Source organism: Frondihabitans sp. VKM Ac-2883 (assembly GCF_015350875.1).
Taxonomy (GTDB): domain Bacteria; phylum Actinomycetota; class Actinomycetes; order Actinomycetales; family Microbacteriaceae; genus Frondihabitans.
On sequence record NZ_JADKSF010000004.1, the window covers coordinates 1 to 56,206 of the forward strand.

Genomic DNA, 56,206 nt, shown 5'->3' on the forward strand with positions numbered 1-56,206 from the left:
AGCGCCTAGGCACCCTCTCGAGCCGCAAGGTGCCGTACTTCCGCCGCAACCTCGGGGTCGTCTTCCAAGACTTCCGCCTGCTTCCGCAGAAGTCCGTCTTCGACAACGTCGCGTTCACGCTTCAGGTGATCGGCAAGAGCCGCGGCTACATCCAGGAGGCCGTCCCCGACGTGCTCAAGATGGTCGGTCTTGCCGGCAAGGCGCAGCGCCTTCCGCACGAGCTCTCGGGCGGCGAACAGCAGCGCGTCGCGATCGCTCGCGCGATCGTCAACCGCCCCGCGATCCTCCTCGCCGACGAGCCGACTGGAAACCTCGACCCCTCGACCAGCGCCGGGATCATGACTCTCCTCGACCGAATCAACGCCTCGGGCACGACCGTGCTCATGGCCACCCACGACGCCGGAATCGTCGATCAGATGCAGCGGCGAGTGATCGAGCTGTCCGGCGGTAACATCATCCGCGACGAGCGCTCCGGCGGGTATCAGACGCAGGCGGTTCCCATTCAGCAGGTCGGCCAGGAGGGGGCGCAGCCGCGCGTGCAGGGCGTTCCGACGCAGACCGTGCCGGCGCCGCGCCTGGATCCTGAATCCGTTGCTCAGCAGTCCGTTCCCGAGTGGGGAGCCGACAAATGAGGCTTCGTCTTGTGCTCAGCGAGGTCGGATCCGGCCTCAAGCGCAACCTCTCGATGGTCATCTCGGTCGTGCTCGTGACGTTCATCTCGCTCACGTTCGTCGGCACGGCGGCTCTGCTGCAGTTGCAGATCAACCAGATGAAGGGCTATTGGTACGACAAGGCGCAGGTCGCCGTGTACCTCTGCACCGACACCGACACCACCGGAAACTGCACGGGCGCCAAAGCGACGACCGCGCAGAAAGACCAGGTCGAAGCCCAGCTGCAGTCGTCGACGCTGAAGCCGTACATCCAGAAGTCGTACTTCGAGACGCAACAGGATGCTTACGACCGCTTCAAAAAGCAGTTCGCCGACAGCCCCGCAACCGAGTTCGTGCAGCCGTCGTACCTCAACGAGACCTTCTGGGTGAACCTCAAGGATCCCTCGCAGTCCGACATCCTGATTGAGAGCCTCTCCAATCAGGCGGGTGTGCAGAGCGTCGTCGATCAGCGCGGTTATCTTCAGCCGATCTTCTCGGTGTTGAACGCCGCGTCGTACACGGCGATCGGCATAGCCGTCCTGATGCTTATTGCGGCCGTCTTGCTCATTGCGACGACGATTCGCCTGTCGGCGTTCAGCAGGCGACGAGAGCTCGGCATCATGCGGCTGGTGGGGGCGTCGAACCGGTTCATTCAGACGCCGTTCATCCTCGAGGGCGTGATCGCGGCGCTCGTGGGCTCGGTGTTGGCGGGCGGGGCCATGATCCTGATCGTGAAGGTGTTCGTGCGCGGGTACCTCGCCGAGAACTTCGCGTCGACGCCATTCGTCACGATGGGCGACACCTACGTGGTCGTGCCGCTGCTGATCGTGATCGGTGCTGCACTGGCAGCTCTGTCGGCGGGCGTCGCGATCCGCCGCTACCTCAAGGTGTAGCTGCCCGCTTTTCGAATTTGAAGGTGATCCTGCCCGGCCGCGACGACTTTCTGCGGATCGGGCGGGGTCGCTGCCGGGTTTCTCCTTCGAATTTGCACGGGCCCGGCCGGTCGAGGAGAACGTCGGTGGGTGCATATACTGTAAGGCTGCGCTCGAAAGCCGGGTGCAGGATCCTGCCCGACGTATCTTGAAGGAGACGACCATGGCAACCGACTCTTCTTCCAGGCCCATCTCGAAAAAAGGCGTGTCCGATCGCGATCGCGGCGAGAAGGTGGTCGCGAGTAACCGCCGTGCCCGCCACGACTACCTCATCGACGACACCTACGAGGCCGGCATCGTGCTCTGGGGCACCGAGGTCAAGGCGCTGCGTCAGGGCCGCGCCTCGCTGATCGATGGCTATGCCTTCATCGAGGGGGGCGAGATCTGGCTCGATGCCGTGCACATCCCCGAATACACCGAGGGCACCTGGAACAACCACGCGCCCCGGCGCAAGCGAAAGCTGCTGATGCACAAGCAGCAGATCATCAAGATCAGCCACAAGACGAAAGAGGGCGGTTACACGATCGTTCCTCTTCGGATCTACTTCGCCGATGGCCGGGCCAAGGTCGAGATCGCGGTCGCCAAGGGTAAGCGTGAGTACGACAAGCGCCAGACCCTGCGCGAGCGGACCGACCGCCGCGAGGCCGACCGGGCCATGTCGGCTCGACGGAACATGGGCGACTGACGTAGACTGATCTCCCTGCCGAAGACCGGGTGATCCACCGATCATCGGCAGATTGCCACCTGGCAAGACGAACCGCGACAACTCCACAGAGCACGACAGAGACCCACTCGAGGGGATGATCGGTTTCGACATCGCCTGTATGCGAACGAGAAGCGGGTCGAGGATCCAGGGTTATCTCGTAAACGATCTCTGGAAAACAATAAGTGCCAATAAATCGCGCACTGACTTCGCTCTCGCTGCGTAAGCAGTAGAGCCACATAAGTCCGTCAGACCGGAGACCGCCTTCTATCCGGACCCTGACGTCATCTAGAGGGCTTGCTGTGTCACTACGCCAGAGGGTGACACGGGACTTAAACTCGGGCTGGGCTCGTCCACCTAGATGCCGGTAGCAAAGGTGGGGGCCAAGTAGAACGACTTATCCGGCTACACCCGTAGAAGGCGTTCAATCTCAGCGATGGACGGGGGTTCAATTCCCCCCATCTCCACCATCGGTTTCTGTCGTGCTCCGTGAATGTCTCCGGTTCCGAGAAGGGCGTCCCGCACGGGCGCCCTTTCTTTGTGCGCTCTACGCAGGTTCTGCGGGATTTCTGATCGAGTGCTGTAAGGATTGCGGCATGCTCCTCGACCCTCAGGCCCTGCTCGAAAACCTCGGCCCCTGGGCCCTCGCCGGCCTTTCTCTCATCATCTTCATCGAGTCGGGTGTTCTGTTCCCCTTTCTGCCGGGCGACAGCCTTCTCGTCACAGCCGGCCTCCTGCACGACAAACTCGGCCTCGCCGTCGCGACGATCGCGATCTGTGCATTCGTCGCCGCGTTCCTCGGCGATCAGGTGGGCTACTTCCTGGGGAGTCGATTCGGGAGGCGTCTCTTCAAGCCCAACGCCCGGATCCTGAAGACCGAATATCTGGAGCGTGCCGAAGTCTTCTTCGCTCGCTACGGCGGGCCGGCGCTGATCCTCGGGCGGTTCGTGCCGATCGTGCGCACCTATGTGCCCCTCGCTGCCGGAACAAGCCGGTACAAGTACCCTAAATTCTTGCTCTTCAATGTGATCGGCGCGTTCCTCTGGGCGGTCGGCCTCACTGTGATCGGCTCGCTGCTGAGCGGGTTCCCGTTCATCACGGAGCACATCGACATTCTCGCCATCGTGATCGTGGTGATCTCGGTCGGCCCGATCGTGGTGCACGCGCTGATCGAGCGGCGTCGGGCGAGGCGGGTCGGTGGAGCGGGTGCGGGTGCGGGTGCGGGTGCAGGTGCGGGGACGGGTGCGGGTCCTGGTGCCGCCCCGTCCTCGGACGGCCCGTCGGTGCAGTCGCGCCCCGAGGTCTAGCCCGGCCGGGGGTGCGAGTGGGCGAGGCACCCCGGGTTGGCCAGATAACCCCCGGATGCCAGGCCCGATCTGGCCAGGAGGGGGTGCGTCACCGCTGCGCACAGCTCAGGTGAGCGGAGCAGGACCGGTGGGCAGTGTGCTGGGCGCTCCGAACCTCCAGCTCATCAGCGCGATGGTCACGGCGCCGGCGGCAAGAATCGCGGCGAGCACGATGATCTGAAACTGCGCGGCCTCGAGCGGCGACGCCCCGCCGAAGATGGCGCCGACGAACGCGCCGGGAAGAGTGACGATCCCTGTCGTGCGGGCCTGGTCGGTCGACGGGATGATGGCGGCGGAGGCGGCGCGGCGAACGGTGCTCTGGGCAGCGATCCGCGGGGTGGCTCCGAGCGCGAGCCAGCCCTCGACCTGATCGCGCCCCGACACGAGGTCGTCTCCGAGCAGACGTCCCATCAGAGTCGCCACGCTCATTACATTGCCGACGACGATGCCGCCGAGGGCGAGGACGTATCTCGGCGACGGATCCACGGCTCCGAGTGCGAACACGATGGCGAGGGGAGTCGCCGCGGCCAGTGCGACGGTGCCGAGCACGAAGACGAGCTGGCGACCGCTGAGCCGAAGTCGAGAACGGACGGTCCAGGCGGCGGCCGCGACCATCGCGACGAGGAAGACGGCGACCCAGAGCGGATCACTGATCACTCCGAGCAAGATCACGCTCAGAAGCCCGAGCTGCACGGTCGCGCGAACGATCGCCCACGGCTGCAGCCACGGCTTTTCGAGGCGAAGGGAGAAGACGATGGCCGCGGTCAGCGCTACGAGAACGGCGACCGCGACCGTGGTCGACGTGAGGGTCACACGGAGTCACTCGGTGAGGTCGAGACCGGCGCCACTGCGGCGACCACCGCATCGTGCAGCCGGCCGTTCGTGGCCAGGGCGCTTCCGTGCCAGATTCCGTCGCCGCCGTCGATGCCGCCGAAGCGCCCGCCGGCCTCGGTCACGATCGGGTAGAGGGCCGCCATGTCGTACGGCTGCAGGTCGAATTCACCCGAGATGTCGATAGCGCCCTCGGCGACGAGCATGTACGACCAGAAATCGCCGTAGGCACGCGTGCGCCACACCTGGTCGGCCAGCGCGAGAAGGTTGTCGACCCGCCCCGCCTTCATCCAGTACTGCAGGCCGTTGTAGCTGAGCGACGCGTCGGCGAGAGAATCAATCGCCGACACTCGCAGGGGAGTGGCGGCCTTGCCGTTGTCAGAACCAAAGGATCCGGCTCCCGCCGACCCCCACCACCGTCTGCCGAGCGCCGGCGCACTGACCACCCCGACCACGGGCTCGCCGTCGGTCACGAGCGAGATCAGCGTGGCCCAGATCGGCACGCCGCGGAGGAAGTTGGCGGTGCCGTCGATTGGATCGACGATCCACTGCCTCGTGCTCTCGCCGGCTCGGCCGGACTCCTCGCCGTAGAAGGCGTCGTAGGGCCGCTCGGCCTCGAGTCGAGCCCGAATTGCGCGCTCGACAGCCTTGTCGGCGTCGGTGACGTGAGTGTGGTCGGCCTTCAGCGAGACGTCGAGGTCGGCCGCCCGGTAGCGGGCGAGCGCAATGGCGTCGGCCTCGTCTGCAAGGAGGAGCGCGAGGGCGAGGTCGGCTGCGTGATCGGGGGCGGTGTCGTCTTCGTGGGCCACTCGATCAGCGTATCGGTCGCGGTCTGCGTGCGGCGGGCCCGGTTGCAGTGGGCGGGTGTTGTGAGGTGTGGGCGGGTGCTGCAGCACCCGCCGACTCTCGAGAACACCCGCCGACTCCGACAGAACTGACCCGCGGGGCTACTACGCCCCGCGGTTGCCGAGCAGCGTTTGCAGCGATTCCAGTCGCTCCCGGCCGATGTCGCCGAGCTCGCCGGCCTCGACGCGGTCAATGATCTCCCAGTCGTGGGCCTCGGTCAGCGGAATGCCGCCCGGGGGCTCGTATCCCTCGGGGAACACCGCGTGCGAGGCGAACGATCGGAGGATGTTCTCGGGGTTCACGTGGCCGAGCCCGAACGATCGCACACCGGGTGTGTCGACGATCCAGCCACCCGAGGGCACCTTGAACGACACGGTCGACGACGACGTGTGGCGCCCGCGGCCGGTCACGGTGTTCACGACGCCGACCGCGCGCTTCGAGCCGGTGAGCGCGTTGACCAGGGTCGATTTGCCGACACCGGAGTGCCCCACGGTGACCGTCACGTGATCGTCGAGGACGGAGCGGAGCGTGTCAAGCTCGGATCCCGAGAACTGGGTCGACGACGTCGTCAGGATCCTGAGATCCAGGCAAGAGAAGTGCGCGGCGAACGGCTCCGGATCCGCAAGGTCGGTTTTCGTGATCACCAGGATCGGTTCGACACCCGCATCGAATGCCGCCACGAGGTAGCGGTCGACGAGACGGGGGCGCGGCTCCGGGTCGGCGGCGGCCACGACGATGAGCATCTGGTCGGCGTTGGCCACGATCACACGCTCGACGGCGTCGGTGTCGTCGGCACTGCGGCGGAGCAGTGTCGTCCGCTCCTGCACCCGGACGATGCGTGCGAGAGAACCCTCGGCCCCGCTCGTGTCGCCGACGACGTCGACCCGGTCGCCCGTCACTACGGCCTTCTTGCCGAGCTCGCGGGCCCGGGCGGTGGTGATCTCGCGCTCGTCCGGGGTGCCGGCGTCCATCAGCACGCCGTAGCGACCGCGATCGACCGTCCAGACGACTCCCGGTACGGCCTGGTCGTAGGCCGGGCGCTGCTTCGTGCGGGGGCGGTTGGCTTTGGGGTTGGGGCGGATCCGGATCGACGACTCGTCGTACTCGGAGTACTCCTCATCGACGGGCTCGTCGCCGTCCGACCACCAGCTCACAGGCTGCAGCCCATCATAAGAACCCGAGCAGACTCGTGTCGGCCGGGGTCACGTCGACCTTCCGGCCGAGCAGCTCGACCCAGAGATCGACGAACTGCGGAAGCGTCTTCGAGACGACGCGCACGTCGTCGACCTCCACGTTCGGCACGGCGAGACCGATGATCGCGGCGGCGTGGGCCATGCGGTGGTCGCCGTAGGTCTTCCACTGGCCGGCGTGCAGCGGGGAGGGCTCGAGGTGGACGCCATCGTCGAGCTCGGTCGCGTTGCCTCCCAGCCCGTTGATCTCGGTGACGAGGGCCGCGAGGCGATCCGTCTCGTGCCCTCGCAGGTGGCCGATACCGGTGATCGTGCTGGGGCCCGAGGCGAGGGCGGCAAGAGCGACGAGGGCGGGGGCCAATTCGCCACCGCGCGACAGGTCGAGGTCGACGCCCGGCAGCGAGCCGCCGCCGATGAGACCGGAACCGCCGTCGACGGTCAGCGTGTCGCCGTCGCGGGTGATTGTGGCACCCCAGAGCGGCAAGAGCTCTTCGAGGTCGGCTCCGACCTGGGTGGTCTCGGTCGGCCAGTGCCGAATCGACACATGACCACCGGCGACGAGCGCGGCCACGAGGAACGGCGCCGCGTTCGACAGGTCGGGCTCGATCGTGATGTCGCGGCCGCTGATCGGCGTCGCCGGCACGACCCAGACTCCGGGTTCGGGCGATTCGACGGCAACGCCCCGCAACGCGAGTGCGTCGATGGTCATCTCGATGTGGGGAAGGCTTGGCAGCTTCTCGCCGGTGTGCCGTAGCGTGAGACCCGCGTCGAAGCGCGGGGCCGACAGAAGAAGGCCCGACACGAACTGACTGGAGGCGGACGCGTCAATGGACACCTCCGACCGGTCGATTCGACCGGTGCCGTAGAGGCTGAAGGGCAGAGTGCCACGGCCGTCGTCGCTGACGTCCACCCCGAGGGCCCGCAGCGACTCGATCGTGGTGCGCATGGGGCGGCGTCGGGCGGCTTCGTCGCCGTCGAAGGTGACCGGCCCGGTGGCGAGGGCTGCGACGGGCGGAAGGAACCGCATCACAGTGCCCGCGAGTCCGCACTCGATCGACGTGCCGCCGGTCAGCTCGCCCGGCGTGACCAGAAGGTCGGGGCCGTATGGTTCGCCGTTGTCGCGCTCCTCGATGGTCACGCCGAGTGCTCGAAGGGCGTCGATCATGAGGGCCGAGTCGCGGGAGTGGAGGGGCAGGCGCAGAAGCGAAGGATCCGACGCGAGCGCCGACAGCACGAGCTCGCGATTCGTGAGTGACTTCGAGCCAGGCAGGCTCAGTATCGAGGTCACGGGGCCGGTCGCCGACGGCGCGACCCAGAATCCCTCGTCGAGCAGCGGCTTGTCTTTCGACTCGCGATCGCTGTCGCCGTACGGGTTGAAATCGGGCTCGGAATACCTGAATACCTGCATCGGTTGTCAAGGGTAATGCACCGTGATGAAGGAGGACCCATGGCAGCTACGAGCACTCTCGATGCCCCCCGGGTCGCCGAACTAGAATTGGCTCTGATGAGCACCCCCGACGGCACCGCCGACACCAGCACCTCGCCGAGCGACACCCCCGACCAGACCGTCGACGTTCGCGCCCTGTTCGAAGAGCAGGCGCTCCCGTTCATGGACCAGCTCTATGCGGCAGGCATGCGAATGACGCGCAACCCGTCTGACGCCGCCGACCTCGTGCAAGAGACCTACGTGAAGGCGTTCGCCGCGTTCGGGCAGTTCACGCAGGGCACAAATTTGAAGGCGTGGCTGTACCGGATCCTCACGAACACCTTCATCAACACGTACCGCAAGAAGCAGCGAGACCCCTACCAGGGCACGATCGACGAACTCGAAGACTGGCAGATGGGCGGCGCGACCAGCGCCACACTCAGCTCGACGTCACGCTCCGCCGAAGCAGAGGCCATCGACCACCTTCCCGACAGTGCCGTGAAAGACGCGCTGCAGAAGGTTCCCGAAGACTTCCGACTCGCGGTCTACCTGGCTGATGTCGAAGGATTCTCGTACCAAGAGATCGCCGACATCATGAAGACCCCGGTCGGCACCGTCATGAGCCGTCTGCACCGCGGTCGACGCCTGCTGCGCGAGCTCCTGGGCGACTACGCCCGCGAGCGTGGCATCGTCGTTCCCCCCTCCACCTCGAAGACCCCATCGAAAGGCAGCACGAAATGACCGACTGCGGCTGCGACAAAGCCAAGGCGGAGCTCGAGGAGTACCTGCACAACGAGCTCGCGCGCGACGACGCACACGACATCCGAGAGCACATGGCCGGCTGTGCCGACTGCTCCAGTGAATTCCACGTCAACGTGGTCATGACGGAGGCCGTGCAGCGAGCCTGCAAAGAGACGGCGCCCGAAGACCTCCGGTTGATGGTGCTGGCGAAGATCAGAGACCTCCAGGCGCACTAGTCGTTCGGGTGGCGTAACGGTGGTGCCGGATCCTGTAGTTTCGGGTCATGAACGCCACCGTGGAGACGCTCGGCACTCCCAGCACTGACGACCTCGACGACCTCGTCGCACTCATCCGTTCGCTCGGTTACTCGCTCGAAACGACCGACCTCTCGGCGAGGCTCACGCATCTTTCGCTCGAGGCGGGCCATGAGACGTGGGTGGTTCGCGATGGTGCTGGCCGGATCAGCGCCGTCGCTGGGGCGCACGTCATGTGGGCCTACAACTCCGATGCACCGACCGCGCAGCTCTTGCTGCTGGTCGTCCGGCCTGATGTGCGCCGCGACGGACTGGGGTCACAGCTGCTCACGCACTTCGAGACCTGGGCCGGATCGCACTCGGCCTCGCAGCTCTCGGCGGTCTCGGCCGCTGCTACCGATTCGGCGCACCGCTTCTATCAGAAGCGCGGCTATCACGAGTCGGGCACGCGGTACACCAAGCTCGGCTGACGCCCGGGCTGCTGCCTCCCGGGTGCGGCTTGTCTGACGCCGCGGCCTGTCTCCGAATTCGAAGGAGATTTCGCTCGGCCCCGACGCGGACATCAGGATCCGACGGGGTCGCGACGCGAAATCTCCTTCAAATTCGGCCGGTGGCCGGTCGGGCTAGAGGCTAAGCGCCCGATCGACCAGCGCCGACAGCTCGGCAGCGCTCCGCTTGGGCGAACCCGTCGCGGGGGCGGCCGACGCCGGACGCGAGGCCACAGTGATAGGCCGACCGAGCTTCGGCGCGAGCTCGAGGGCAATGAACGGCCACGCGCCCTGGTTTTCGGGCTCCTCTTGCGCGAAGACGATCTCGGCGGAGGGGTAGCGCTCGAGCACGGCCGTGATCTCGGCGAGAGGCAGCGGGTAGAGCTGCTCCAGTCGGATCAGAGCAATGTCGTCGCGCGGCACCTGACGCTTGTCGAGCTCGGCCTGGAGGTCGTAGTGGATCTTGCCCGAATGCAGCACGATTCGCTTGGTCGCACTAGGATCTTCGACCCGGGTGCAGTCGAGCACCGGCTCGAAGCGGCCGCTGGTGAACGCATCGACATCGCTCGTAGCACCGCGCAGTCGCAACATCGCCTTCGGGGTGAAGACGACGAGCGGGCGGCGGGGGCGAGCGTAGGCCTGGCGGCGCAGGAGGTGGAAGTGCGATGCCGGCGTCGAGGGCCGGGCGATCGTCATGTTGTTTTCGGCGCAGAGCTGGAGGTAGCGCTCGATCCGGGCCGACGAGTGGTCGGGCCCCTGACCCTCGTAGCCGTGCGGCAGCAGCAGCACGACGCTCGAGCGCTGGCCCCACTTCTGCTCGGCACTGGAGATGAACTCATCGACGATCGTCTGAGCGCCGTTCGCGAAGTCGCCGAACTGGGCCTCCCAGAGAACGAGCGCGTCGGCACGCTCGACCGAGTAGCCGTACTCGAAGCCCATCGCCGCGAACTCGCTGAGCAGAGAGTCGTAGATCCAGAGCTTCGCCTGGTTGTCGGTGACGTTCTGGAGCGGGATCCACTCCTGGCCGTTCTCGCGGTCGTGGAGCACGGCGTGGCGCTGCACGAAGGTGCCGCGGCGCGTGTCTTGGCCGGCCATGCGAACGGGCGTGCCCTCGGTGAGAACCGACCCGAGTGCCAGGAGTTCGCCGAAAGCCCAGTCGATCTGGCCGCTGCGGGTCATCTCGACCCGCTTCTTCAGCAGCTGCTGGAGCTTCGGGTGCACGCTGAAGCCGCTCGGCGGGTTGTCGAAGGAATCGCCGATGGCGTGGACGAGGTCGAGGGGGATCGACGTCTCGAACTTGTCGGCGGGGGAGCCATCGCCGGCCGTGGAGTCTTCGGCCTGCTGCGCGACCGGGCGCTCGAGGTCGGCGACTGCGCCGCCGTCAGAACTGACGACGGGAATCGAACCCGTCTGCGCGGCATGGGTCTCGCCGAAGGCCCGCTCCAGGCGATCCTGGAAGTCGCGGTGGGCGCCCTCGTACTCCTCCTGCGTGATATCGCCGCGACCGACCAGCGCCTCTGTGTAGAGGGTGCGGACGCTCCGCTTGTTTTCGATGAGGCTGTACATGAGCGGCTGGGTCATCGAGGGGTCGTCGCCCTCGTTGTGACCACGGCGGCGGTAGCAGACGAGGTCGATGACGACATCCCGCTTGAACTCCTGGCGGTACGCGAACGCGAGCTCGGCCACCCGGGCCACCGCCTCGGGGTCGTCGCCGTTGACGTGGAAGATCGGCGCCTGGATGGTCTTCGCGACGTCGGTCGAGTAGATCGACGAGCGACCCTCGGACGGCGAGGTGGTGAACCCGACCTGGTTGTTGATGACGATGTGGATCGTGCCACCCACGCGGTAGCCGCGGAGCTGCGACATCTGCATGGTCTCGACGACGATGCCCTGGCCGGCCATGGCCGCATCGCCGTGGACGAGGATCGGCAGAACAGCGAACGCCAGCGGCACACCGCGATCCTGCTTGGCGCGCACGATGCCCTCAAGCACTCCATCGCCCGCCTCGAGGTGCGACGGGTTGGCCGCGATGTAGACCGGGATCGTCTTGCCGGCGGCACTCGTGAACTCGCCCTCGGTGCCCAGGTGGTATTTGACGTCGCCCGAGCCCTGCACGGTGCGCGGATCTTGCGTGCCTTCGAACTCGCGGAAGATCTGACCGTAGGTCTTGCCCGCGATGTTTGTCAGGACGTTGAGACGACCGCGGTGGGCCATGCCGATCGCGACCTCCTGGAGCCCTGCGGCGGCGGCCTCCTGGATCACGGTGTCGAGCAGTGAGATGGCCGATTCGCCGCCCTCCAGGCTGAAGCGCTTCTGACCGACGTACTTGGTCTGGAGGAAGGTCTCGAAGGCCTCGGCCTCGTTGAGCTTGCCGAGAATGCGCATCTGCTCGTCGTGGCTCGGCTTCGCGTAGGGCACCTCGATGTGCTCCTGCACCCAGCGACGCTGCGCCGGATCTTGGATGTGCATGTACTCGATGCCGATCGTGCGGCAGTACGAATCGCGGAGGACGCCGAGGATGTCGCGCAGCAGCATTCCGGCCTTGCCGCCGAAACCGCCGGTAACGAATTCGCGATCGAGATCCCAGAAGGTGAGGCCGTGACGTTCGATCTCGAGGTCGGGGTGCGTGCGCTGGCGGTATTCGAGCGGGTCGATGTCGGCCATCAGATGGCCGCGCACGCGGTAGCTGTTGATGAGCTCCTGCACTCGGGCGGTCTTGCCGACGCGCTCAGCGAGGTTGACGTTGATGTCGGAGTTCCAGTGGATCGGCGCGTACGGAATGCGCAGGGCCGAGAAGATGCCTTCGTAGAACTGTCGACCGCCGATGAGCATCTCGTGGACGATCTTGAGGAACTCGCCCGAGCCGGCGCCCTGGATCACCCGGTGGTCGTAGGTCGAAGTGAGCGTGATTGTCTTGCCGATGCCGAGCTCGACGAGCGTCTTCGAGGCGGATCCCTGAAATTCGGCGGGGTATTCGAGAGCGCCGGCGCCGATGATCGCGCCCGCGCCCTTCATGAGGCGGGGCACGCTGTGAACTGTGCCGATTCCGCCCGGGTTGGTCAGCGAGATGGTGTTGCCGGCGAAGTCGTCGGCGGTGAGCTTGTTGGCGCGGGCCTTCTTGACGATGTCTTCGTACGCGGAGAGGAACTGGGCGAAGGTGAGGGTCTCGGCCTTCTTGATGCCGGGTACGAGAAGGGCACGTGTGCCGTCGGGCTTCGGGATGTCGATGGCGAGACCGAGATTGATGTGAGCCGGGGTGACCACCGAGGGCTTGCCGTCGACTACGTCGTAGAAGACGTTCTGGCTCGGGAACTCTTTCAGGGCCTGGACGAGGGCCCAGCCGATGAGGTGGGTGAAGGAGATCTTGCCACCGCGAGCGCGCTTGAGGTGGTTGTTGATCACGATGCGGTTGTCGATCATCAGCTTGGCCGGGATCGTGCGGACGCTGGTCGCCGTCGGCACCGTGAGACTGGCGTCCATGTTCGTCGCGAGACTCTTCGACATTCCGCGAAGCGGCTGCACGACGTTCTCGGGCTCGGGCGTCGGCTGCTCGGAGGCAGAGGGCTTCTTCGACGGGGCAGTCGGCGCCTCGGCGGGCACGGGCTTCTCTTTGGGAGCGACGGAGGTGGTGCGGGCCGGGACGCTGCGGCCGGAGGTCGTCGACGCGGGCGGAGTCGAGGTGCTCGGCGCCGGTCGGACGGGATCGGACAGGCGCGACGGGTCGAGAGCGGAGTCGGGATCGGAGACCGTCTGCGGAGCGGAGACCGGCTGGGGCGCGGCATCGTCTGCTGCCGACGCTGCGTCAGGTGAATCGGGCGTCGAGGCGCCTTCGCCGGGCTTGTAGCTCTCGAGGATGGGCCACCACGTCTTGTCGACCGAATTCTTATCGACGACGTACTGCTCGTAGAGCTCGTCGACGAGCCACTCGTTGGCGCCGAACTGCTCTGCGGCGCCGTCGTCGGTCGTTCCGGTCACGTGGCTAGACACAGCCGATCGCCCACTCTCCGTTGATTGTTGATCGTTCGCAGGGCCCTCGTCGCCCGTGCAGATCAAGACTAATCGGTCGACGTTGTCCTGGGTGGGAGGCACTCACAGGGAATAGGTTGAATGCCATGAGGTTCTACGAGACCACTCCGACGCACGACCTGACGTACTCCGACGTGTTCCTCGTCCCGAGCCGATCGAGCGTCTCGTCGAGGCTCGATGTCTCGCTCGATACCGGTGATCGAACAGGTCAGACCATCCCGATCGTCTCGGCGAACATGAACTCGGTGACCGGGCACCGGCTGGCGGCGACGCTGGCCCGCCGGGGCGGTCTCGGAGTGCTTCCGCAAGACATGCACCCCCAAGATCTCGATGCGGCGATCCGCTGGGTGAAAGAGCAGCCGGTCGCCTTCGACACCCCCTACGTCATGTCTCCGGCCGATTCCGTCGAGACGGCCCGTCGAGCGCTGCCGGCAGCCGAGGGACAGGGCATCGTTCTGCACGACTCCGACGGTTCGTACCTCGGCTGCATCCCGGCGACGCGTTTGGCGAAAGCCTCCGACGACGCGGTGCTCGGCGATCTTCTCCACGGCCGGCTCGCCTCGCTCGACGCCGACGACATCGACGGTCCGCGCGCCGCCTTCGACCTCCTCGTGGCCGCCGACCTCGATTTCGCCCCGGTGCTTCATCAGGGGCACGTGATCGGCACCCTCAGTCGCAAGACGGCGTTGCGCTCGACCATCTATCGTCCCGCCGTGGATGCGGATGGTCGTCTGCGGGTCGCCGCCGCGGTGGGCATCAACGGTGACGTCGCCGATAAGGCGAAGGCCCTGGTCGCGGCCGGCGTCGACGTCCTCGTGCTCGACACGGCGCACGGCCACCAAGACGGAATGCTGCGCGCGCTCAAGGCAGTGGCCGCGCTCGAGCTGGGCGTTCCCCTCGTGGCAGGCAACGTCGTCACTGCGGAGGCGGTCCGTCAGCTCGTCGGAGCGGGCGCCGACATCGTCAAGGTCGGCGTCGGCCCGGGCGCCATGTGCACCACCCGAATGATGACGGCGGTCGGGCGTCCTCAGTTCTCGGCGGTGCTCGAGACCGCGGAGGCGGCCCGCGCACTCGGCGCCCATGTCTGGGCCGACGGCGGCGTGCGGTATCCCCGCGATGTCGCTCTGGCACTGGCCGCCGGTGCCTCCAGCGTGATGATCGGCTCGTGGTTCGCCGGCACGATCGAGGCTCCCGGTGAACTCGACACCGATGCCGACGGCCGCGTCTACAAAGAGAGCTGGGGCATGGCGTCGACGAAGGCCGTGCGATCGCGCTTCGAGCGCCTCGACCCGTACGAGCTCGCCCGCCGCACCCTCTTCGCCGAGGGCATCTCGTCGTCGCGGATCTACCTCGATCCCTTGCGCCCTTCCGTAGAAGACCTGCTCGACATGATCACGTCGGGAGTCAGGTCGTCGCTCACCTACGCGGGGGCGCGCACTCTCGCCGAGTTCTCGGAGCGAGCGCTGGTCGGCATCCAGTCGGCTGCAGGGTACGAGGAGGGCAAGGCGCTGCCGGTCAGCTGGTAGCGCGCCCCCGGCGAAAATCGCAGGATCCGGCCCGCCGGATCCTGGGCTGTGACGAATCTGGCGGATTCTCGGTTTCCGGGCACCCGCGCGTTGGTGTACGCCGATAAACTGATCGGATAATGGACGACCATCACCATAGACATTCGCCCTATCCGCCCTTCTTCCAGCCGGGAGGGTCCGCTTCGTGAACGAGTGGCTTCTGCTCGGCATCGGTCTCGTCCTCACAGTGGGTACGGGCCTCTTCGTGGCGAGCGAGTTCTCGCTCGTCAATCTCGACCGCGCTGATCTCGAGGCGCGACAGGCCAAAGGGGAGAAACGCCTCGGCTCGACCATCGGGGCTCTCAAGGTCACCTCGACTCACCTCTCGAGTGCGCAACTCGGCATCACTCTGACCACCCTCCTCACCGGTTACACGATGGAGCCGGCGATCTCGACCTTGCTTGCCGATCCGTTCCGCCAGTTCGGCGGGCCGATCGAGGTGGTCGAGGTCGTTGCCCCGATCGTCTCGATCGTCTTGGCGACCCTGCTCTCGATGATCATCGGCGAGCTCGTGCCGAAGAACTTCGCGCTGGCGCTGCCCCTCGCCACGGCAAAACTCGTGATCCCGTTTCAGGTTGCCTTCACCGCCGTCTTCCGGCCCGCCGTCGCGGTGCTGAACGGCACCGCCAACGCGATCCTCCGCGGCATGGGCATCGAGCCGAAAGAGGAGCTCTCGGGGGCGCGAACCGCCGAAGAGCTCTCATCGCTCGTGCGCCGGTCGGCGTTCGAGGGAAGCCTCGACCTCGACACGGCGACACTGCTGGCGCGCACGCTCGTCTTCAGCGACCACGACGCCTCCGACGTCATGACACCCCGGCCGCGCGTCACCAGCGTCTCGCGCACCGACACGGCCGAGACCGTGCTCGCCGAAGCCCGCCGCACGGGCTACTCGCGCTTTCCGGTCACCGACGACGACATCGACGACATCGTCGGGCTCGTGCACGTCAAACAGGCGGTCGCCGTGCCGCGCGAGAAGCGCGGCGAGGTGCCCGTGTCGGCTCTGCAGACCGAGGCGATTCGCGTGCCCGAGACGATGACGCTCGACAACCTCCTCGAAGAGGTGCGCGGCAAGGGGTACCAGATGGCGGTCGTCGTCGACGAGTACGGCGGAACAGCGGGGGTCGTCACCCTCGAAGACCTGATCGAAGAGCTGGTGGGCGAGGTGTCCGATGAGCACGATCGCTCCCGTGTCGACGTCGTACGGTCGCGCGACTGGCTCACCTTTCCGGGCCTTCTCCGCCCCGACGAGCTTCTCGAACGAGCCTCCGTCAAGGTGCCGGAAGACGGCCCCTACGAGACCGTGGGTGGCTGGGTGATGAGCGAGCTTGGGCGCCTCCCGGTGGTCGGCGACGCCGTCGACGTCGAGGCGGGCACCTTCCGCGTCGAGCGCCTCGACGGTCGCCGTATCGACCGGATCCGGTTCACGCCGGCGGTCGACGACAGCATCGCCCGAGAGCACATCGATGCCGCCACTGCCGCGGCTTCGCGCGAAGGGCAGGTGACCCGATGAGCAGCGACTGGTGGGGAATCGTCTGGCTGGTCGTGCTGCTGCTCGGCAACGCCTTCTTCGTCGGCGCCGAATTCGCCGTCATCTCGGCGCGGAGGTCGTCGATCGAGCCCAAGGCGGAGGCCGGCAACCGTGCTGCCAAGACCACGCTCTGGGCGATGGAGCACGCGACGCTCATGCTCGCGACCAGCCAGCTCGGCATCACCGTGTGCTCGCTGCTGATCCTGAACGTCTCGGAGCCCTCGATCCACCACCTGCTCGAAGGGCCATTGCACTTGACCGGCCTCTCGACCGAGTTGGTCGACACCGTCGGATTCATCATCACGCTGCTTCTGGTGTCGTTCCTCCACGTCGTCTTCGGCGAGATGGTGCCGAAGAACCTCTCGTTCTCGGTGCCCGACCGCGCGGCACTCCTGCTCGCCCCGCCGCTGGTGTTCGTCGGACGCATCTTCAGCGTCGTGATCCGGTCGCTTAACTGGGTGACGAACTGCATCATCAAGGCTTTCGGCGTCGAGCCGAAAGACGAGGCCACCAGCGCGTTCACCGTCGAAGAGGTGCAGACGATCGTCGCTCAGTCACAGCGGGAGGGTGTGCTCCGCGATACGACGGGTGCGCTCACCGCCGCGTTCGAGTTCACCGAGAAGAAGGTCTCCGACGTCGCGGTTGCCCTGCCGTCGCTGGTGACGCTCGATGAGGCGGCGACTCCGGCCGAGGTCGAGCGGGCCGTGGCGCAGAGCGGATTCTCGCGGTACGTGCTCGTCAACGAGCAGTCCGAACCGACCGGGTATCTCCACCTCAAAGACGTGATCGATCTCGCCGATGACGAGTATTCGGATCCTGTGCCCCCGAAGCGGATCCGCCAGTTGATCTCGATCTATGAGGGCACCGAACTCGAAGACGCCCTCGCGACCATGCGCCGTGCCGGAGTGCACGTCGCGCGGTCGTTCGACGAGCAGGGCACGACCCGCGGGGTGCTGTTCCTCGAAGACATCATCGAGGAGCTCATCGGCGAGGTGCAGGACGCCACCAGACGTCGGTAGACGTTCACCGAATGCACGAAAGACGCCCCACGACCGAAGTCGTGGGGCGTTTTCTGTGCACTCGGCGCGGCGGGCTACGCCGGCCGGCAGGCTACGCCGGCTGCGACACGTGGAACGGCGCGCGGTGGTACTGCTGCGGGTAGTACGGCAGGTCGACGCCCAACTCGGCCGCGACCCGGAGGGCAAAGTGCGGGTCGCGAAGGAACTCGCGGCCGACGAAGACGACGTCCGACTCACCGTCGGCGACGATCGCCTGGGCCTGCTCGGCGCCGATGATGAGGCCGACCGCACCCGTCTCGACCTCAGCGTCGGCGCGGACCGACGCGGCGAGCGGCACCTGGTAGCCGAGCCCAACAGGAATCTCCGCTTTCGCGACGTTTCCGCCGGAGGAGATGTCGAACAGGTCGGCACCGGCGTCGCGCGCCCAGCCCGACACGATCGCGGTCGAGGCTTCGTCCCAGCCGCCCTCGGTCCAGTCGGTGGCCGAGAAGCGGACCAGGATCGGGAAGTCGTCGCCCGTGGCGGCACGGATGCCGCGAACGGAGTCGACCACGATGCGGGCACGGTTCTCGAGCGATCCGCCGAACTTGTCGGTGCGCTGGTTGCTGAGCGGCGAGAGGAACTCGTGCATGAGGTACCCGTGGGCGGCGTGGAGCTCGACGAAGTCGAACCCTGCCCGCTGCGATCGGACGGCCCCGTCGACGAACGCCTGCACGACCCCCCGGACCTCCTCGGTCGTCAGCTCGCGGGGAACGTCGTAGCCGTCGAACGCGATCGGAGACGGGCCGACCGTCTTCCAGCCGTGCTGCGACTCGTTCAGCGTGCCGACCTGGTCGTCCCACGTGCGAGGGGTCGAGGCTTTCCGCCCGGCATGGGCGAGCTGGACGCCGATGGCGGAACCCTGCGAGTGAACGAAGTTGACGATCGGGCGGAACGCGTCGCGCTGGGCGTCGTTCCAGATGCCGAGGTCTTGCGGCGAGATGCGACCCTCGGGCACAACTGCCGTCGCCTCGGTGATGATGGCGCCGGCGCCGCCCCGGGCGAACGAGCCCAGGTGCACGAGGTGCCAGGTGCCGGGCGTTCCGTCGAAGTTCTCGGCCGAGTACTGGCACATGGCCGGTACCCAGAGGCGGTTGCGGAAGGTCGTTCCGCGCAGCGTGATGGGGTCGAAGAGCGAAGTCATATCTGTTTCAACGACGTCGGCCGCGGATCATTCCGGCAGGTCGAGGGGGAGCGCAGGATCCGACGCGGCCAGCCCGGTGAGGAAGTCCCGGAGCGAGGCAGGCGACGTGAACACGTGCCCGGTGATGCCGAGGGCTTCGGCCGCCTCCACATTCACGCGCTTGTTGTCGACGAAGACCATCTCACCGGGCGTGATCGCGAGCTCGCGCAGAACGGTCTCGTAGATGGAGGCGCTCGGCTTCAAGTCGTGCATCTCGGCGCTGACGAAGTGCCGGTCGAACAGGGTGCCCACGGGACCGAAGCGGAAGGGCGAGCCGAAGTCGAAGCCGGCGTTCGAGAGGAGGGCCAGCGGCGTTCCCCCGTCGTGCAGTTCTTCGAGGATCGCCACCGTGCCGGGCTCGGGGTGGAGCCACCCGGCGAAGTCGACCGCCCAAAGCTCGTGGATGCGCCCGAGGGTGAATTCGGTGTCGTTCTCGGCGGCGATCAGGCGCCAGTACTCGACGATCGACAGATCGCCCGAGTCGAGTGCGTCGCGGTGCGCGTCGTAGCTGCGCCACAGCCCCTCAGCGGCAACCCCGGCCAGGCGCTCCACCTCGGAGCGAGCCGAAGCCGGAGGCGACACGCTGATCACCTCGCCGTAGTCGAAAACGATCGTGCGGCCCGGAATCGACAAAGACATGCCAGTGACGCTAGCGGAGCCCGCTGAACACGCGACAGGCCTACCGTGGGGGAGTGACTGTATCGACCGAACCCACCTACACCCCTTGGACGCCCTCCGACGCGGCCGGCTCGATCGCCGTTCCCCGCGAGGACGACGACAAGTACAGCCGCGGCGTGCTCGGCGTCGTCACCGGCTCAGACCAGTATCCGGGCGCGGCCGTGCTCGGTGTCGAGGCCGCTCTGCACACGGGCCTCGGCATGCTCCGCTACCTGGGGCCCTCCCGGGCATCCGACTTCGTGCTCCACCGCCGACCGGAGGCCGTGACGAGCCCGGGTCGGGTGCAGGCCTGGTTGCTCGGCTCGGGGATCGACCCGGCGACCCTCGACGGCGTCACGACGAACCGCTTCGCCGAGGCGGTCGCGACCGGCAACCCGATGGTGCTCGACGCGGGCGCCCTGCAGCTTCGCGAGCAGGCGACCGGGCCGATCGTCGTCACGCCCCACTTCCGCGAGCTCGCCCGAGCCACCGGGCAGGAGGTCTCCGAGATCGCCGACGACCCCGCGACCGCTGCGGCGCGGGTGGCCGACGAGTGGGGCGCGACGGTGTTGCTCAAGGGGCACCGGACGTACCTCGCCGCGCCCGGTGGGTTGCGACTCGTGGCCTCGAGTGCGCCGTCCTGGCTCGCGACGGCCGGGGCGGGGGATGCGCTGGGCGGGATCCTCGGGGCTCTCGTCGCCACGCACGCCGACGACATCGCGAGCGACTCGAATGCGCTCGCGCGATTGGCGGCGACCGCGAGCGTCGTGCACGGCCTCGCCGCCGAGCGTGCGTCAGGCGGGGGGCCGCTCACGGTGCTCGGGCTCATCGACGCACTGCCGGCGACCATTGCCGATCTGCTCCGAGGCTGATCCGGAGTGCTGCTGAAGCGGCCGCGAATGTGAGAGCGATCCGCTCCCGCCAGTCCGCTGCGGCGGCGGCGGGTGGCGGATCACTCTCACACCGGCGGGTGGGCGGAGATCAGGCTGCGGGCGACGCCTTCAGCAAGAACTCGACCGAACCGGAGTCTTCGACCTTGACGAAGCCGAGGCTGGGCGCTGCGACCTTGTAGTCGGCGAACGTGACGGGAATGGACCCGCTCACTTCGGCGCCGTCGCCCGACAGCGCCGCCTGCATGGGCACTGAGACCGTCTTCGTGACGCCGTGCATGGTGAGTTTGCCGGTGGCCGTGAACTTCGTCACGTCGCCGTCCGAGAGATCGCCGGTGTCGAGGGGTGAGGTGAGCGTGAATGTCGCGTCGGGGTGGATGTCGGTCTCGAGCGCCGAGGTGCGGAAGTACTCGTCGCGACTCGTGCTGTCGGTGGCGATCGACGCGACGTCGACCGTGATGTCGGCCTTGGTGATCGAGTCGGAGTCGAAGTCGACCGTGCCGGTGACGTCGGAGGTCTTGCCCACCACGGTCACGTCGGTGCCCCTCAACACTTCGTCGACCCGGTAGCCCGCGGTGCTGCCCGATCCGACGCTCCACGACCCGGTGAGGTCGGACCCGGCGAGTGTGGAGTCGCCCGGCGTGACGGACACGGTGGGCGCGGCCTCGGGCTCGCCGACGATGACATCGCGGTAGAAGGCGGGACCGGCGATGGTGACGACTCCGCCGACTACGATGACTCCCGCTGCCACACCGATGAGGACCTTGCTTCGTCTCTTCATGCGAAAACGATGACGCGTCACCCTTGCCGAGTCCTGAAAGCGTGCAGGCCGTGCAGGCTTAGCGGCACGTGTCGGGTTCGCTAGCCTTCGGGGGTGACCCGCATTCGAGCCCTCCTGCCGATGGTGCTGCTCTGGGTCACGTTTTTGGTGGTGCACTCGTGGCTGTCGGTCGCCGTGTGGAACGGCCCGCACACGCCATTGAACGACGTGTCGACCGTGTATCGCGACTGGATCCTTCGGGGTTCCCTCGGCGACGGCTGGGTCGGTGTCGACCTCGCCTGGGTCTACCCGACGGCCGCGCTCGTGCCCATGCTCGCCGCAGCGGCTGCCGGCTTCGACCACTACTCGGAGGCGTGGCTCGTGCTGGTGGCACTGCTCGACGCCATTGCTCTCGGGGTCATCGTCAGCGGCCGGTCTCGGCGACACCTCGTCGCCGGCTTTTGGTGGCTCGCCTACCTGCTGGCGCTCGGCCCGATCGCCGTCGGTCGGATCGACAGCATCACGGTGCCGCTCGCGATCGCGGGCCTGCTCGTCGCGGCCCGGCGCCCGGGGGTGGTGGGCGTTCTCCTCGCTCTGGCCACCTGGATCAAGGTCTGGCCGTTCGCCCTGATTCTGGCGGTCGTGATCGCCGAGAAGCGAAGGATCCGAGTGCTCGCCGCCGCCGCCACGACGAGCCTTGCGATCGTGCTCGCCGCTGTGCTCGGCGGGGGCAACCTGGCCGGCATCGCGGGGTTCGTCGGCAAGCAGACCGGGCGCGGGCTGCAGCTGGAGGCACCGATCACCACGTTCTGGCTGTGGGCTGAGGCGCTCGGAGCCCCGGGAGTCTCGACCACGTTCGATCAGACGCTGCTCACATACCAGGTCACGGGGCCCGGCTCAGCGTTGGCTGCCGCCGCCACGACGCCGATCATGGTGCTGGTGCTGCTGCTGCTCGTCGCCCTCGGCATCGTCGCCACTCGCCGCGGGGCACCGGCCGTGATTCTGCTGCCCCCGCTCGCCCTTGCCCTGGCCACGGCGTTCATCGTCACCAACAAGGTGGGGTCGCCTCAGTACGAGGCGTGGTTGGCGGCACCGGTGGTGCTCGGACTCGCGACTCTCGGCCGTCGCTTCACAGCGCCGAGCATTCTCACCGTGCTGATCGCCGGCCTCACCCAGGTCATCTACCCCTGGCAGTACGACGCTCTGGTGGTGGCCCTGCCGTGGATGGTCGTCGTCGCAACCCTCCGCAACGTGCTTCTCGTGGCTCTCCTCGTCGTCGCCGCGCGGGCGATCGTCGTCGCTGGCCGCCCTGGGGAGAACTTCGGCGGGGTCGGGGCGACGAATGCGAGGATGGAGCCATGATCGTCGCATTCAGCGTTTCTCCCTCCGGTGGGCCGCCCGCAGGCTCCGAGCCCGATTCCGTGCACGACGCAGTGGCCGCCGCCGTCAAGGTCGTGCGTGACTCCGGCCTGCCGAACCGCACCTCGTCGATGTTCACCGAGATCGAGGGGGAGTGGGATGAGGTGATGGCCGTCGTCAAGGCCGCAACGGAGGCCGTGGCGCCGTTCGGGCGTCGCGTCTCTCTCGTGCTGAAGGCCGACATCCGTCCGGGGCACACCGGCGAGCTCGACGGCAAGATCGAGCGACTCGAACGGGCTCTCGGCGAGGCTTAGAATCGACTGGGAGAACATCCGCTCCCGCACGACTCGAAGGCGAGTTGTCGATCCCCTTTCCGACGACGAAATGGCTGTCTTCCCGTGCCTCAGATCTCACCCCGCCGGAGGCGCTTCGCGCTCCTCTCCCTCGCGATGGGCGGCTTCGGCATCGGTGCCACCGAGTTCGTCGCCATGGGGCTCCTGCCGAACATTGCTCGCGACCTCCTCCCCGGCCTCTACGCCGGCTCGGTGGAAGACGCCACCGCGCACGCCGGCATCATGATCAGCGCCTACGCGCTCGGGGTAGTTGTCGGTGCCCCGACCATCGCGGCGACGACGTCGCACCTGCCGCGCAAGAAGCTGCTGCTGATTCTGCTCGCCGCGTTCCTGGTCGGGACGATCGCGAGTGCGATTCTGCCGTCGTTCGGGCTCGTCGTGCTCGCACGGTTCGTCGCCGGGCTTCCGCACGGGGCGTACTTCGGTATCGCGTCGCTGGCGGCGGCCAATCTGATGGGCCCGGGCAATCGCGGCAAGGGCGTCGCGTTTGTCATGGCGGGTCTCACCATCTCCAACATCGTCGGCGTCCCGCTCATCACCGCGCTCGGCCAGGCAGCCGGCTGGCGGGTGGCCTACGGCGCGGTAGCCCTCATCTTCGCTCTCACCTTCTTCGCCGTGGCTCTGGCGCTGCCGCATCAGCCGGCCGCCGAGGGGGCGTCGATCCGGCGTGAGCTCAGCGCATTCCGCCGGCCGCAGGTCTGGCTCGTGATGGGCGTCGGCGCGATTGGGTTCGGCGGTTTCTTCGCCGTCTACAGCTACGTGTCGACCGCCGTCACCGAGGGTGCCGGTATGCCCGAGGGGTGGGTGCCGTTCGTGCTCGTCGCCGTGGGCGTCGGCATGACCATCGGCAACCTGCTCGGCGGCTGGGGTGCCGACACCAACCTCCGCCGCACGATCTACTTCGGCTTCGGCGGGCTCCTCGTGGCGTTGATCGGCTACGCGCTGACCAGCGAGATGCTGATCGGCATCTTCGTCTTCGCCTTCCTGCTCGGCTTCTTCAGTTCGGTGATCAACCCGGCCATCCAGTCGCGCCTCATGGAGGTCTCGGGCGACGCGCAAGTGATCGGTGCAGCGCTCAACCACTCGTCGTTCAACCTCGGCAACAGCCTCGGCGCCTACCTCGGTGGGGTCGTCCTCGCAGCAGGCCTCGGTGTGGGTTCACCCGCGTGGGTCGGGGCGATTCTGGCCTCGGCCGGAGTCGTGCTCGTGACGATCAGCTTCGCGGTCGATCGGCGGGGTCGGGGCAACTCGGGGTCGGGCGGCGCAGGATCCGGCGATTCGTCGATCGGCTCCGCGAATCCTTCGCCCCAAACTCAGCCTGCGCCCGTCGCCGGCCTTTAACCCTCACGCCACGTTCAGAACGTTGGCAAAATGGGCCGATCCGGCACTGGTCGTCCAGTTTCAAGCGGCTTCTGCCAGAAGTCTGAACCGGCATTTCGCTCAGAAGGAACGGCGGGACGGCGGTCGCAGCGCCGGGTGACCGGCGCGGGACGGCGGTCACAGCGCCGGGTGACCGGAGCTTGTCGGAGGTCCGGCGCCGCGACGGGCGTCACGCCTAGAAGGAACTGGGCCCAGCGTCGTCGGTCTGCAGCAGGATGCCGTCTTGGATGGCGCGCTTCCGCAGGGCGACTTTGGTGCCCACGTCGAAGCCGGCGACGCGGTACTTCTCGCGGATCCGCTTAAGGTACGACTTCGCGGTCTCTTCGGAGATGCCGAGCTGGTACGCGACCGCCTTGACGGGTTCGCCACCGCCGTAGAGGGCCATGACGCGGCGCTCCTGGGCGGAGAGCTTCGGCACACCGCCGACCTCGGAGGCATTCAGGGCGAGGTCGAGCTCGGCCGAGATGTACGATTCGCCGATCGAGGCCGTGCGGATCGCCTCGACGATCATTTCGGCGTCTTCGCTCTTGACGAGGTAGCCGAGGGCACCGGCGGCGAGTGCCTCGCGGACCACATTCGGCTCGGAGTAGGTGCTCATCAGGACGGTCTTGACGCCGGCCGTCTTGAGAGTCGAGATCTTGAGAGAGATCGGGAGGTTGTCCTTGAGGTCGAGGTCGAGGAGGACGACGTCGACCGGAAACTCGGGGTGCGTGAGCAGCTCGGGCCAGGAGGCGACCGCGGCGACCATGGAGATGTCGCTTGCGGCGCCGCGAATCCATTCGCTCAGGGCCCCGAGCAGCATCTTGTGATCGTCGACGAGGGCGAGACGAATTCGTCCTTCGGAGTCAGGCACTGGTTTCTCTCTTTCGATGGGTGGCTTCGGAAAGCCGCGAGGCGTAGTGACGCGCACAGGGAACACCCGGTGCGCTCATGTTAGGCGTCTGCCGGGTTCTCGACGGAACACCTGATGGCGAGCCGCAGACTGCCCTGGTGGGTTGAGGTCTGAAAGTCACCGACGCGGTTCAGGGCGTTCCAGGTGGCGGGGGTGACCCGGTTGCGGCGGATGCCCGTCGAGGTGACGTCGATCGGGACGTCGATGGTGCGTCCCGCAAGGGACGCGATCGAGTTCGACGTGCCGATGGGGCCCAGGGTGAGAGTGATGCTCGTGCCGGCGGCTCGCGTGCGGCGATCGCCCAGGAGGAGCCATACGGCTTGGAGGAGCCCGTCGCGCTGCTCGGGGGTCAGCAGGCCGGCGAGAGACGACGGATCGGCGAGTTTGACGGCTCGGCCCAGGTATTCCGATTCGGTGACGGCGTGATACAGCCAGGTCTCGCGTCGGCCTTCGATGAGGTGGAGGCGCAGCTCTGTCGCGAGCGAGGCAGCGGTGGAGGCGACCTGCGGTTCGAGAGGAAGGGGAATGTCTCCCACCGCGACTCCGTCGAGCAGCTTCTCGGCTGCGAGGTCGAGACGGGCCAACTCGTCGCTCGCGAGCATTCCCACGGCAAACCGCGGCTGGGTGACGGTCGACTGCACGAGGACGCGGTCGAGCTCGATCTGGATCATGCCGCGGAAGCGCTGCACGGCATAGGTGGCGATGGCGGGCGGCAGGACGGCCAGGGCGATCGTGGCGACCTGCTGAGGGAACGTCACCCGGTCGATCGGCGTGGTGAGGATCACAGCGCCGACGAGGAGGACGAACAGGGCTGCCGTGGCGATGATGAGCTCGCGGGCCGGCCGGAGGGTGATGAGGGGGAGGAGACCGAAGCCGACCGAGATGCTGGCGGTGGCGTAGGCCCCGACGTTGTGGAGGGGCCAGATGGCGATGAAGTCGAGGACGACCACGAGGGCGAGGGCTGCGCAGAGGCCGATCATCACTGGGCCGGTCAAGCGCTCGCCCTGGATGGCGACGAGGGTGACCACTCCGATGAATGCGGCGAGGTAGACGAGCCAGGCGACGATGGCGGGCGCGGCCACTGGATACGAGGAGAGGTGCACCAGGAAGAAGATCAGGCCGTAGATGGCCTGCAGGGCTGCGACGGCGGCGGCGCCCATTCCGAGATAGCCGGTGCCGAGGGTCGCGCCCGCCTGCTGGGCCTGGCGCATGGAGCGAGCACCGGTGGAGGAGGTCGGAAGACCCCTGGGCGCCCTCCGGTGTCGGGGGACGCCGAGGGTGTTCTCATCGATGCTCACGCGGGGAGCCTCCGGTCGCTAGTGCTCATCGCGGTGCCTCCAAGACGACGGTTGTGCCGGCTCCGGGAGCGGAGAAGAGACGGGCACTGCCGCCGACCTCTCGCAGCCGGTTGACGACACTCTCTTTGAAGCCGAGTCGCTCCTCGGAGACGCCCTCAAGCTCGAATCCGACGCCGGCGTCGGTCACCATCGCCCGGACCATCTTGTCGTCGTGGATGATCGTGACGTGCGCCTCGACGACGCCCGCGTGACGCCGGACGTTCTCGAGGCACTCGGCGAGTGCGAGGAGGAACGCGTCGAGCACGTTCGTCGGGAGGAGCACCTGACCGGTGCCGTGCCAGCTGACTTCCAGGCCCATTCGCCCGAAACGCTGCTTGACCGACTCGAGCGTCTGTCCGAGGGGGCTCTCTTCGACGGTGTCGAGGTTGTAGTCGCCGGAAGCCTGCGGCTGCGGTGTCGAGCCCAGGCGGAGGTGGCGAAGCAGGCGGGCGTCTTCGGCGGCCTGAGCGCGGAGTGCATCGGGGGTGACTCCGAAACCCGAGTGGGCGAGAAGGGTCAGGGTCGCGAGCACGGTGTCGTGCAGGAGTCGTGCGCCCTGGCGGCGCTGGGCCTCGGTCTCGCTTGCCTGGCGCTCGGCCCGGTGGGCGTTTCCGATCGAGTAGATGCGGCGGGCTGCGCGGGGAACGCTATTGCCGATCCAGAATCCGGCGACGAAGCAGAGCACCCAGCCGAGGAGGACGGCGGCGACCTGCACGGAGATGATCGACTGCGTACCGATGACGACCTCGGCGACGACGACCACGGCAGCCGCGGCCGCGAGGAGCACGCGCTTGGTGCTCGAGGAGAGCAGGAGAGCGAAGGAGGCGATTGCGCCGCCGACCAAGGGGATGACGGCAGTCGCGAGAGGCCCGTCGATGCCGCCCGGCACCAACGCGATGCCCCCGGCGATCAAACCCGCAGCCATTCCCAAGACGACCCACAGCATTTTGCCGCTTCGGCCGATCATGATGAAGAAAGCGATCATCACGAGGCTGAAGAAGACGATGGCAGCTTGCCGTCTCAGGTCGGTCACGCCCGGGTAGCTCAGGGCCACCAACGAGACAACGGTTGCCGAGATCCCGAGAAAGCGGGTCGTCGTCCGGAGAAGACGATCGCGCTCCTGGGCGAAGAGATCCATTCGAGTCCAACAGTCAGAAGAGAGGGCCGCCCGAGAGGGCGCCTAGACACATCGTTCCACAGATGTCGCGCCGGGGGACGGTACGAGGGGATCGGCGCGCTGATGAAAAAGGTGTCGAGCGAGACTCATTCTGGCGGAAAGCGCGCTCATCCTTCAAGTAGGGCTCGAAGGTGGTTCCCCACCGCCTCGTTTTCGATCAGAAATCCGTCGTGGCCGAATTCGCTCGGAAGGATCACCGCCTCGCTGGCGGCCGCGCCGCGGAGGCCCTCCGCGATCAGCACCTGGTCGCGGGGTGGGAACAGCCGATCGGAGTCGATGCCGATGACGAGAGACCGGGCGGTGATCCTCGACAGGGCTCCGGTCACGCCACCGCGATCCCGTCCGATGTCGTGGCTGTTCATCGCCCGCGCGAGGCTCACGTAGCTGTTTGCGTCGAAGCGGCGAGTGAACTTATTGCCGTGGAAATCGAGGTAGCTCGCCACCGAGAACCGACCGCTGCCGGTCATGGGAGAGAGCTCGCTCTGCCATCCTCGGCCGAATCGGGCGTTGAGCTCGTCGGGCGAACGGTAATTGAGCAGCGCCATTCGTCGGGCCAGCGCGAGGCCGCGGTAAGGCCCCTCGCCATCGGCGGCCTCGTAGTAGTCGCCGCCGAGAAAGCCGGGATCCATGTGGACGGCTTCGATCTGCACCGTGTTGAGGGCGATCTGGTCGGCACTCGTCGAGGCGGTCGTCGACAGCACACCGAGGCGCGCCACTCTCTCCGGCTGGCCGACGGCCCATTCGAGGGCGTGCATGCCTCCCATCGAGCCGCCGATCACGGCGTGCCAGCGATCTATGCCGAGCTCGTCGGCGAAGCGCACCTGCGCCTCGACCTGGTCTCTGACGGTGAGTCTCGGAAAACGGCTGCCCCATTCGTGACCCTCGGGGTCAAGAGAAGCCGGGCCGGTGGATCCTTGGCAGCCCCCGAGCATGTTGGGTGCCACGACGAACCAGCGGTCGGTGTCGATCGCGAGCCCCGGGCCGACGATGCCGTGCCACCAACCGGCGGTGGCGTGGCCCTCGCCCGCCGGGCCGGCCAGGTGGCTATCACCGGTGAGAGCGTGCAGCACCAGCACGACGTTCGAGTCGTCGGTCGCCCGGGTGCCGAACGTCTCGTACGAGATGCGAGGTCGGGGGAGCGTCTCGCCGCTCTCCAGCTCGAGGTCGTCGAGAGTGACGAAGAGCCGATCGCCGACCGGATCGCCGTCTCGCCAGGCACCCGTCGCGGGTGGCTTGCCGAGCATGGTCCGGCGGGTGCGCTCCGTGATGACCCGCGAGGGCACCGTGTCTTCGGGGGTCGTCTGCCAGTCCATTTGGGTCAAGCATGACAACAAAAGGCGGCGACCGCCGGACTGTTACGCCCGATGGTCGCCGCCCCGTGGGATCCTCGGCCAGCGTCAGCTGTTCTTGAGCAGCCCGGTCGTCACCTGCCTCGCGGCGGCGAACCCGGCGTCGAGGTCGGCCTTCAGATCGTCGATGTTCTCGAGGCCCACCGACAGTCGCACGAGGCCGGGGGTGACGCCCGTCGTCAGCTGCTGCTCGGGGGTGAGCTGCGAGTGCGTGGTCGAGGCGGGGTGGATCACCAGCGAGCGGACGTCGCCGATGTTGGCGAGGTGGCTGAAGAGGTGGAGGTTGTCGACGAGGGCCGCTCCGGCGTCGACGCCGCCCTTGAGCTCGAACGAGAGCACAGCCCCGACGCCCTTGGGTGCGTACTTGTTCGCGGCCGCGTACCAGGGGCTCGTCGGCAGGCCGGCGTAGAAGACATTGGCTACGTCGTCTCGGGCGTCGAGCCACTCGGCGATCTCCTGGGCGTTCTGCACGTGCCGTTCGATGCGCAGCGACAGCGTCTCGATGCCCTGGATGAGCGAGAAGGCGGTGTCGGCCGAGTTCGACGAGCCGAGGTCGCGGAGCAGCTGCACCCGCGCCTTGATGATGTACGCGAGGGGGTCGCCGACCGCGCCGGTGTAGCTGGCACCGTGATACGACGGGTCCGGTTCGGTGAGCTCGGGGAATTTTTCGACGTTCTTCGACCATTCGAACTTTCCGCCGTCGACGATGAGCCCGCCGATGACGGTGCCGTGACCGCCGAGGAACTTCGTCGCGGAGTGCACGACGATGTCGGCCCCGTGCTCGAACGGGCGGATCAGGTAGGGCGTAGCGATCGTGTTGTCGACGATGAGCGGCACGCCGGCCTCGTGCGCGATCGATGAGACGAGCGAGATGTCGAGGATGTTGATCTTCGGGTTGCCGATCGTCTCGGCGAAGAAGAGCTTGGTGTTGGGGCGCACGGCGCGGTGCCACTCGTCGGCGTCGTCCTGGTTCTCGACGAAGGTGGTCTCGATGCCGAGCTTCGCGAGCGTGTACTTGAACAGGTTGTAGGTGCCGCCGTAGATCGACGACGACGAGACGATGTGATCGCCCGCCTGCGCGATGTTCAGGACGGCGAGGGTCTCGGCCGCCTGTCCCGACGCGACGAGCAGAGCCCCCGAGCCGCCCTCGAGAGCGGCGATGCGCTGCTCCACGACGTCGTGGGTGGGGTTCATGATCCGCGAGTAGATGTTGCCGAACTCCGCGAGCGCGAACAGGTTCTTCGCGTGCTGCGAACTGTCGAACACGTACGACGTCGTCTTGTATATCGGCGTGGCACGCGCGTGGGTCGTCGGGTCGGGTTGAGCGCCGGCGTGGATCTGCTGCGTCTCGAACTTCCAGGCGTTCGTCGGATCGGGCATTGAAGTCTCCTCGGGGTTCCGGTGCCGGCCGATCCTCGGTGAACGGACGGTCGTTCTCTCTGGGGCGAGCGTAGGCCCGGCGTCCGGTGCGCGCCACGGCGGCGACACGCGGCGTAACGGGGTACGACGAGGATCCGCGAGCACGTTTGCCACAATCGGCCCATGCACTCGACCGCGCCCTCCCTCCCCTCCTGGCCCGCCACCTCGGCGAGTCATCGTCGGTCGGAGGTCTCCGCCGTGATCGGGCGGGGCGACGCCGCGTGGACACGGGCGTCGGCGGGTGTGCTTCGGTGGGAGGTGAAGACCCGCAGCGGGTTCCGGGTCGACGACGGACGCCCCGTGGTCGCGGGGCGACGCGTGACGGTGACGGCGAAGGTCGCGGGTGTGCGAGTGGTCGAGCCGGTTCAGGTGGTCGAGGTGGTCGACGGTCCGTCTCGCGTCGGGTTCTCGTACCGGACGCTTCCCGGCCATCCGGTCGACGGCGAAGAGTCCTTCGTGGTGCACCGCTCAGGCGACGACGTCGTGCTCACCATCCGCTCGCTGACGCGCCCCGCTCCGCAGCAGCCCTGGCGGGGGCTCTACCCGCTGCTGCGGGTGGCGCAGGTGGTTGCGCGGCGTCGGTATCTGCGTGCGCTGAGGTAAAGGCGGTCCGGTCGCCGGTATGGCGACGCGATTCGGCCAAACTGACGTGGCGCGCCGGGTCGGAATGGCCGAAGTGCGTCGGGTCGCTATCGGCGGCGATCGACCGTCGGCCTCAGCAGGTCGAGCTCGGCACCGAACTCGGCCTAGGTGAGTTCGCCGTCGACCCACCGCCGCTGGAGTGCTCGTGCTTGGCGGCTGCTTCGCCCGCCCGCGAGCTGCGAAGACTGCCGGACACGCTCAACAGTCGTGCTGCGGCGGGCCGAGTCGATCGAGTCGATCCGGGTGGGGTTCATGGCGTGCTCCCTTCGAGACCTCAAAATCTACAGGCGAGCCTTCTGGCGAAACAGGTGCGCCGCCGAAGTCGCTAGCGTGGACGCACCGACGAAAGAGGGATGGACGCATGGCACGACGCGCAGTGGTCACGGGAGCGAGCTCGGGTATCGGAGAGGCCACGGTTCGGCTGTTCCGCCAACGCGGCTGGCAAGTACTGGCGGTGGCTCGGCGCGAAGATCGCCTGCGACAGATCGCCGTCGAGACGGGCGCGACCTGGTTCCGGGCCGACGTGACGAGCGACGCTGACATGGTTGCCCTCCGCGCCCACGTCGAAGAGACCGGCCCAATCCACGCCCTGGTCAACAACGCGGGCGGTGCCTTTGGGCTCGACAGCGTCGAGGCGGGCTCGATCGACGACTGGCAACGCATGTTTGACGTCAACGTGCTCGGTACCAAGCGCGCGATCAGCGGACTCCTGCCGTCGCTCCGAGCCGGGGCGAAAGACGCAGGATCCGGCGACATCGTCACCGTCACCTCTATCGCCGGCCACATCGCGTACGAGAACGGGGGCGGCTACAACGCCGCCAAATTCGCGGAACACGCGCTCGTCGCGGCCCTCCGGCTCGAGCTCAACGGCGAGCCGCTGCGAGTGATCGAGATCGCCCCCGGCATGGTCAAGACCGACTTCTCGCTGGTGCGGTTCGACGGCGACCAGGCACGCGCCGACGCCGTCTACGATGGAGTCGTCGCACCGCTCACGGCTGACGACATCGCCGAGTCGATCGTGCATTCGGTCGAGCTGCCGGCCCACGTCAACCTCGACCTCGTGACGATCAAGCCGGTAGCGCAGGCGCAGCCGTACAAGCTGACGCGCGGCGAGCTGACGACGCGCGACTGACGCGTGGCTGGGATCAGCCGATGGACACGAACTCCGCCACATCGTCGCGCGGCAAGACGTCGGCGACAGCACCGACCTCCAGCTCGAGCAGCTTGACCCAGCCGCCCGACGACGACAGGAAGGCCGTGTCGGAAGCATCGCGCCCGGTCGCGATGCGCACGAGACTCTGACGCGGAGCCAGGTGCGTCGCGTCGATCACGTACCACCGACCATCGACGAGAGCCTCGGCGACCGCGTGGAAGTCCATCGGATACAGGCCCGGCGCGTAGACCGACACGAGCCGCGCCGGAACGTCGAGCGCTCGCAGCAGTGCAACGACGAGGTGGGCGTAGTCGCGGCAGACGCCGCGCCGGTCGAGAAAGGTGCGGACGGCGCCATCGGTCGGCGCGCTCGAGCCCGGCACATACGAGAGGTGCCCGTTGACCCAGGATCCGACGGAGTCCAGCAGGTCGAGACCGCTCAGCCCCGCGAACTCGCTGCGCGCCGTCGGGAACAGCGTGTCGGATTCGCAGTAGCGGCTGGGTCGCAGGTACTGGATGCTGTCGAGTGCACCGAGAGCGATCGGATCCTGCTGTCCGGTGACTTCGACGCGGTAGTCCATCTCGAGTCGACCGGGAGCCATCTGAGCTACGTGAAGGCGAGTGCCGCGATCGTCGATGACCTCGCGAATCGGCACCTCTCTGCCACCCTGGGTGACCGACAGTGTCTCGGTGATTCGCTGCCCCTCAGCAGCTGCCACCGAGAGCACCAGCTCGGCGGGCTCGGTCGACGACAGGACCATCCGGGAGAACGCGTTCCGCTGCATGCACGAAGCCTAAATGGCAGAGCGAGCCTGAGGCAGGGAATCGAACATACGTTCGAATTCTGCAGTACGATCGAGGTATGTCACTCGCGTTCCAGACCTCGCTCTTCGACGACCTCGACGCCGATCCCACCCTCGAGACACTCGGCAGTTCGGTCGAGCGAATCGACCTCGGCGAGGGGGCCTGGCTCGACGTCCGGCCGGGCTGGGTGCAGAATTCCGACGCACTGTTCGAGCGTCTCGCGGGCGGGGTCGACTGGAAGGCCGACCGGCGCGAGATGTACGACCGAGTCGTCGACGTTCCCCGACTCGTTTCGTGGTTCGGTCCCGACCACGTCTTTCCCGATCCCGTGCTCACCGAGGCCCAGGCCGCTCTCAACGACCATTACGGGCGACCGCCGCAGCAGGTGTTCGAGACGGCAGGGCTCTGCTTCTACCGAACCGGAGACGACAGCATCGCGTGGCACGGCGACAAGGTCGGCGACGCCATCGATCGCGACACGATGGTCGGCATCGTCTCGGTCGGCGCTGCCCGCACTCTGGCGCTGCGCTCACGGTCGGGTGGCGAGGTGCGGCGCTTCCCCGTCGGGCACGGTGATCTCGTCGTGATGGGCGGCTCGTGCCAGCGCACGCACGAGCACTCGATCGCCAAGACGAAGCGCGCGATCGGGCCGCGCATCAGCATCCAATTTCGGCCCGTGTGGTCGCGATCGGCGTGATGACTGCGGCCCCGCCGCCCACTACGGTTGACTCCATGGTTTCCCTCCCCGATGACGCCGTGCCCGGCGTGCGTGCCGACGACCTCGAGCCGGTCTCCTTCGACGAACAGTCGTCCCGCCCCGTGACGTCCTCCCGAGACTCCACCCGCGAGATCCTGGGCTGGCTCGAATTCGGCGAAGCCTCCCGCGACCTGGCGCAAGACGTTCTCGCGAGCGGTTTCCGCCCCGATGTCGTCGTCGCGATCGCCCGAGGCGGTCTGCTTCTCGCCGGAGCCATCTCGTACGCCCTCGACACCAAGATGTGCGGCTCGATCAACGTCGAGTTCTACACCGGCGTCAACTCCGTGCTCGAGAAGCCCGTCATTCTGCCGCCCGCGCTCGATGCCCCGGCACTGTCGGGCAAGAGGGTGCTCCTCGTCGACGACGTCTCCGACTCCGGCCGCACCCTCGAGCTGGTCCGCGACATCCTGCGCGGTCACGGTGCCGACGTGCACACCGTCTGCCTCTACTCCAAGCCGCGCACGATTCTCGAACCCGACCACGTCTGGCGTCACACCAGCGACTGGATCACGTTCCCGTGGAGCGCACTGCCCCCGGTGACGGTGAGCACATGAGCATTCACCTGGTGGGTGGCGGCTGGTCCGAGTCGACCGCCGTCTTCGAACCGTTCGTCGTCGAGGCAGCGGCCCGCGGCAAGCGTCTCGGGCGCGACGTTCCCCGGATCGCCGTACTCGTCGTCGTCGAAGACGACGTCCCGTCGCCCGAGTTCCGTTCGGGGTTCCCGGCGATGCTGGCTTCGATTGGCCCCTGCGAACCGCTGGTCACCGAGGTCGTGTCGAGCGACGTGTTCGACACGCGAGTGCTCTCCGACATCGACGGCCTCGTGATCGCCGGTGGTTCGACCCCCGCCTACTTCGAGGCAGTCGTGCCCCTCATCGACCAAGTGCGACTCCTCGTCGCTGACGGCCTGCCGTATCTCGGCTTCTCGGCCGGGGCGATGATCGCTGCCGACACCGCCATTCTCGGCGGCTACACGATCGGCGGAGTCGAGGTCTGCCCTCCCGACGCGGCCGAAGGCCTCGACGAGGTGACCCTGGCGCAGGGTCTCGGGCTCGTCGACCTCGCTATCGACGTGCACGCCGTCCAATGGGGCACTCTGAGTCGACTCATCGCGGCAACCGAGGCGGGATTGGTCACGGGCGGCGTCGCCATCGACGAGAACACCGCACTCGTGGTCGGTGAAGGCGCGCTCGGAGTCATCGGCACGGGCAGTGTCTGGCGGGTCGAACCCCAGCTCGACGACGACGGCGAGATCGTCGGGGTGTCCGTCGGCACGGTCGGCGTGGCCGTCTGACCGCTCGATGACGACGCACTCTCTCGTCGAGCTGCTCGACCCGGGCTGGGCTCGGGCCCTCGCCCCCGTCGAAGACCGCATCCACGACCTAAGCGATTTCCTCCGTGCCGAGACAGCGGCGGGGCACGGGTACCTGCCCGCTGGCGACGCCGTTCTAAGGGCCTTCACTACTCCGTTCGACGAGGTGAAGGTCGTGATCGTCGGGCAGGATCCGTACCCGACGCCCGGTCACCCGATCGGCCTGTCGTTCGCCGTCGACCCGCACGTCCGGCCCGTTCCGCGCAGCCTCGCCAACATCTACCGCGAACTGAACGACGACCTCGGCATCGTGCCTGTGGCTCACGGCGACCTCACCTCGTGGTCGGAGCACGGCGTGCTCCTCCTCAACCGGGTGCTCACGGTTCGTCCGGGCGACGCCGGATCGCACCGCCGTAAAGGCTGGGAGGCCGTCACCGATCGGGCGATCGAGGCGTTGGTCGCTCGCGACAAGCCACTCGTCGCGGTGCTCTGGGGCAAAGACGCCCAGAAGCTGAAGCCGCTGCTCGGCTCGACGCCGACCGTCGAATCGGTGCACCCGTCGCCACTCTCGGCCTCGCGCGGCTTCTTCGGCTCGAAGCCGTTCAGCCGGATCAACGAGCTGTTGACCGAGCAGGGCGCCGAGCCGGTCGATTGGCGCTTGCCGGAAGCAGTACGGCCGGCGTAGACACGCCTCAACGGCAACTACCGGCAGGGCTGGCGTAGACACACGGGCGCGCGAGCGGGTCTACGCCGTGCGGGCGGGTCTGTGCCGATGTCGTGGGGCGGGGGAGCGCGGGGTTGGGGGGAAAGCGCCTGCGGCGGGTATGCGGGTGACGGCTCGCGGATCCTTGGCCCGGACCTGCGGTTCTGCCCACGGATAGGCCCCCGACATGGAAGGCTGAGCGCGTGCTCGAAGAGGAATACCAGCCGCGGCGTGTGCTCCCGCGCCATTTGCGCAAGCCGCCGGCGGCGGAGGCCCCGTTCTCGTTCGAGATCCGCCCGGCTGTCGCGACCGACTTGCCGGCGGTCCGAGATGTCTACAACCTCTACGTGGCGAACTCGACCGTGACGTTCGACACCGCGCCGAAGCAGCTCGCCGAGTGGCGCGGAGTGTTCGCCAAGGCGGAGAAGCTCGAACTGCCGTTTCTCGTGGCGGTGTCGCCCGGCGGAACCCTGCTCGGCTACGCCCACGTGGTGCCGTGGCAGACCCGTGCCGCAAATCGCGCGATCGTCGAGACGTCTATCTACCTCGGTCCGGCGTCCACCGGCAAGGGCCTCGGCCGTGCGTTGCTCGGCGCGCTGCTCGAAGCCTGCGATGCGGCGGGTGTGCGTCAGATCATCGCGATCATCGGCGACCAGGGTGCCGACGCGTCGATTCGGTTGCACGCCTCGTTCGGTTTCACCGAGATCGGCCGGATGGGTCGGGTCGGCTTCAAGTTCGACCGGTGGCTCGGCACGGTGACGATGCAGAAGAACCTGCCGCGTCGATCGCGGCGTGCGGTGCGCGGCCGGGGCTAAGAGGGACGCGTCGGGGCCGGCACCGTTCACAACACTGGCAAAAGTGGCCATCACCCGGTAAATCGAGCCGGTTCGGGCCACTTGTGCCAGAGTTCTGAACACCTCCCGGGCAGGCCGGAGCGGCCACGCGACCCGATGAGGTCGCGCAGCCGCTCCCGCCTGACCGATCAGCGGCGGAGTCGAGCCCGCAGCGCGAGGGCCAAGCCTCCCAGCAGCAGGAACGCTGCCGCGAGCAGGCCCGCCAGGGTGGAATCGCTGCCGGTGAAGGCGAGCGATCCGTCAGCGGCGACAGCGGTGGTTGCGGCCAGGGCCGTCGTTCCGCCGAGTCCCGCTGGGGCGATGCTGCCGCCGTTCGCGGAGTCACCTGTCGTCGCAGCCTCGTTCGTCGTGGCGAGCACGGTGGAGGGAACCGAAGGAACCGAAGGATCCGACGGCTCGGCAGGCGAGACGGGGTCGGTCGGGTCGGTCGGGAGCGTCGGGGTTCCGGGCTCCGCGGGCGACGTCGGTGTGGTCGGCGTCGTGGGGTCGGTCGGCGTGGTCGGTGTAGTTGGCGTCACCGGGTCGGTCGTCGTGCCGGTGGTGCTGGTGTCGCCGATCACGGAGACGGCGTTGCCGCCGACCGTGACGGGCAGTCCAATGACGGGCGCGATCTGCGTGCCGCCGAGGGTGCTGTCGTTACCGGTGGTGGTGCTGCCTGTTCCGGTGGTGCTGCCGGTGCCCGTGCCGGTGGTGGGCGTGGTGCCGGTGCTGCTGCCGCCGGTCGAGCTGTCGCCGATCACCGAGACGGCGTTCCCGCCGACCGTGACGGGCAATCCGACGGAGGGGACGATCTGCGTGCCGCCGAGGGTGCTGTCGTTGCCGGTGGTGGTGCTGCCGGTTCCGGTGGTGCTGCCGGTGCCCGTGCCGGTGCTCGGCGCGGTACCGGTCGTGCTGTCGCCGGTCGAACTGTCACCGATCACGGAGATGGCGTTGCCACCGACCGTGACGGGCACTCCGACGACAGGCACGATCTGGGTGCCGGACGCGAGGCCGTCGGATCCGCTCGTCGAGCTGCCCGAACCGGAAGTCGCGGGCGAGGTCGGCGTGGTGGCCGGGGCCGAGGCGTCGGATCCTGCGCTCTGCGAGTCACCGAGCACCGAGATGCTGTTGCCGGAGACTGTCACGGGAGCCGCAGCGTCGATCACGGCCTGGGTTCCGGAAGCGATGGCGTCGGAGCCGGATGTGGTGGGGGCGGCGGGAGCTGCCGGGGCCGGAGCGGCAGGAGCCGCGGAGGCGGGAGCGGCGGGTGCTGCAGGGGCCGAGTGCGAGTCGCCGACCACCGAGATCGCGTTGCCCGTCACTGCGACAGGAACGGGAACGGAGACGATGCCCTGGGTGCCGGACAGGATTCCCGAGGCGCCCGTTGTGGTGGGTGCCGAAGCTGCAGGAGCAGCAGGCGCCGGGGCCGACGCAGCCGGAGCAGCAGGAGCAGCCGCAGCAGCCGGAGCCGGAGCAGCAGCAACGGGCGCCGCAGCTGCCGGAGCCGAGCCCGACACAGAATCTCCGACCACACTGACCGCGTTACCGGCGGCCTGGACGGGTGCCGATACGACGGCGTCGAGCTGGGTGCCGGAGAGCAGCCCGTCGGATCCTGACGTGGTGGCCGCGTTGGCCCCCGTGGCGCCGACGGCCCAGAGGCCTCCGACGAAGCAGGCTCCGATGAGCCCGCGGAAGACGTACTTGTTCATGATGATGACTCCTGTAACGAATGGTTCGACTGAGCGGAGCGCGAGTGCGCGGCGCTGGAGGGATGCGTGTGCCCGGCGCGCGTGCGGTGAGCACAGCGCGGGGCGAGCAGCCCGTCAGTCGGGTGTCGTGTCGGAGTCGTAGGTGGGCGAGAGCGGAACGGCGTCGCGTTCACTCGTGCCGGAGGAGAGCAGGGAAAGCTTAGGGAAGTAGCCGAAGTCGGCGGTCAACGCGATCGCGCCGGCGGATCCGGAGCCGCCCGACGATGCCGATCCATTCATGCCCGCAGGGGCAGCCGGTACCGGCCCGGGAGCGGGCTGGTCGGCGGGAGAGTGCGCCGGGGTCGGAACGGCAGGATCCGACATGGTCGATCCAGTAATCGAGACGCCCGTCACCGAGGTGGCTGCCACCGGGAGGAGAGAGGCGCTGCGAGGAGCGGCTGTGCCCCAGGTCACCTCGATGGTAGTCGCGGCGGAATGAGCCTTTTCGGCGTTAGTGGTCGCAGATGCGGAAGCCGACTCGGAGACACTCGCGACCGGGTCGCCGCCGAGGACGGCGTGGGTCGGATTCGAGGTCACGACGGGCGGGACGTGGGGAACGGGAGGTGACGTGACGCCCGGCGGGATGATCGGCGTCGTCGGGTGTGAGACACCGTCGGAGAGGTCGGAGACGGCTGAGTCGACGGTGTCGGCGACCGGCTTCGTGACCGTGCTGACCGGGGATTTTCCTGTCACCGCAGCAACAGGGGGCGCCACCTGCGTCACTGTGTCGACGACCTTGTCGGCGGTAGTGGCTACTGGGGCCACGACGTGGGCGACCGGCTTGGTGGCGGCCACCTGAGCGACGGCCTTCGGCACGACCGGAACAACTGCGGAAACCACCTTGTGCACCGGCGCAACCGGGGCGGTGGCCTTCTCGACGGTCTTCGTCACGCCACCGACGGTGCTGCCGGCGGTCTTGGCCGTTCCGCTGACCGTGGTCGACACAGGTGCCGCGACCTTCTCGACGGTCTTCGAGAGGGATCCGACAAGGCTGGAATCCGAGCCGGGCTGCGATGCGGGAGCGGCGGGGGCGGCGGCATGAGCCTGACCTGACCCCAGGAAGAAGGAGATGACCACGAGGGCGAGACCGACGAGGCCGGAAAGAAGCAGAAGGCGCACGACGGCGACCGGGGTGCGGGCCGAGCGGTTGATTCCGCTGGCCGCGACTCCGTCCGTCGAGTGCTCTGACGAGCACCGCACCGTCTGATCCACGGGCGATCACCTTCATGGTCGATCGAGTGAGAGTGGTTGGCTCTCTTGGTGCAGCTGGGCTGCGTTCAGGGTGGTTGACCCCGAAAGTGACTTCAGAGTACGCCCGGCTCGGTCGATTCGTACCTGGGAGTTCGCAGAACATTGCAAGTGACCCGGGGCCTCTAGGCTCGTGATCGATGTTCGAACTCCACCATCTCAGCGCGCACGAGCAGTACGACTGGCTGCGGCGCGGCGACGTCAGCGTGCGCGAGCTCACGGATCACTACCTGGAGCGCGTCGAGCGGATCGACGCCTCGGTCGGATCCTTCGTCACTGTCACGGCCGACCTCGCACGCGCCCGGGCCGACGCACTCGACCGAGAAGGAAGCACGGCGGCTCCGCTCTGGGGTCTGCCGCTCGCCGATAAAGACCTTGTCGACCGCCGCGGCGTTCCGACGTGGGCAGGCTCGCGGCTCTCGAGGGGTCGAGTGGCCGAGACGTCATCACCGATCGTCGATGCTCTCGACACGGCCGGAACGGTCGGTCTCGGCAAGACGGCCACCCCGGAGTTCGGGCTGACGGCGTACACCGAGTCGCTAATCGGCCGGTCGACGAGCACCCCCTACGACCTGTCGCTCAACGCCGGTGGGTCGAGCGGAGGGTCGGCTGCCGCGGTTGCTGCCGGCCTTGTTCCGTTTGCACCAGGATCCGACGGCGGAGGTTCCATCCGCATCCCGGCGTCGGCCACGGGCCTGGTCGGGCTGAAACCCTCGCGCGGACGGGTGCCCACGCAGTCCGGACTCACGAGCCTCGGCGGTCTCGCCGTGGGAGGCCCACTGGCCCGCACGGTCGCCGATGCCGGAATGCTGCTCGACGCCATGGTGTCGCCGGACTCGAGGCCCCCGCGTGACCTCTACGCGGTGCGGGCTGCGCCGAGCGAGGAGTTCTCCTACCTCGCCGCGGCGGTGCGCGGCGAAGGACGGTTCCGGATCGCGACCACCACCACGAGCCCTTGGGACGACACCTTCGACATCGGTCTCGACCCGTCGGTGCTCGCCGCGATGAGCCTCACGATGGAGCACCTCGCCGCAGTCGGTCACGAGGTCGAGCCCGATGGTGTGCGCGTTCCGGTGGCCGATTACGGGCGGCTCTTCACAGTCTTGTGGAAGGCCGGTGCGTCGACAATCCCGGCATTCGGCGACGACCTCGACCTGCTCGAGCCGATCACGCGCTGGCTGGTGCTGCAGGGGCGTGCCCTGTCGGCGTTCGACCTCGCCTCGGCTCTGGCAGGTCTGACGGCCTACGAGCGCACGGTTATCGACGCCTTCTCGGGGTTCGATGCGGTGCTGACTCCGACACTCGCTCTGCCGCCGCGCCCGAACGGCTGGTACGACGCGGTCGACGCCGAACGGAACTTCGAGCAGCAGTGCCAGTACGCGCCGTTCACGTCGTTCGTCAACGTCGCCGGGCTGCCGGCCATCTCGCTTCCGGTGCACGAGGTCGACGGTCTTCCGGTGGGCGTGCAATTGATCGGGCGGCCGGGCCGCGAAGACGTGTTGCTCGCGATCGGGGCGCAGCTCGAGCGGCGGTTGAAGTGGCAGAGGCGGCACCCGCCGCAGTGGTGATGTGCGTGGCCCTGCAACGGTGGGGTCGGCGCGGGGGAGGCTGGCGGGCTTGCGCGGAGTTGTATCCCTCATCCACGGGGGAGGGGACTTTCTTTTTCCTTGATTGATTCTGGAGTCAAGTGAGCGGGGTCGGCCAGCTGGTTGCCCTCGGGGTGCATTTGACCCTGGAGTCAGTGAGGAAAAAAGAGAGGCCGCTCCCAGGCCGCCATCCGGCGGACCGCCGAGCGACACCTCGCAGCAGCCGCCACACGAGCAACAACCGCAGCACGCAACCTCGCGCGAATCGGCCGTCATCGCGTGCCGCGGCGCTGTGACCTTGGCCGATTCGTGCGACCCCGCAGGCAGCGCGACCCCGCAGCCAGCGCAGCCCGCGCGGCCTTGGCGGCTCAGGGCAGCGTCGGCACCGACGCGATCAAGCGCCGCGTGTAGGCGTGCTCGGGCGAGCGCAGCACAGCCGACGTCGCGCCCTGTTCGACAATCCGCCCCGCCTGCATCACCGCTACTCGGTCGCACAGGTGGTCGACGAGTCCGATGTCGTGCGACACGATCAGCAGCGACAGACCCATCTCGTCGCGGAGGGTCGCCAGAAGTTCGAGGATCTGCGCGCGAACCGTCACGTCGAGGGCGCTGAGCGGCTCGTCGCCGACCAGCAGCCGAGGCGAGTGGACGAGGGCGCGGGCGAGGGCGATCCGCTGCCGTTGACCTCCGGAGAACTCGTGCGGGTAGCGGTCGAGCATCGACGCTGACAACCCGACCCGGTCGAGCATGGCCGTGATGAGCGAGCGATGCGATCCGGCGATGTCGAGGGCGCGGAGGGGTTCGCCGACGATGGCCTCGACGGTCATGCGGGGGTCGAGCGACGCATACGGATCCTGGAGCACGACACCCGTCTGCCTGCGGAACCACCGCAGCGAGGCAGCCCGCCCCGGTGTGACGGGGCATCCGTCGAAGCTGACGGTTCCCGCGGATGCGGGGGCGAGGGCCAGAAGGATCCGCACCAGCGTCGATTTACCCGACCCCGATTCGCCAATCAGCCCGACGCTCTCCGACGCGCCGACGGAGAGCGACGCGTCGACGACGGCGTGCCGGGTGGCGCCCGGCGTGAAGAGCGACTGGCGGGGCAGCGTGAAGTCCCGGCCGATCTTTGAGCCGACGAGCAGGGGCGACGCGCCGCCGAGGCCCGGCGACGGCGCGGTCACGAGGCGCTCCAGGTCGTAGCGCGGGCGGCGGCGACGAGACCCTTGGTCACCGGGTGCGTCGGAGCTTCGAGCAGCGTGGCGACCGGGCCCCGTTCGACCACGTGCCCGGCCGAGAGCACCGCCACGTCGCCGGCAATCTGCGACAGGACTGCGAGGTCGTGCGTGACGAAGACGAGCGACGTGCCTCGCGACGAGACGAGTCGCTCGAACAGGGCGAGAATCTCGGCCTGCGTCGTCACGTCGAGTGCGGTGGTCGGCTCGTCGGCGAGCAGCAGACCCGGTCGGCAGGCCAGCGCGATCGCGATTCCGACTCGCTGTCGTTGCCCACCCGAGAGCTGGTGCGGGTACGCATCGACGAGGGATTCAGGATCCGGCAGCCCGACCTCGCGCACCGCCTCGATGGCCCGCTCGCGCAGCTCGGCCTTTGACAGCCGCTCGTTCATACCCGCGTGCAGACGCAGCGGCTCGACGATCTGTCGCCCGATACGGTGGAGCGGGTTGAGCGCCGACTGCGGATCTTGGAACACCATGCCGACCCGGTCGCCGCGGATGGTCGCGAGCTCCTTCTCGGGGAGGCCGATCAACTCGGTGCCGTCGAGAACGGCGCTTCCGGTGACGTGGGCGGCCTCGGGGGCGAGGCCCAGCAGCGAGAGGATGGTGAGCGATTTGCCGGATCCTGATTCGCCGATGAGACCGAAGCGCTCCCCGTCGGCGACCGTGAACGAGAGGTCGTCGACGACGGTGCGACCGCCGATGGTGACGGTGAGGCCGGTGACGATGAGGCTCATGAGTGGTTCCTCCGCCGGTCGGCACGGTTCGAGGCGGTGCGGAGTCGCGGATCGCCGACCTCGCGGATCGCGTCGCCGAGCAGATTGAACGCCAGTACGGTGAGGGTGATCGCGAGCCCCGGCCAGACGACGCTGCCCGGGTGGATCGCGATGTACACCTGCAGGTCGTTCAGCAGGCGGCCCCACGAGGCGGTCGACGCGGAGGCGCCGTAACCGAGATACGACAGCCCGGCCTCCGCCAGAATCGACGTCGCCATGGCGAGCGACAACTGCACGATGAACACCGGAGCGACGTTCGGCAGGATGTGGCGGCCGAGGATCCCGGCCGGTCCGACTCCGCTCGCCCGCGCGGCGAGCACGTAGTCGGTGCGCCCCACGCGACGGATCTCGGCGCGCGACACCCGCGCGATATTTACGCCGTAGCCGATCCCGACGGCGGTGACGACGACGAGGAGCGACCCGCCGAGGATCGACGAGAGCAGCATCGCGATGAGGATCGTCGGGAAGGCGATCAGGATGTCGATCACGACGGCCATCGACTCTCGTACCCACCGGGCCGTGAGCGAGCCGAGGGCCGACAACCCGACGCCGACGACCGTGGCGAGGAGCCCGGCCGAGACCGCGACGAGCACTGTCGTGCGACTCGCGGCGAAGACGTAGCTGAAGATGTCGCGGCCGATGCCGTCGGTCCCGAACAGGTGCGCCCCCGACGGGGTCTGCCACATCGACGCTGGGTCGGCCTCGAACGGGTCGTGCGGAGTCCAGAACGACGAGACGACCGCCGAGACGACGAGCACGAGGATCCAGGCTCCCGCCGCGACACCGGCGGGCCGGCGCAGCAGTTTGGCCAACCACGGCGCCCGGCGCGTGCGGCGCCCGGTTGAGCGGGCCTCTTCCACAGTCTCCACGCCGCTCACTCGCCCGGCTCCCGCAGTCGCGGATCGACGGCGCGGTGCACCAGGTCGACGACGAACCCGAGAATCAGCACGAGGCCCGTCAGCGCGAGCAGCTCGCCCTGGACCTTCGGGAGGTCGCGCACGCCGACGTCGGAGACGAGCATCCGGCCGACCCCCGGGAGCGCGAAGAGCTGTTCGACGAGCACGGCGCCGACGAGCAGCGCTGCCAGCTGGACGCCGAGCACCGACACGACGCTGAGCAGCACGTTGGGCAGACCGTGCCGCACGACGGCCTGCGTCCGGGTCATACCCTTCGACGCGGCCGTTCGGACGTAGTCCTCGTCGAGGGCACCGAGAGTGGCCGATCGGGTGAAGCGGAGCAGGACGGCGCCCTCGATCAGCCCGATCGTGAGGGCCGGCAGGAGGAGGCTGCGCAGGGCGCGGGCCGGATCCTGCCAGCCGTCGCTCGGAAACCCCTGCGTCGGAAGCAGCTTCAGCGTGACCGCGAACACGGCGATCAGGATCATGCCGCCCCAGACCGCGGGGATCGCCGCGATGGCCTGAGCGACGACCGAGATCGCCGTGCCGCTCGGGCGCCGGTGCCGGATCGCCGACACGACGCCGAGGGGGATGCCCACGACGAGTCCGATCACCAGCGAGAGCCCGGCGAGAGGCAGCGTGACGGCGAGCTTCTGGCCGAGCTGCGACGCCACCGACGAGCCGGTCACGATTGAGCGTCCGAGGTCGCCGTGCAGCAGGCCGAGGATCCAGTCGGCGTACTGAACAGGCAGCGGCCGGTCGAGCCCGAGGGACGACCGGATAGCGGCGATCTGTTCGGCAGTGCCCTGCGTGCCGGCGATCACCTGCGCGACGTCGCCCGTCAGCAGCCGCAGCGTGAAGAAGATCAGCGCGCTGGCTGCGGCGAGGCCGACGACCAGCAGCACCAGTCGCGACAGGACGAACCGGATCACCGGCCGGTCACTCGGACTTCGCCAGGTCGGCCAGGTCGAGGCGGGCGGAGGTCGACGACGTCGGGAACCCCGTGATGCCGTCGTGCACGGCCGTCAGGGTCGTCGCGGTGTAGAGCCAATCGGCGGGTGCGTCGTTCGCAACGATCTTCGCTGCCTGCTTCAGCTTGTCTGCGGCGGTGGCCTCGTCGGTCGCCGAGAGCGATTCGGAGTAGAGCTGCTGCACCTTCTTGTTGTCGTACCCGAAGTAGTACTTGGGGTTCGCCCAGTTTCCGAAGTCGTGCGACTCGGCGTGGTTGACGATGCTCAGCTCGTAGTCGTGGTCGACGAGCACATTGTTGATCCAGGTGGTGAAGTCGGTCTGCTTGACGTTCAGCGTGATGCCGACCTTCTTCAGATCGGAGGTGAGCACGTCGCCGATAGCCGCGGGGTAGAAGTTGGCGTAGGTGAGGTCGAGCGTGAGGTTCTCCGCGCCGGCCGCCTTGAGCAGCTTTTTGGCGTTGTCGGGGTTGTAGGCGTCGACGCTCGAGAGGTCTTCGTAGCCGGGGTCGAGGGCGGGAATCGGACCGCCCTGGGTGACACCCGAGCCGCCGAGGGCAGCGATCAGCGCCTTGCTGTCGATCGCCTCGCGGATCGCCTGGCGCACCCGGATGTCGGTGAACGGCTTGACCCTGTTGTTGAAGGCCAGCGTGTATTTGTCGGTGGTCTTGCCCGATTTGAGGCTGATGCCCTCGACCCCGGTGAGCTGCGACTTGAGTGTCGCGTCGACTGCGGTCTGCACGTCGACGTCGCCCGAGATGACCGCGTTGATGGCGGCCGAGGGGCTGGTGTAGTAGCGGAACGTCACGCCCGCGACCTTGGCCTTGGTGCCCCAGTATTCGCCGTTGCGGGTGAGAGCGATGCTGTCGCCCTGCTTCCACGTCGTCAGCTTGTACGGGCCCGTGCCGTTCGCGGTCGTCTTGAGATCGTTCGTCGCGGCCTTCTCGAGCACCAGCCCGGCGCGGCCGGAGAGGGCCCAGAGCAGGTTCGAGTCGGGCTGCGAGAGCTTCAGTGTGATCGTGTCGCCGCTCGCCGAGATGGTTTTCACCTTCGCGAGATCGGCCGAATTGACGAACGTCTTCGTCTTCTTGACCTGCTCGAGCGACCAGACGACGTCGGCCGGGGTCATGACCTTCCCGTCACCGAAGCTCACGCCAGTCTGCAAGGGGAACGTGTAGGTGAGGCCGTCGGACGAGACGGTGTGGCTCTTGGCGAGCACGTCGACGATCTTGTTGGTCGAGGTTCGCCCGACGAGGCCCTGGTAGACGTTGTCGATCAGCACCTGATCGAGGGCGATGCCGGCGGTGGTGCGGATGTCGAGGTCGGTGGGCTCGAGTACGAGGCCGACGGTGACGGTGGCGGATGTATCGGGGGTGCCGGTGCCGTTCGGCGCGGATCCTGCGGTGCAGCCCGCAAGGATGAGGGCGGAGGTGGCCGCCAGGGCGGTGGCGGCGAGAAGACGGGCGCGGGTGGTACGGATGCGAGCAGAGCTCATCAGTGAGGCAGACCTTTCGGAGCGGATGTGGACGCCGGGAGACACCTGTTGCTAATGAACACGTTGTCGATGCGGACCATTCCGTCGCTGCTGAACGGAAGATCGCCCCCGCCGAAGATCACTGCTGAACCGTCGGCCAGAAGAGAAATTACCACGGCATCGAGAGAATGCGGCCACTGCCCGGCGGGTGCGCTGGCGGAATAGGCAAGCCTTACCTATATTGGAAGGACTCATGTACCTCGCACACCGCACCCCCGAGCTCCAGCCGTCGGCCACGCGCGTCCTCTTCGCCGGCGACACGTCGTCGATCGACGACATTCAGACGATGCTCGAGGTGCTCCCGATCTGTGCGCGAGGCCAGGTGTTCATCGAGGTCGCTGACGCGTCTGAGATCGTGCCCATCACCGCTCCCGGTCGCGTCGCGATCTCGTGGCTCGACCGGTCGCGTCGCAGCGGACGGCCCGGCACCGGCGAACGCTGCCTATCCGGCATGGCCCTCGACCGCGCCGTTCGGGCTTGGGTGGGGGAGTTCTTCGTCGACTCCGAGTCACTCGTCACCAGCGACTACGTGTTCTGGATCGGCGGCCCCGCCTCGTTCGCCTACGACCTCCGGCACGACCTCGGCGAGATGTTCGCCAGCCCCGCGCCGGCTCTGTAACGTCTGCCGCGGATCCTCGCTCAGCCGCCCGCGGGCAATTTGAGAGCGATCCGCGGCGACACGCCGGGCCAGATGCCTCTCGCTGCCGGGATCGCTCTCGAATTTGCGGCCCTGTCAGCGCCCCGCAGCCGCCAGTGGCACCACCATCGGCGTGTGCGACTGAGGGTCGTCGATGATCTGGCACGGCAATCCGAACACCTCGTCGACGAGCTGCGCCGTCACGATCTCGCCCGGAGCACCCTGGGCGACGATCGCCCCTTCCTTCATGACGACGAGGTGGGTCGCATAGCGTGCGGCCTGGTTGAGGTCGTGCAGCACCACCACGAGCGTGCGGCCCTCCCGGTGCAGACGTGCAGCGAGCTCGAGCACCTCGTACTGGTGGGCGATGTCGAGGAAGGTGGTCGGCTCGTCGAGCAGCAGCAGCTCCGTCTCTTGCGCCAGCGCCATTGCGATCCAGGCGCGCTGCCGCTGGCCTCCCGACAGCTCGGCGACCTGCCGGTCGGCGAGCTCGGCCACCCCGGTCGACTCCATCGCCCGGTCACAGGCCGCCTCGTCTGAGACCGACCACTGCCGGAACACCCCCTGGTGCGGAAACCGCCCTCGACCGACGAGGTCGCGCACGGTGATCGCTTCGGGGGCGATCGGGCTCTGCGGCAACATGCCGAGCCGCTTGGCGATGTCTTTGCTGCGGTACGACGAGAGCGGCTTGCCGTCGAGCGACACCTGCCCGGCCGAGGGCTTCAGCGTGCGGGCGAGGGCCTTGAGCAGCGTCGACTTGCCACACGCGTTCGGGCCGATGATTACGGTGAGCTCCCCGGCCGGAACGGCGAAGTCAAGACCGTCGACAATCACCCGGTCGTCGTAGGCGAGCCGGAGGCCGGTGGCGGTGAGCGAACTCGGCGCGGCACCGGTAGCGGGAGCAGAGGGGGCAGCGGACATCAGATGGTCCCTTTCTTCCATTCGCGGAGCAGTAGATATCCGAGATAGACGCCGCCCACCATCGCCGTGAGGAGCCCGACCGGTAGTTGCGCGCCGAACGGCGACTGCTGCACGAGCAGATCGGCCGCCATGAGGATGACAGCGCCGAAGAGCGCGGAGAGCAGGATCCCGGCCCCCGGTGCCTTCGCGAGCCGTCGGGCGACCTGCGGTGCGGTCAGAGCGACGAACGAGATCGGACCCGTCGCGGCCACGGCTGCCGTGCCGAGACCGATAGCCACGAGTACGACGAGCGTGCGGGTCAGCGATGACCGGCCCCCGAGCGAATCGGCGAGGTCGTCTCCCATCTCGACCAGGTCGAGGCGACGGCCGAGAAGCAGTGCGAAGGGAACGAGCACGATGACGGCGACCCAGATCTCGGTCGCATCGCCCCAGTCGCGGTCAGCGAGCGTGCCGCTGATGTAGGCGGCGAGGGTCGTCGCCTCCTGCTGATTGACGCGCGTGGTGACGTACTGCACGAAGGCGACGGCCATGGCCGAGACGGCGATGCCGACGAGGATCATCCGGCCGGGCGACGAGAAGCCCCGCCCGGTGCCGAGCCACACGAGGCCCATCGCGACCAGTGCTCCCGCGAGTGCCCCGGCGGGTACGGGCAGGATCCCCGGCAGCAGCAAGCCGAAGAAGGCGGCACCGGCGCTTGCTCCCGCACCGAGCCCGATCACGTCCGGGCTCCCGAGCGGATTCCGTGTCACTGTCTGGAACAGCGCCCCCGCGACGCCGAGGGCCGCACCGGTGCCGATCGCGGTCACGAGACGCGGGCCCCGGAGGATATTGAGGACGAACTCGGTGCGGCCCGGTTCAGGGCTCGCGATCGCGGCGGGAAGCTCGATCAGCGAAATGCCGAGGGTGCCGAGGGTGAGCGTCAGGAGGGCGAGCAGCAGAACGCCGAGGGCGAGGATTCCTCCCACGACGAGCGACCGACGCCGATACGTCAGGCTCAACCAGGATCCGACGCGGACGACCGGTCGCCTCGTCGCGGTCGAGCTCAGAGCGGCGTCCGAGGTGATCCCCGGCCGCGACCCCTCGGCGCTCACTCGCGCCCTCGGATCCTGCGGACGGCCCACAGCAGCACCGGAGCGCCGAGGAACGCGGTCACGACGCCGACCTCGAGTTCCTGCGGGCTCGCGATGACGCGGCCGACGATGTCGGCCAGCAGCAGCATCGCGGGCCCGAGCAGCGCCGAGAAGGGGAGGAGCCAGCGGTGGTCGCCGCCCGTGAAGCTGCGGACGATGTGCGGCACAGCGAGCCCGATGAACGCGATCGGGCCGACGGCGGCGGTTGCACCGGCACACAGCAGGGCGGCTGCGAGACCCCCGAGGATGCGGGTGCGGCCGACCTTCGCGCCGAGCGACGTCGCGGTGTCGTCGCCGAGGGCGAGCGCATTCAAGGATCCCGGCAGCAGGGCTGCGAGCGCGAACCCGGCGACGAGGTAGGGGAGCGTCTGCCCGATCAACTGGGCGTCGCGCCCGGCCAGAGAGCCGAGCACCCAGAACCGGTAACTGTTGAAGGCATTCGGGTGGGTGAGCGTGATCGCCTGGATATACGCGCTGAGGATCGCGGTGATAACGGCACCGGCCAGGACGAGCTTGACCGGAGTGGTTCCTCGCCGGCTGGAGCCGAGCGCATAGACGGCGACCACCGCGACCAGGGCGCCGGGAAGAGCAAGCCACACCCGCTCGGAGCCGGTGCCGACATCGAAGAAAGCGATGCCGGTGACGATCGCCGCGGCGGCGCCCACGTTGACGCCGAGGAGGCCCGGATCGCCGAGCGGGTTGCGCGTGAGGCCCTGAACGATGACCCCGGAGACGGCGAGTGCGGCTCCGGCGAGGAGGCCGAGGACGGTCCGCGGGATCCTCGACTGCACCACCGTGTCGGCGTAACTCGTGCCGGGGTCGACGAGCGCCTGCCACACGCGGGGGAGCGGCACGTAGTACGTGCCCACGGCGACGCTGAGGAGAAGGACGAGGGCGAGGATCCCGGCGGCGAGAGCGAGACCCGGTGCCAGACGAGCAGCACTCGGCCTCGGGCGACGTGCGGATGTTTCTCGCGAGCTCAGGCCGGTGCGTGGGGTGGTCGTGGCCTCAGCCACGGGTCGTGCTTGTCGGGTGCATCAGTTCTCCGACTTGCCGACGCGCCAGTACCCCATGAAGGCCACCTGACTGCGGTCGATGCCGACCTCGCTGACCAGGAAGCGGCGGAGCGTCTTGATCGCTTGGGCTTCACCGGCAAGCCACGCGTAGAACTGGCCGGAGAGGTCGCGGCCCTCCGGCACCTCCCAGAGGATGTCGTGGTCGATGTCGACGTCTTTGAGCGTGGCCGGGTCGATCGCTTTGCCGTGGTGTGTGGCCGTGAGGTAACGGCTCGTCCAGTTGCGGACGGCGTCGATGAGCTTGGTTCCGTGCGCCGCCGGGTCGGCCTCGCGATCGAGCCACTCGACGTGGACGCCGTCGGGCTTGACGAGGTCGAGAGCGTCGGCCGTGGTGGGCACTTCGAGAAACACGCACCCCTGGGCGTCGCTCGGCAGCTGGTTCAAGATCGCTGCGATGGCCGGCACGGCGGTTTCGTCTCCGGCCAGAAGCGTCGTTGCGGCTCCGGCGGGCTTCCACTCGATGCCGGATCCCGACCATCCGCTTGTCCCGTCGGGGCCGATGAGCATCATGTCGTCGCCGACGCTCGCATGATTCGCCCACGCCGAGGCCGGCCCGGTATCGCCGTGGGAGACGAAATCGACGTCGACCTCGCGCTCGGCCGGGCGAATGGCGCGCGCCGTGTAGGTGCGGAGCGGGTGCCGGGCGTCGTCGGGCAGTTGTCGCCAGGCGCCGTACCAGTCGTCATCGTTGGGGAACGTGTCGTACCCCGACTCGGGCAGAGGCAGCACGATCTTGATGCGCTGGTCGAGGCCCTCGTCGCCGAAGTCGCCGAGCTCGTCACCGGTGAACGTGATGCGCACGAAGCTCGGGCTGAGGCGCCTGACCCGCTTGACGGAGACACGGAACGACCGATGTGCGGGGCGGGCCGGGGCCGGTCGGGCAGTGGCTGGTCGAGCCGGGGCCGGTCGGTTCGTCTCAGAGGTAAGCACACCCTAACTATGGCATGCCTTACCTAACGGAACCGAACGACCTGTCTCGATCTGGAGGGATTTGCGAGGTTGGCGGGTACTCGCCTTCAGGAGAGGGGCTGCCAACCCGGGATCGGTTTCGATGCAAACCGTGCACGGCCTTCGAGAACGCAGGCGTCTCCGAAAAGATCGTTCTCGCTGTTCGCGGTATCTCTCGGTACGACTCCGGTCGCAGCCCACAGGGAGTCTCGGAGCCACTGGCCCGGGCCGTAGACCCGGTAGTTGCCGAGACGAGTGGCGTCGTCGGGCATCCGTTCCAGAAAGATGAGGAGACGAGGAAAGGCGAGTTCGTGAGCGAAGCGGGTTTCGGCTTCGTTCTCTCGCCCGTATTCCAGCGGATCAAAGGGTTCGTCCCATTCGAGGCGATCGATCTCTTCTGGCAGGGCCCGACGGCGCATGAGGTCGGCGTCGAGAATCGTCAGCGTTGCCACGACGAGGTCTCGGTCGACGTGCTCGTCCATGAATCCCGATACGTCGATTTCGACGTCCTGGGCCCCGAGGCTTCGTAGCCACCGCTCAGTCTGTTCGAGGGTCGGAAGGTCGGGAACGCCGAGCTCGTCTCGACCTCGTCGTCGAAGCTCGTCAGCGTCAGTACTGATTGCTATTCGGCCAGCCCCGGCGGGCTTCTGGCGCGCTGGAATCAAATTGCGCCGGAGGCGGCTGGTCCAGCTCATGAGCCCGATATACCGTCTCGGCCAGGTGGTGACAAAAGCACGATGTGCCTCTTTCGTATTGGCGATCGGTCGTACCAAAGTATCGTATTAGCCATTCACACAACGAGACGTGCATCGTTGGTTCCGAGGGGTTGAGCCACCAAGGTGGATGGACTCGGCGAGGGTTTCCTTTTTCCTAATTGACTCCAGAGTCAAATGCGCCCCGAGGTTCCTAGACGGCTGTTCACGCTTGACTCTGGAATCAATCAAGCTTGGGAAGAGGTCGACCCCGGCCGGGCCGGTCCGGTTCATGCCGGCCCCGGCCGATCCCGGGCCGGCATCAGCGGGCGCGATCGCCGAGAGTACGAAAATGGCCCCTCACCACCGGCGGAAGGGCCATTTGCGTACTCTCGGCGCCCACGAAGGGCTAGCGCGGCTCAGTTGAGCGACGCCGGCAGGCCGACCATGCCCGACGTCCGCTCCCACACCACTTCGGCGAGCATCGTGTTCTTCGCCTGCGGCGCCTGACGGCCGAACGGCTTCAGCTGATCGAAGTATGTGCCGCTCGGAACGCCGATCGTCGTCGGCCCGGCCAGCTGAATGAGCGGGACGGCGCCGGCGTCCGCCGAGATGCCGTAATGACCGTTGGTGACCGAACTGACGACGCGCATCGTGGCCGAGTTCATGCCGAACGACGTCGTCACGATTCCGGGGTGGAACGCGAACGCCTTCACCCGCGATCGCGCAGCCAACTGCGAGATGAACATGTTGGTCAGCAGCTTGCTCGTGCCGTAGGCGCCCCAGCCGCCGAGCCAGGGGCGTTTGCTCCAGTTCAGGTCGTCGAGTCGAACGCGCCCGAAGATGTTCGCGGCACTGGAGGTCGAGATCACTCGACCATCGGACTCGAGGATCCGGGGCAGCAGCAGACGAGTCAGCAAGAACGGCGCGAGATGGTTCGACTGCAGCGTGCGCTCGAAGCCGTCGGCGGTCACCGCCCTCTGGCTGACCAGCCCGCCAGCGTTGTTCGCCAGTGCGTCGATGCGCGGGTGAGCGTCGAGCAGCTTCTGCGCAAGCTCGCGCACGGCGTCGAGTCGGTCGAAGTCGCAGACGTAGGCGATGCCGCCGACTTCCTCGGCGACAGCCCGCGTGCGTTCGGGGTTCCGGCCGACGACCGCAACGGTCGCACCGCCCGCGGCGAGGGCGACCGCGGCCATCTTGCCGATTCCGCTTGAGGCGCCGGTGATGATGATGGTGCGGGGGTCGTGCGCGGATCCTGAAGTCATTGGTAGCCGCCCTTCTCGAGACCGGCTTCGACCTCGAATCGGTTCTTGCGTGGATCCTGTCCCGCGATCGCGTACAGGAGCGGCATGAGCATTCCGTATCGACGCCACTGGGCGACGTGAACGGCCTCGTGCTCGAGCACGTCGGGGCCATCGTTGTCTCGGGTCAGGTACACCCGGCCGATGCAGGTGCCCCCGCGCCGGAATGCCCAGCGGGGCAGGCCCCGGCAGACGATGAGGTCGCCCTCGACCCGCACCCGCCCGGTGCTCAACGGCACGCCCACGGCGAGCCCGACCGCCGTGGCGAACGCAGCTCCCGCGCGAGAGACCGAAGAGTCGAGCAGAGGGTTCTTCATCGCGGGCTACGGGCGCCCGTACGTGTCGAGAAGTCGGAGCCAGACCTCACTGACCGTCGGGTACGAGGGGACGGCGTGCCAGAGGCGGTCGATCGGCACCTCGCCGACGACGGCGATGGTCGCGGCGTGCAGCAGGTCGGAGACCTCGGGGCCGACAAAGGTGGCGCCGACGATGACCTCGCGCGACTCGTCGATAACGAGGCGCGCCTGACCCTTGTAACTGTCCGACTTCAATGCCGAGCCGGCGACGCCCGCGAGGTCGTAGTCGATCACCTTGACGTCGATGCCCTGCTTGCCGGCGGCGTCGGCGGTCAGACCGACGCTCGCCACCTCGGGGCTGGTGAAAGTGACCTGCGGCACGGCGGCATTGTCGGCCGTCGCCACGTGAGCACCCCACGGCTCGGTGTGCAGGTCGGTTCCTTTCGCGCGGGCCGCGATGACCTCGCCGGCAGCGCGCGCCTGGTACTTGCCCTGGTGGGTGAGGAGTGCGCGGTGGTTGACGTCGCCGACCGCGTAGAGCCAGTCGGTGCCGTGCACGAGAAGGGTGTCGTCGACCTCGAGCCAGTCGCCCGGTGTCAGGCCGACGTTCTCGAGGCCGAGGTCGGAGGTGCGGGGGACTCGGCCGGTCGCGACGAGGATCTCGTCAGTGATGACGACGTCACCCGAGTCGAGGGTGGTCTCGACCAGGCCGTGCTCGGTGCGCACGACGCCGGTGGGCGATGTGTTCAACCGGACGTTTGCGCCGAGAGCCGTCAGCGCTTCGGCGACGAACTCGCCGGCGAAGGGCTCTTGGCCGCCCAGGAGGCCGCTGCGCGAGGCGATCGTCACCTTGGCTCCAAGCTGCTGGTACGCCGTCGCCATCTCGACAGCGACGACCCCGCCGCCGATGATCATCAGGCTCTGGGGAATGCTCTGCTGGCTGGTCGCCTCGCGGCTCGTCCAGGGCTTCGCCTCGGCGAGACCGGCGATGTCGGGGAGCAGGGCGCTCGACCCGGTGACCGCGGCGACGGCGTGCGTGGCCGTGTAAACGGTGCCGTCGACGGTGACCTCCTTCACGCCCGTGATGGTCGCGTGCCCGCGGATCAGATCGATGCCGGCTCCCGACACCCAGTCGGCCTGTGACGAGTCGTCCCAGTTGCTAGTGAACGAGTTGCGGCGGTTCAGGACGGCCTGCACGTCGACTTCGCCGGTGACGGCCTCGCGGGCGCCGCCGACTGCCTTGGCGGCGTCGAGCACGGTCGAGCTCATGAGCAGGGCCTTCGACGGCATGCACGCCCAGTAGGAGCACTCACCGCCGACGAGCTCGGCTTCGACGAGGGCGACCTTGAGGCCATTGCGCGTGGCGTAGTCCGCCACGTTCTCGCCGACCGCGCCGGCTCCGATCACGATGAGGTCGTAGGTAGTGGTCATGACACGAACGTATCGCCCCGCCGTCGACCCCGCGCGCGTCATCCCGGAGTATTCGCTGAGAGCGGCATGGGGGACAGGGAGTACTTTCCATTTCAGACGCGGACCCGTGTCAATTCATCGCTACGAGGAGGCACTCATGGCACTCGGAGACAAGATCCAGAACGCAGCACAAGACATCGCCGGCAAGGCCAAAGAGGTCATCGGCGACAAGACCAACAATGAGAACCTCGAAGCTGAGGGTCACAAAGACCAGGCCTCCGCTTCAGTGAAGAAGACCGGCGAAGACGTGAAAGACGTCTTCAAGAGCTGACATCTAGCTCCCCCTCACGAAAGCCCGTCCCGCCAAGCGCGGCGGCGGGCTTTCGTGCGTCTCGGCCGAATGACCACGAGGATCCGCGGATCCTCTGCTCTACCGCCCCGTGAACTCCGCTTCCCCCCGGTTCTGGAACGACGTCATCCCGAGCTTCGAGTCGTCGGTCGCCATCAGCCGAACGAGCTCACCCTGCAGCGCGGCGTGGGCTGCTTCCTCGCCTTCCCGGCCGGCGAGCTTGGCGTTGGCGAGCGTTGCCTGCACGGCGAGGGGTGCTTGGGCCGCGACCCGGTGAGCGATGTCGATCGCGCGGTTGTAAACCTGATCGTTGAACACGACCTCTTGCACCAGGCCGATGCGGAGCGCCTCTTTCGCGTCGAAGGTCTCGCCGGTGAGCATCCAGCGCATGGCGTTGCCCCATCCGACCCGCGCCGGAAACCGTGTGGTCGCGCCGCCGAACGGCAGGATTCCGCGCCGCACCTCCATCTGGCCGAAGCGCGCGTTCTTCGCCGAGATCACGATGTCACTCACCAGGGCGAGCTCGACGCCGAGCGTCAGACAGGTGCCCTGAACGGCCATCACCAGCGGCTTCGTGAGCTGCGTGCCATCGACCTGCCACGGGTGCAGGCCCCCTTCGGGAACGATGTCGAGCCCGTCGGCCGTGACTGCTCGCGCGACGTCGCCGAGGTCGAGACCGGCGGTGAAATGCTCCCCGTGCGCGAAGACCAGGCCGCACCAGAGGTCGGGATCGCGGTCGAGCAGCCCGAAGGCGAGGCTCAGCTCGCGAAGCATGCGAAGGTCGGCGGCGTTGCGCTTCTCCTCGCGGTCGAGGCCGATGAGGAGGACGTGACCGTCGCGTTCGACGCTGACGCGCGGGCGATCGTCGGGAAGGGCCGCGATGGCGGCCTTGGATTTGGAGGCGGGGCTCATGCC

54 protein-coding genes and 1 other RNA gene are annotated in these 56,206 nt (G+C 67.8%); 25 read left to right on the forward strand and 30 right to left on the reverse strand.

The features are described 5' to 3' along the window. From ITJ49_RS08535 to ITJ49_RS08555, 5 genes are all read left to right on the forward strand, one after another. Positions 1–632: cell division ATP-binding protein FtsE (locus ITJ49_RS08535; protein WP_194604059.1), on the forward strand; the 632-nt coding region annotated here is incomplete at its 5' end. Continuing rightward, positions 629–1,543 carry a permease-like cell division protein FtsX gene (ftsX, locus tag ITJ49_RS08540; protein ID WP_123944677.1) on the forward strand — a complete coding sequence of 305 codons (915 nt, stop codon included), beginning with the start codon at positions 629–631 and terminating at the stop codon, positions 1,541–1,543. The genes ITJ49_RS08535 and ftsX, both read left to right, overlap by 4 nt. Before the next feature lie 202 nt (positions 1,544–1,745). After that, complete coding sequence (gene smpB / locus ITJ49_RS08545; RefSeq protein WP_055958703.1) at positions 1,746–2,267, forward strand: SsrA-binding protein SmpB; 522 nt, start codon at positions 1,746–1,748, stop codon at positions 2,265–2,267. A 111-nt stretch (positions 2,268–2,378) separates the two neighbouring features. Continuing rightward, positions 2,379–2,755: a transfer-messenger RNA gene (gene ssrA / locus ITJ49_RS08550) on the forward strand. A 126-nt stretch (positions 2,756–2,881) separates the two neighbouring features. Continuing rightward, positions 2,882–3,592 carry a DedA family protein gene (locus tag ITJ49_RS08555; RefSeq protein WP_194604062.1) on the forward strand — a complete coding sequence of 237 codons (711 nt, stop codon included), beginning with the start codon at positions 2,882–2,884 and terminating at the stop codon, positions 3,590–3,592. A gap of 105 nt (positions 3,593–3,697) precedes the next feature. On the opposite strand, the gene ITJ49_RS08560 is transcribed toward ITJ49_RS08555, so the two are convergent. The 4 genes from ITJ49_RS08560 to aroA form a co-directional block, all read right to left on the reverse strand. Beyond that, entirely contained in the window at positions 3,698–4,444 is a 747-nt protein-coding gene (locus ITJ49_RS08560) for an ABC transporter permease (protein WP_194604065.1), read from the reverse strand. Continuing rightward, positions 4,441–5,271 (reverse strand): inositol monophosphatase family protein, encoded by an 831-nt coding sequence (locus ITJ49_RS08565; protein ID WP_194604069.1) that lies wholly within the window; start codon positions 5,269–5,271, stop codon positions 4,441–4,443. Before ITJ49_RS08565 ends, ITJ49_RS08560 begins: the two co-directional genes overlap by 4 nt. A gap of 141 nt (positions 5,272–5,412) precedes the next feature. Then, the gene (rsgA, locus tag ITJ49_RS08570) at positions 5,413–6,462 is read right to left on the reverse strand and encodes a ribosome small subunit-dependent GTPase A (RefSeq protein WP_055958693.1); all 1,050 of its coding nucleotides are present in this window, start codon (positions 6,460–6,462) and stop codon (positions 5,413–5,415) included. Between the two features lie 13 nt (positions 6,463–6,475). Beyond that, on the reverse strand, positions 6,476–7,906 hold the full coding sequence (gene aroA, locus ITJ49_RS08575; RefSeq protein WP_194604072.1) for a 3-phosphoshikimate 1-carboxyvinyltransferase: 1,431 nt from the start codon (positions 7,904–7,906) through the stop codon (positions 6,476–6,478). A 39-nt stretch (positions 7,907–7,945) separates the two neighbouring features. Here aroA and ITJ49_RS08580 point away from each other — a divergent pair, with 39 nt between their 5' ends. From ITJ49_RS08580 to ITJ49_RS08590, 3 genes are read left to right on the forward strand one after another with little or no spacing between them, the layout of a single operon-like run. Continuing rightward, on the forward strand, positions 7,946–8,665 hold the full coding sequence (locus ITJ49_RS08580; protein WP_123944687.1) for a sigma-70 family RNA polymerase sigma factor: 720 nt from the start codon (positions 7,946–7,948) through the stop codon (positions 8,663–8,665). Continuing rightward, on the forward strand, positions 8,662–8,901 hold the full coding sequence (locus ITJ49_RS08585; protein WP_055958685.1) for an anti-sigma factor: 240 nt from the start codon (positions 8,662–8,664) through the stop codon (positions 8,899–8,901). Before ITJ49_RS08580 ends, ITJ49_RS08585 begins: the two co-directional genes overlap by 4 nt. A 47-nt stretch (positions 8,902–8,948) precedes the next feature. After that, positions 8,949–9,389 carry a GNAT family N-acetyltransferase gene (locus ITJ49_RS08590; protein WP_123944689.1) on the forward strand — a complete coding sequence of 147 codons (441 nt, stop codon included), beginning with the start codon at positions 8,949–8,951 and terminating at the stop codon, positions 9,387–9,389. Between the two features lie 153 nt (positions 9,390–9,542). Here ITJ49_RS08590 and ITJ49_RS08595 read toward each other — a convergent pair whose 3' ends face one another. Next, positions 9,543–13,394: a multifunctional oxoglutarate decarboxylase/oxoglutarate dehydrogenase thiamine pyrophosphate-binding subunit/dihydrolipoyllysine-residue succinyltransferase subunit gene (locus ITJ49_RS08595; protein ID WP_194604074.1), complete on the reverse strand. Its 3,852-nt coding sequence runs from the start codon at positions 13,392–13,394 to the stop codon at positions 9,543–9,545. A gap of 125 nt (positions 13,395–13,519) precedes the next feature. Here ITJ49_RS08595 and ITJ49_RS08600 point away from each other — a divergent pair, with 125 nt between their 5' ends. From ITJ49_RS08600 to ITJ49_RS08610, 3 genes are all read left to right on the forward strand, one after another. Continuing rightward, complete coding sequence (locus tag ITJ49_RS08600) at positions 13,520–14,959, forward strand: GuaB1 family IMP dehydrogenase-related protein (RefSeq protein ID WP_194604079.1); 1,440 nt, start codon at positions 13,520–13,522, stop codon at positions 14,957–14,959. A 184-nt stretch (positions 14,960–15,143) separates the two neighbouring features. Next, on the forward strand, positions 15,144–16,508 hold the full coding sequence (locus tag ITJ49_RS08605) for a hemolysin family protein (protein ID WP_194604082.1): 1,365 nt from the start codon (positions 15,144–15,146) through the stop codon (positions 16,506–16,508). Continuing rightward, positions 16,505–17,545 (forward strand): hemolysin family protein, encoded by a 1,041-nt coding sequence (locus ITJ49_RS08610; protein WP_123944697.1) that lies wholly within the window; start codon positions 16,505–16,507, stop codon positions 17,543–17,545. Before ITJ49_RS08605 ends, ITJ49_RS08610 begins: the two co-directional genes overlap by 4 nt. A gap of 91 nt (positions 17,546–17,636) precedes the next feature. On the opposite strand, the gene ITJ49_RS08615 is transcribed toward ITJ49_RS08610, so the two are convergent. Beyond that, complete coding sequence (locus tag ITJ49_RS08615; protein ID WP_194604085.1) at positions 17,637–18,728, reverse strand: NADH:flavin oxidoreductase/NADH oxidase; 1,092 nt, start codon at positions 18,726–18,728, stop codon at positions 17,637–17,639. A 27-nt stretch (positions 18,729–18,755) separates the two neighbouring features. Further along, entirely contained in the window at positions 18,756–19,406 is a 651-nt protein-coding gene (locus ITJ49_RS08620; protein ID WP_194604088.1) for an HAD family phosphatase, read from the reverse strand. A 53-nt stretch (positions 19,407–19,459) separates the two neighbouring features. Between ITJ49_RS08620 and ITJ49_RS08625 the strand changes: the two genes are divergently transcribed. Continuing rightward, positions 19,460–20,296, forward strand: coding sequence for an ADP/ATP-dependent (S)-NAD(P)H-hydrate dehydratase (locus tag ITJ49_RS08625; RefSeq protein ID WP_194604091.1), 837 nt, complete (start codon positions 19,460–19,462; stop codon positions 20,294–20,296). Between the two features lie 109 nt (positions 20,297–20,405). Here ITJ49_RS08625 and ITJ49_RS08630 read toward each other — a convergent pair whose 3' ends face one another. Next, complete coding sequence (locus tag ITJ49_RS08630; RefSeq protein ID WP_194604094.1) at positions 20,406–21,095, reverse strand: YceI family protein; 690 nt, start codon at positions 21,093–21,095, stop codon at positions 20,406–20,408. Positions 21,096–21,188: 93 nt separating this feature from the next. Here ITJ49_RS08630 and ITJ49_RS08635 point away from each other — a divergent pair, with 93 nt between their 5' ends. From ITJ49_RS08635 to ITJ49_RS08645, 3 genes are all read left to right on the forward strand, one after another. After that, positions 21,189–22,436 carry a glycosyltransferase 87 family protein gene (locus ITJ49_RS08635; protein WP_194604097.1) on the forward strand — a complete coding sequence of 416 codons (1,248 nt, stop codon included), beginning with the start codon at positions 21,189–21,191 and terminating at the stop codon, positions 22,434–22,436. Next, a complete protein-coding gene (locus tag ITJ49_RS08640; protein ID WP_055958657.1) occupies positions 22,433–22,747 on the forward strand; it encodes a thiamine-binding protein in 315 nt (104 codons plus the stop codon). The genes ITJ49_RS08635 and ITJ49_RS08640 overlap by 4 nt, the downstream gene beginning before the upstream one ends. 135 nt (positions 22,748–22,882) lie before the next feature. Continuing rightward, positions 22,883–24,127: an MFS transporter gene (locus tag ITJ49_RS08645; RefSeq protein WP_194604829.1), complete on the forward strand. Its 1,245-nt coding sequence runs from the start codon at positions 22,883–22,885 to the stop codon at positions 24,125–24,127. A gap of 214 nt (positions 24,128–24,341) precedes the next feature. Here the strand turns inward: ITJ49_RS08645 and ITJ49_RS08650 are convergent, their stop codons facing one another. The 5 genes from ITJ49_RS08650 to ITJ49_RS08670 form a co-directional block, all read right to left on the reverse strand. Further along, entirely contained in the window at positions 24,342–25,019 is a 678-nt protein-coding gene (locus ITJ49_RS08650) for a response regulator (protein ID WP_370544430.1), read from the reverse strand. 80 nt (positions 25,020–25,099) lie between these two features. Then, positions 25,100–26,356 (reverse strand): hypothetical protein, encoded by a 1,257-nt coding sequence (locus ITJ49_RS08655; protein ID WP_123944709.1) that lies wholly within the window; start codon positions 26,354–26,356, stop codon positions 25,100–25,102. A gap of 25 nt (positions 26,357–26,381) precedes the next feature. Then, on the reverse strand, positions 26,382–27,533 hold the full coding sequence (locus ITJ49_RS08660; RefSeq protein ID WP_194604100.1) for a sensor histidine kinase: 1,152 nt from the start codon (positions 27,531–27,533) through the stop codon (positions 26,382–26,384). Between the two features lie 146 nt (positions 27,534–27,679). Continuing rightward, on the reverse strand, positions 27,680–28,885 hold the full coding sequence (locus ITJ49_RS08665) for a homoserine O-acetyltransferase (protein ID WP_194604105.1): 1,206 nt from the start codon (positions 28,883–28,885) through the stop codon (positions 27,680–27,682). Positions 28,886–28,969: 84 nt separating this feature from the next. Next, complete coding sequence (locus ITJ49_RS08670) at positions 28,970–30,301, reverse strand: bifunctional o-acetylhomoserine/o-acetylserine sulfhydrylase (protein ID WP_194604108.1); 1,332 nt, start codon at positions 30,299–30,301, stop codon at positions 28,970–28,972. A 162-nt stretch (positions 30,302–30,463) separates the two neighbouring features. Here ITJ49_RS08670 and ITJ49_RS08675 point away from each other — a divergent pair, with 162 nt between their 5' ends. Together ITJ49_RS08675 and ITJ49_RS08680 are read left to right on the forward strand one after the other, a co-directional pair. Then, on the forward strand, positions 30,464–30,943 hold the full coding sequence (locus ITJ49_RS08675) for a DUF1990 family protein (protein ID WP_194604111.1): 480 nt from the start codon (positions 30,464–30,466) through the stop codon (positions 30,941–30,943). Positions 30,944–31,343: 400 nt separating this feature from the next. Continuing rightward, positions 31,344–32,114, forward strand: a complete 771-nt coding sequence (locus ITJ49_RS08680; protein WP_194604115.1) for an SDR family oxidoreductase — start codon at positions 31,344–31,346, stop codon at positions 32,112–32,114. Positions 32,115–32,127: 13 nt separating this feature from the next. On the opposite strand, the gene ITJ49_RS08685 is transcribed toward ITJ49_RS08680, so the two are convergent. Next, on the reverse strand, positions 32,128–32,919 hold the full coding sequence (locus ITJ49_RS08685) for a transglutaminase family protein (RefSeq protein WP_194604118.1): 792 nt from the start codon (positions 32,917–32,919) through the stop codon (positions 32,128–32,130). A 77-nt stretch (positions 32,920–32,996) separates the two neighbouring features. Here ITJ49_RS08685 and ITJ49_RS08690 point away from each other — a divergent pair, with 77 nt between their 5' ends. The 5 genes from ITJ49_RS08690 to ITJ49_RS08710 all read left to right on the forward strand — a co-directional run bounded on the left by ITJ49_RS08690 (position 32,997) and on the right by ITJ49_RS08710 (position 36,525). Continuing rightward, on the forward strand, positions 32,997–33,635 hold the full coding sequence (locus ITJ49_RS08690) for an alpha-ketoglutarate-dependent dioxygenase AlkB (RefSeq protein ID WP_194604121.1): 639 nt from the start codon (positions 32,997–32,999) through the stop codon (positions 33,633–33,635). 35 nt (positions 33,636–33,670) lie between these two features. Further along, positions 33,671–34,249 carry a phosphoribosyltransferase gene (locus tag ITJ49_RS08695; RefSeq protein ID WP_123944726.1) on the forward strand — a complete coding sequence of 193 codons (579 nt, stop codon included), beginning with the start codon at positions 33,671–33,673 and terminating at the stop codon, positions 34,247–34,249. Continuing rightward, on the forward strand, positions 34,246–34,989 hold the full coding sequence (locus tag ITJ49_RS08700) for a Type 1 glutamine amidotransferase-like domain-containing protein (protein ID WP_194604124.1): 744 nt from the start codon (positions 34,246–34,248) through the stop codon (positions 34,987–34,989). Before ITJ49_RS08695 ends, ITJ49_RS08700 begins: the two co-directional genes overlap by 4 nt. Before the next feature lie 7 nt (positions 34,990–34,996). Then, complete coding sequence (locus tag ITJ49_RS08705) at positions 34,997–35,692, forward strand: uracil-DNA glycosylase (RefSeq protein ID WP_194604127.1); 696 nt, start codon at positions 34,997–34,999, stop codon at positions 35,690–35,692. Between the two features lie 221 nt (positions 35,693–35,913). Beyond that, a complete protein-coding gene (locus ITJ49_RS08710) occupies positions 35,914–36,525 on the forward strand; it encodes a GNAT family N-acetyltransferase (protein WP_194604130.1) in 612 nt (203 codons plus the stop codon). A gap of 167 nt (positions 36,526–36,692) precedes the next feature. On the opposite strand, the gene ITJ49_RS08715 is transcribed toward ITJ49_RS08710, so the two are convergent. Both ITJ49_RS08715 and ITJ49_RS08720 read right to left on the reverse strand, forming a co-directional pair. Further along, positions 36,693–38,252 (reverse strand): chaplin family protein, encoded by a 1,560-nt coding sequence (locus ITJ49_RS08715; RefSeq protein ID WP_194604133.1) that lies wholly within the window; start codon positions 38,250–38,252, stop codon positions 36,693–36,695. A 114-nt stretch (positions 38,253–38,366) separates the two neighbouring features. After that, positions 38,367–39,503: a hypothetical protein gene (locus tag ITJ49_RS08720; protein WP_194604136.1), complete on the reverse strand. Its 1,137-nt coding sequence runs from the start codon at positions 39,501–39,503 to the stop codon at positions 38,367–38,369. 176 nt (positions 39,504–39,679) lie between these two features. Here ITJ49_RS08720 and ITJ49_RS08725 point away from each other — a divergent pair, with 176 nt between their 5' ends. Next, positions 39,680–41,107 carry an amidase gene (locus tag ITJ49_RS08725; RefSeq protein ID WP_194604138.1) on the forward strand — a complete coding sequence of 476 codons (1,428 nt, stop codon included), beginning with the start codon at positions 39,680–39,682 and terminating at the stop codon, positions 41,105–41,107. A gap of 386 nt (positions 41,108–41,493) precedes the next feature. Here ITJ49_RS08725 and ITJ49_RS08730 read toward each other — a convergent pair whose 3' ends face one another. Genes ITJ49_RS08730 through ITJ49_RS08750 form a run of 5 tightly spaced genes read right to left on the reverse strand, consistent with a single transcriptional unit; the run spans position 41,494 to position 46,492 of the window. Continuing rightward, the gene (locus tag ITJ49_RS08730; RefSeq protein ID WP_370544431.1) at positions 41,494–42,306 is read right to left on the reverse strand and encodes an ATP-binding cassette domain-containing protein; all 813 of its coding nucleotides are present in this window, start codon (positions 42,304–42,306) and stop codon (positions 41,494–41,496) included. After that, positions 42,303–43,094 carry an ABC transporter ATP-binding protein gene (locus ITJ49_RS08735; RefSeq protein WP_194604141.1) on the reverse strand — a complete coding sequence of 264 codons (792 nt, stop codon included), beginning with the start codon at positions 43,092–43,094 and terminating at the stop codon, positions 42,303–42,305. Before ITJ49_RS08735 ends, ITJ49_RS08730 begins: the two co-directional genes overlap by 4 nt. After that, complete coding sequence (locus ITJ49_RS08740; RefSeq protein ID WP_370544432.1) at positions 43,091–44,002, reverse strand: ABC transporter permease; 912 nt, start codon at positions 44,000–44,002, stop codon at positions 43,091–43,093. Before ITJ49_RS08740 ends, ITJ49_RS08735 begins: the two co-directional genes overlap by 4 nt. 5 nt (positions 44,003–44,007) lie before the next feature. After that, positions 44,008–44,961, reverse strand: a complete 954-nt coding sequence (locus tag ITJ49_RS08745) for an ABC transporter permease (RefSeq protein ID WP_194604144.1) — start codon at positions 44,959–44,961, stop codon at positions 44,008–44,010. Positions 44,962–44,968: 7 nt separating this feature from the next. Continuing rightward, positions 44,969–46,492 carry an ABC transporter substrate-binding protein gene (locus ITJ49_RS08750; protein WP_194604147.1) on the reverse strand — a complete coding sequence of 508 codons (1,524 nt, stop codon included), beginning with the start codon at positions 46,490–46,492 and terminating at the stop codon, positions 44,969–44,971. Positions 46,493–46,724: 232 nt separating this feature from the next. Here ITJ49_RS08750 and ITJ49_RS08755 point away from each other — a divergent pair, with 232 nt between their 5' ends. Next, on the forward strand, positions 46,725–47,150 hold the full coding sequence (locus ITJ49_RS08755) for an SIP domain-containing protein (RefSeq protein ID WP_194604150.1): 426 nt from the start codon (positions 46,725–46,727) through the stop codon (positions 47,148–47,150). Positions 47,151–47,264: 114 nt separating this feature from the next. On the opposite strand, the gene ITJ49_RS08760 is transcribed toward ITJ49_RS08755, so the two are convergent. The 8 genes from ITJ49_RS08760 to ITJ49_RS08795 all read right to left on the reverse strand — a co-directional run bounded on the left by ITJ49_RS08760 (position 47,265) and on the right by ITJ49_RS08795 (position 54,963). Further along, positions 47,265–48,089 carry an ABC transporter ATP-binding protein gene (locus tag ITJ49_RS08760; RefSeq protein ID WP_194604153.1) on the reverse strand — a complete coding sequence of 275 codons (825 nt, stop codon included), beginning with the start codon at positions 48,087–48,089 and terminating at the stop codon, positions 47,265–47,267. Then, positions 48,089–49,180 carry a FecCD family ABC transporter permease gene (locus ITJ49_RS08765; protein ID WP_370544433.1) on the reverse strand — a complete coding sequence of 364 codons (1,092 nt, stop codon included), beginning with the start codon at positions 49,178–49,180 and terminating at the stop codon, positions 48,089–48,091. Before ITJ49_RS08765 ends, ITJ49_RS08760 begins: the two co-directional genes overlap by 1 nt. Then, positions 49,177–50,235, reverse strand: coding sequence for a FecCD family ABC transporter permease (locus tag ITJ49_RS08770; RefSeq protein ID WP_370544434.1), 1,059 nt, complete (start codon positions 50,233–50,235; stop codon positions 49,177–49,179). The genes ITJ49_RS08765 and ITJ49_RS08770 overlap by 4 nt, the downstream gene beginning before the upstream one ends. A gap of 21 nt (positions 50,236–50,256) precedes the next feature. After that, positions 50,257–51,225, reverse strand: coding sequence for a siderophore-interacting protein (locus tag ITJ49_RS08775; RefSeq protein ID WP_194604156.1), 969 nt, complete (start codon positions 51,223–51,225; stop codon positions 50,257–50,259). Between the two features lie 86 nt (positions 51,226–51,311). After that, a complete protein-coding gene (locus tag ITJ49_RS08780) occupies positions 51,312–51,725 on the reverse strand; it encodes a hypothetical protein (RefSeq protein ID WP_194604159.1) in 414 nt (137 codons plus the stop codon). A 629-nt stretch (positions 51,726–52,354) separates the two neighbouring features. Then, the gene (locus ITJ49_RS08785; protein ID WP_194604162.1) at positions 52,355–53,200 is read right to left on the reverse strand and encodes an SDR family NAD(P)-dependent oxidoreductase; all 846 of its coding nucleotides are present in this window, start codon (positions 53,198–53,200) and stop codon (positions 52,355–52,357) included. Further along, positions 53,197–53,553, reverse strand: a complete 357-nt coding sequence (locus ITJ49_RS08790; RefSeq protein WP_194604165.1) for a Fe-S oxidoreductase — start codon at positions 53,551–53,553, stop codon at positions 53,197–53,199. The genes ITJ49_RS08785 and ITJ49_RS08790 overlap by 4 nt, the downstream gene beginning before the upstream one ends. A gap of 6 nt (positions 53,554–53,559) precedes the next feature. Next, positions 53,560–54,963 carry an NAD(P)/FAD-dependent oxidoreductase gene (locus ITJ49_RS08795; protein WP_194604168.1) on the reverse strand — a complete coding sequence of 468 codons (1,404 nt, stop codon included), beginning with the start codon at positions 54,961–54,963 and terminating at the stop codon, positions 53,560–53,562. Between the two features lie 136 nt (positions 54,964–55,099). Between ITJ49_RS08795 and ITJ49_RS08800 the strand changes: the two genes are divergently transcribed. Continuing rightward, positions 55,100–55,273, forward strand: coding sequence for a CsbD family protein (locus ITJ49_RS08800; protein ID WP_084815897.1), 174 nt, complete (start codon positions 55,100–55,102; stop codon positions 55,271–55,273). A gap of 99 nt (positions 55,274–55,372) precedes the next feature. Here ITJ49_RS08800 and ITJ49_RS08805 read toward each other — a convergent pair whose 3' ends face one another. Beyond that, positions 55,373–56,203 (reverse strand): crotonase/enoyl-CoA hydratase family protein, encoded by an 831-nt coding sequence (locus ITJ49_RS08805; RefSeq protein ID WP_194604171.1) that lies wholly within the window; start codon positions 56,201–56,203, stop codon positions 55,373–55,375. Between the last annotated feature and the right edge of the window lie 3 nt (positions 56,204–56,206).

Coding starts and splice junctions, on each gene's coding strand:
- ITJ49_RS08690 (WP_194604121.1), top strand. CDS start 32,997: ATGTCACTCGCGTTCCAGACCTCGCTCTTCGACGACCTCGACGCCGAT.
- ITJ49_RS08680 (WP_194604115.1), top strand. CDS start 31,344: ATGGCACGACGCGCAGTGGTCACGGGAGCGAGCTCGGGTATCGGAGAG.
- smpB (WP_055958703.1), top strand. CDS start 1,746: ATGGCAACCGACTCTTCTTCCAGGCCCATCTCGAAAAAAGGCGTGTCC.
- ITJ49_RS08610 (WP_123944697.1), top strand. CDS start 16,505: ATGAGCAGCGACTGGTGGGGAATCGTCTGGCTGGTCGTGCTGCTGCTC.
- ITJ49_RS08640 (WP_055958657.1), top strand. CDS start 22,433: ATGATCGTCGCATTCAGCGTTTCTCCCTCCGGTGGGCCGCCCGCAGGC.
- ITJ49_RS08760 (WP_194604153.1), bottom strand. CDS start 48,089: ATGTCCGCTGCCCCCTCTGCTCCCGCTACCGGTGCCGCGCCGAGTTCG.
- ITJ49_RS08705 (WP_194604127.1), top strand. CDS start 34,997: ATGACGACGCACTCTCTCGTCGAGCTGCTCGACCCGGGCTGGGCTCGG.
- ITJ49_RS08645 (WP_194604829.1), top strand. CDS start 22,883: ATGGGCGGCTTCGGCATCGGTGCCACCGAGTTCGTCGCCATGGGGCTC.
- aroA (WP_194604072.1), bottom strand. CDS start 7,906: ATGCAGGTATTCAGGTATTCCGAGCCCGATTTCAACCCGTACGGCGAC.
- ITJ49_RS08660 (WP_194604100.1), bottom strand. CDS start 27,533: ATGGATCTCTTCGCCCAGGAGCGCGATCGTCTTCTCCGGACGACGACC.
- ITJ49_RS08665 (WP_194604105.1), bottom strand. CDS start 28,885: ATGGACTGGCAGACGACCCCCGAAGACACGGTGCCCTCGCGGGTCATC.
- ITJ49_RS08590 (WP_123944689.1), top strand. CDS start 8,949: ATGAACGCCACCGTGGAGACGCTCGGCACTCCCAGCACTGACGACCTC.
- ITJ49_RS08695 (WP_123944726.1), top strand. CDS start 33,671: ATGGTTTCCCTCCCCGATGACGCCGTGCCCGGCGTGCGTGCCGACGAC.
- ITJ49_RS08750 (WP_194604147.1), bottom strand. CDS start 46,492: ATGAGCTCTGCTCGCATCCGTACCACCCGCGCCCGTCTTCTCGCCGCC.
- ITJ49_RS08700 (WP_194604124.1), top strand. CDS start 34,246: ATGAGCATTCACCTGGTGGGTGGCGGCTGGTCCGAGTCGACCGCCGTC.
- ITJ49_RS08790 (WP_194604165.1), bottom strand. CDS start 53,553: ATGAAGAACCCTCTGCTCGACTCTTCGGTCTCTCGCGCGGGAGCTGCG.
- ITJ49_RS08725 (WP_194604138.1), top strand. CDS start 39,680: ATGTTCGAACTCCACCATCTCAGCGCGCACGAGCAGTACGACTGGCTG.
- ITJ49_RS08670 (WP_194604108.1), bottom strand. CDS start 30,301: ATGCCCGATCCGACGAACGCCTGGAAGTTCGAGACGCAGCAGATCCAC.
- ITJ49_RS08675 (WP_194604111.1), top strand. CDS start 30,464: ATGCACTCGACCGCGCCCTCCCTCCCCTCCTGGCCCGCCACCTCGGCG.
- ITJ49_RS08785 (WP_194604162.1), bottom strand. CDS start 53,200: ATGACTTCAGGATCCGCGCACGACCCCCGCACCATCATCATCACCGGC.
- ITJ49_RS08780 (WP_194604159.1), bottom strand. CDS start 51,725: ATGGACGAGCACGTCGACCGAGACCTCGTCGTGGCAACGCTGACGATT.
- ITJ49_RS08805 (WP_194604171.1), bottom strand. CDS start 56,203: ATGAGCCCCGCCTCCAAATCCAAGGCCGCCATCGCGGCCCTTCCCGAC.
- ITJ49_RS08735 (WP_194604141.1), bottom strand. CDS start 43,094: ATGAGCCTCATCGTCACCGGCCTCACCGTCACCATCGGCGGTCGCACC.
- ITJ49_RS08585 (WP_055958685.1), top strand. CDS start 8,662: ATGACCGACTGCGGCTGCGACAAAGCCAAGGCGGAGCTCGAGGAGTAC.
- ITJ49_RS08600 (WP_194604079.1), top strand. CDS start 13,520: ATGAGGTTCTACGAGACCACTCCGACGCACGACCTGACGTACTCCGAC.
- ITJ49_RS08620 (WP_194604088.1), bottom strand. CDS start 19,406: ATGTCTTTGTCGATTCCGGGCCGCACGATCGTTTTCGACTACGGCGAG.
- ITJ49_RS08615 (WP_194604085.1), bottom strand. CDS start 18,728: ATGACTTCGCTCTTCGACCCCATCACGCTGCGCGGAACGACCTTCCGC.
- ITJ49_RS08555 (WP_194604062.1), top strand. CDS start 2,882: ATGCTCCTCGACCCTCAGGCCCTGCTCGAAAACCTCGGCCCCTGGGCC.
- ITJ49_RS08755 (WP_194604150.1), top strand. CDS start 46,725: ATGTACCTCGCACACCGCACCCCCGAGCTCCAGCCGTCGGCCACGCGC.
- ITJ49_RS08685 (WP_194604118.1), bottom strand. CDS start 32,919: ATGCAGCGGAACGCGTTCTCCCGGATGGTCCTGTCGTCGACCGAGCCC.
- ITJ49_RS08795 (WP_194604168.1), bottom strand. CDS start 54,963: ATGACCACTACCTACGACCTCATCGTGATCGGAGCCGGCGCGGTCGGC.
- ftsX (WP_123944677.1), top strand. CDS start 629: ATGAGGCTTCGTCTTGTGCTCAGCGAGGTCGGATCCGGCCTCAAGCGC.
- ITJ49_RS08630 (WP_194604094.1), bottom strand. CDS start 21,095: ATGAAGAGACGAAGCAAGGTCCTCATCGGTGTGGCAGCGGGAGTCATC.
- ITJ49_RS08580 (WP_123944687.1), top strand. CDS start 7,946: ATGGCAGCTACGAGCACTCTCGATGCCCCCCGGGTCGCCGAACTAGAA.
- ITJ49_RS08800 (WP_084815897.1), top strand. CDS start 55,100: ATGGCACTCGGAGACAAGATCCAGAACGCAGCACAAGACATCGCCGGC.
- ITJ49_RS08715 (WP_194604133.1), bottom strand. CDS start 38,252: ATGAACAAGTACGTCTTCCGCGGGCTCATCGGAGCCTGCTTCGTCGGA.